The organism is Ruegeria sp. BHSB058, assembly GCF_059613285.1.
Genome location: NZ_JBXWSF010000008.1, coordinates 1 through 55,828 on the forward strand (window position 1 = coordinate 1; position 55,828 = coordinate 55,828).

Below are 55,828 nucleotides of genomic sequence, written 5' to 3' on the forward strand. Positions count from 1 at the left end.
CGGGCGAGTGGTTCTTCCGTTTCGACATCTCTGATCTCCTTTTCGTCGAAGATCAGCAGACAACAAATCGTAGCTTACGTCAGTGTCCGAAATTCAGGGGGTAGCTCATGGCGGGTTTAAATCGTTCAGATCCGCTTCGGCTACTCTGGACGGTATTGAGGTTGCGAACATGATCCGAAAGCAGCAGTTCCTCAGCACTACGACATCTGGCTTTCGGAAATTTGCCGAGATCGCAGGATAGGTGTATCCAGTAAGTCGCTACTTTGGCCATTCTAAAAGTTTGCGACACTTCCACACATCCTGCTAATTCCGAAAGCGTCAATGGTCGAAAGTTTGCAACGGAACCCTCTCAACAAACTAAGAACTTGATCTTGCTTCAATCGATCCTAATGCTCGACAACATCTTAGTAACTTCAGATTGGCAATTGAAAGCTACCTATTGATCCTGATTAAGCGACTTGCAATTGTATCTGGTGTCTATGTCTATGCTGCGTCGAACGCACTGCTTTCCGGTGGCCTTGGTCCGGTGAGCCGGGACTATGGCATCACTGAATTTCAAGTCGGTATAATCCTAAGTCTCGGCGCGTTGGCTGTTGTACCCACAGCGCCCCTATGGGGCGTTTTGTCAGAGCGCGTGGGCCGCCGCTTCCTGGTTTTGACCGCTATTCCATTTATTTTGCTCAGTCCGTTGATAATGGCGCTGGTGTTTTCAAACATGTTGGTTCTGGCCACCAGCGCAACGGTCTATACGCTTGCAGTTGCCCGCACCGTAAAGGGTGTGTTCGGTGGGGCGCTCATTCCGTCGACGCTGGCGCTCATTGCCGACACTACAGACAGCAAGACGCGCGTCTCAGGCATGGGTCTTATGGGGGCTTCCGTCAGTTTGGGCGCACTCTCAGGGTCAATGCTGCTCTGGTTGACCGCCGAGCGGGGCATTGCTGTCGGCTTTTTTGCGCTTCTTCTGGCAGGCTTGTTTGCGTTTTTTCTGTCTTTGAAATTTCTTCCGACCTCGCAATTACATATCCCTCCAAGGACGAAAAAACCCATTCGATTGTCTCGTTTCTGGAAGTTCTTTGCGATCACGATGGCAGGCTTTGCTGGCTACACCATGGTTGTTCCTATCATCGGGTTGAAACTAATGGATGACCTGCTGGTGAACAGTACCGAGGCAATGAAATCCACAGGTTATGTTCTCGCAGGTGCAACTCTTTCGTTGACGATATCACAAGTATTTGTGGCAACACGAAAGGGATGGGATGCGCTTAGGTTGCTGCGGTCCGGCAGTATTGGCGCTTTGACCGGAATAGGGGTCATGATTCTGGCCGATGATGTGTTTGTTCTGGCGATTGGCATGATCGCCGTTGGTGCTTCTCTGGGGACAGTCGCTCCTGGCGCGATGGGTGCGCTCAGTCTATCAGCCGACAAAACGGATCAAGGTCGAGTGGCGGGCTTTAATACGGCTTTTCGCGGAATAGGAATTGCGGCCGGGCCGGTTCTAGGCACTGCACTTTACAGTTTCGGTACAGACGCTCCACTTTGGGGCGCATTGGCGCTTGTGTTTTTTGTTGCGGTGTTGAGTTTGTCTTGCCAGAAACCCGATATTTGAGCCGCACAGCCGGAAAGAACCTTCCATTCTTTGAAAAAACTCTACCCGCGTTCACGCGGACCGCTCGCATCTCGTGAACACAGTTCACAGCAAGGCCAACAGCCCCTTGGGATTCGTTATGGTTACGCAGGCGCGTCCGAGCCTAAGCAGTTTTTTGCGTTCCAGTTCCGCAAGGCGAGAAGAAACAACACCGCGCGATAGGTTGGCCATGGTAGCGATTTCTCGGTGTGTGGCATCGACGATCGCTGGAACAGGAGGGTTGGGTTCATACAGCCCGGCCAACCTGGCCAAGACGGCAATAAGGCGTTCATGGCTTCCACGGCGCATGAGATCATGGGCAAAACCGATTGCCCTGTGATGGTTTTGGATCTGGTTCAACAACAGTCGACGCCAAATATCCGGGTAAGTCTCGGCAAAACTCACAAACTCGTTGCTTTTGACAACCAAAATGGTCGAAGGGCGCGTAGCATACGCGCCGATATTACGTCTTTTTATTCCGGCCAGCCGTGCTGCTCCAATCCACACCCCAGGGTGCATCAGAAAGCTTTTTTCGATCACGTTTTCGGTTCCTGCCGACTCGATAGCAATCGAACCCGAGGCCAGCCCGAAGAGGTCTCTGGCAGGATCGTCGATGGAATAAAGCGGCTGCCCGGGGCCAAGCGTAACATGATGAGTAATGCTCAGGAACGCGCCCATCATTTCATCCGACAAGGTTGAAACCCAACCATGCTGCGAAAGATATTTTTTTGCGTCAGCGCTTGAGATGTGCATTCAATTCTGCCTTCTGTCCGAATTCGGACAAATAGATTTATTCTAATGGCTACAGTCAAGGGGCGAATCTGACATTTCAGACATAGGTTTGCGATTCTTTAGGGTGAATGATGTCTTCATTGGAACGGTTTTTTTCTTTCGGCTGGTTCAGGCGGCCTCCTGTGTTTTGGCAGTTTCACCGGGGCATTCAATGCCTCCAGTCCGGCTTGGGTCTGCGAAAATCTGCTGCCGCTCATGGTTCCAGACTGGCAGGCTGCGGGGGACTGACCCGAGTTGATTGGGGCGTTCTGACTGGCCCGGAATCGAAAGTGTGCCGATCCATCACCCATAGCTATTTGCCCACATAGTAAGGAACACCCGATGCAAAAAATTATTCCTTCTCTCGCTGCGACACTTTTTGCGATGGGCGTTTTTGCACAAGAAGCTCCGCCCGAAGCGTCCGATAGTGTTTTGAAGGGGCGCCCCTATTCCCCCTATGCCGACCGCGCGTTTCCGACGCGACCATTGTTCGGCGACACGCATGTCCACACCGCGTTGTCGGCTGATGCGGGAGGCGGTGGAACAACACTTTTGCCACGCGATAGCTATCGACTGGCCCGTGGTGAGCAGGTGATTTCGAACACCGGTCAACCTGTCAAACTCTCTCGTCCCCTGGATTTCTACATGGTCACGGATCATTCTGATGGGATGGGCGCCATTACTGACATTTTGTCCGGTGCGCCCAACATCATGGCCGATGAGCAAGGGCGGCAATTTCATGAAGCCTTTGCCAAAGGCGGACAAGCGGCCCGCATGGCGGCTCAGGAACTCACAAAACAGTTTGCACAAGGCACAATTTCGTCCGAACTCAACTACCAGCCCGGCAATCCGGCTTACAAGCGGGTCTGGGATGATATCATTGCCGCAGCGGAAGAGTTCAACGACCCCGGTGTCTTTACCACCTTCATCGCGTTTGAATGGACCTCATTGGTCTCGGGCAACAATCTGCACCGCAACGTCATTTTTCGAGACGGGCCCGAACGCGCAGGTCAGATTGTACCTTACACCACAACACCGCCAATGGGGTCGAACAATCCGCGTGACCTCTGGGCTTGGCTCGAGAACTACGAAACGGTCACGGGTGGCGATGTCACCGCAATTCCGCATAACGGCAACCTTTCCAGCGGCATGATGTTCCCGCTGGTCGATGATTTTGCCGATGGTGCACCACTCGATCCGGCATATGCGGAAGCACGCCAAAAGTGGGAACGGCTTTATGAATGGACTCAGTTCAAAGGGGATGGCGAAGCGCATCCCATGCTATCGCCCGAGGACGAGTTTGCCGACTTCGAGACATGGGATTATGGCAATCTCGACGCGACGGTTCGAAAAACGCCCGAGATGCTGCCGGGTGAATATGCAAGGTCTGGTTTGTTGCGTGGGCTGGAACTGGGCGCTGTACTTGGGTCCAACCCCTACAAGTTTGGTGCCGACGGCGCGACGGATACGCATACCGGCCTGACCACGGCGCAGGAAAACAACTTTTATGGAAAATTTACCGCCTATGAACCCAACGGTGAACGGGCGGCGCATGTCGGAAGGACATATCCGAACGGCGATGTTGCGTACGACTCGTCCATCTATTCAGCCGCGGGTTTGACCGCTGTCTGGGCCACGGAAAACACTCGTGGTGCGATCTTTGATGCCATGGAGCGGCGCGAAACCTACGCGACGACCGGATCGCGCCTATCCGTAAGGTTCTTTGGTGGCGATTATGAAGCCGACGCGATGAACCGTCGTGATCTGGCTCAGGTCGGCTACTATGGCGGGGTCCCCATGGGTGGTGATCTTGCCGCGCCTGCGGACGGCGAAGCGCCTGACTTCCTCGTCTATTCTCTGCGTGATCCGTCGGGTGCAAATCTTGACCGAGTGCAGATCATCAAGGGTTGGATCGATGCTGAATCCGGCGAGGCCATGGAAAAGGTCTATGATGTTGCGTGGGGGGGTGACCGGTCTCCGGATGAGAACGGAAAACTGCCGCCGGTTGGCAATACCGTCGACCTGTCGGTTCCGTCCTGGACAAACACCATCGGTGCGCCCGAGCTTGGTGCCGTCTGGACCGACCCGGATTTCGACCCGGCAGAACCCGCATTCTATTATGCCCGGGTCATCGAAATCCCCACCCCACGCTGGACGGCTTATGACGCCGCAAAGTTCGGCGTTCAAATGGCGACTGGTGTTCCGATGATCACGCAGGACCGCGCCTACACCTCACCCATTTGGTACACGCCCAAGAATTAAGGAGTTCGTTTGCAATGAAAAAGCTCATTCCGATTGCCGTTTCTGCGATTGCTCTGGCAGGGGCGATCCACGCCCAGGACGCGCCGGCCGTTGCTCCTATAGGCGACTACTCGCCCTATCCGTCACAGGACTTTCCCAATCAGGTCTTCTTCGGCGACACTCATCTGCACACGACCTATTCGGCCGATGCGGGTCTGATCGGCAACACGCTCGGACCCGACGAGGCCTATCGCTTCGCCAAGGGTGAGACAGTCACGTCCTCGACCGGCCTGCCCGCGCGCCTTGCGCGGCCGCTGGATTTTCTCGTCGTTGCCGATCATGCCGAGAACCTTGGAACTGCACCTCTTTTGGCGTCTCGCGACCCGCGACTGCTTGAAACGGAGTATGGCCAATCGCTGCTCGCGGCGGTCGATGCGGGCGATCTCCCGCGCGCGTGGGAAATCTTCTCGCTGACCAAGGCCTCGGGCGAGGATCCGCTGGCAGATGTGCCCGGCCTCTATGACAGCGTCTGGCAGGAGATCACGGCGGCGGCTGAGCGCCACAACCAACCCGGCGCCTTCACCGCCTTCATCGGGTTTGAATGGACGTCTACCTTCGACCGATCCAACCTGCACCGCAACGTCATCTATCGGGGCGGCAAGGAAAACGCTGATACCCGGCTGCCGTTTTCGGCCTATGACAGCGTCGATCCTGAAGACCTTTGGGATTGGATGGCAGCATACGAGGCCGATACCGACGACCGGCTGCTCGCGATCCCCCACAACGGCAACCTGTCAAACGGGTTGATGTTCGACACCGTGAAGCTCGGAACCGATGAGCCTCTCGATGCCGATTACGCGGAGCGCCGTGCAAGGTGGGAGCCGCTCTACGAGGTGACGCAGATGAAGGGCGACGGCGAGGCGCATCCGATGCTGTCGCCGGACGATCAATTCGCCGATTTCGAGACATGGGACAAGGGGCAACTGGGCCCAAATCCCAAGACGCCCGAAATGATCCCGAATGAGTACGCACGCGAGGCGTTGAAGCAGGGGCTGGCCTATCGCACTGAGCTTGGCGTCAACCCGTTCAAGTTCGGCATGATCGGTTCGACCGACAGTCACACCTCGCTGACGAGCGCGCAGGAGGACAACATGTTCGGCAAGGTCGTGGCCCTCGAACCCACCGCCGACCCGATCCGCTTCGAAGAGGTCGTGGGCGGCATCGGCGGCGACGAGAGCGTCGCGCAATATGCATGGGAGACCTCCGCCTCTGGTCTAGCTGGGGTCTGGGCGCGAGAGAACACCCGCGAAGCGATCTGGGACGCAATGATGCGCAAGGAGGTCTACGCGACCACCGGAACGCGCATCCGGGTGCGCGTCTTTGCCGGGTACGACTTTCAGGAATCTGACCTTCCTCGGTCAGACTTCGCCGCGTACGGCTACTTAAATGGTGTTCCGATGGGTGGTGAATTGGCAAGTGGGGACGGTCGTGCGCCGCGAATGCTCATCCGCGCTTTGCGAGATCCGGATGGTGCCAATCTGGACCGCATTCAGGTCATCAAAGGCTGGCTGAATGCGGATGGGACAACAAGCGAAAAGGTGTTCGATGTCGCCTGTAGTGGCCGCGACCTCGTTGATGAGATGTGCGATGGCGACGTCGGCAATACAGTGGACGTGGACGCCGCAACCTACACAAACGACATTGGACAACCCATTCTCGCAGCCTTTTGGGAAGACCCGGATTTCGATCCGGCGCAATCGGCCTTTTACTATTTGCGCGTTCTGGAAATTCCGACCCCGCGCTGGACCACATATGACCGCAAGTTTTTTGGTGTCGATTTGCCCGAAGGCGCACCGCTGACTATTCAGGATCGGGCATATACGTCGCCCATTTGGTACACGCCCTGATCCCAAACCCAAAATGCGTTCCCAAAAAGAAGGAACGGCGCAAAGTCTGCATAACTCTGCAAGAACGAGGTGACAAAATGAGAAACGAAAAGTGCGGCCTGCGCCCCGGGCTTTGCGCCGCAGCTCTGGCGACGACGATGATCCTGCCGGTCAATCCCGCCGGTGCGGTTGAGGGTGGAATCGGGGCTTATTTCCTTGGCACGCGAGATACGTTTGCCGGGTTTGTTCCTGAGCCTGGGACCTATGTAAGTCTTAGCTTTGACCATCTTGAGGGAAGTGTTGAGGGCATTTCAGTTGGCGGCCTGCCCATTGCTGCTGACGCGGATCTTGAGCTCAATCTGTGGCGGCTGAGCGCCACTCAGGTCTTTGATGCGCAGGTTTTTGGCGGAACACCCGCAGTAAACCTGACCGTCCCTTTTCCGTTCGCTGATCTGACCTTCACTGCGATTAGACCGCCCCTGCAGGGGGCAAGCATCGACGACAGTGTGTCCGGCTTCGGAGATCTGACATTGACCGGGATGGTCGGTTGGCACAGAGGCAACCTCCACTATAGCACGGGAATGTCAGTCTATGCACCGACAGGAAATTATGACACGGCATCAATCAACTTTCAGGAGCGGACAATTGATGCTCTGTCTGTCGGTAAAAACGTCTGGTCCTTCCAACCCTATTTCGCCGCGACCTGGTTCGTCCCGGAGCGCGGGTTCGAGGCTTCTGGCGCGATCAGCTTCCTGCTCAGCGAAAAGAACAGTGCAACCGATTATCAGACCGCACCGGCCCTACAGCTGGAAGGGGCGGTAGTACAACGCTTCCGTTCCGGGTGGGGCGTAGGGCTTGCCGGATACACCTATCAGCAACTGGATGACGACAGCGGACGCGGCGCCGAGTTTACCAAAATAGCACTCGGGGCCAGTAGCCTGCGCGCACGGGTTAGTGGTATCGGCCCACTGGTAACGTTCCAAGGCGGCACGTTGCTGGGTGCCGAGGCGTCGCTAAAGCTGAAGTACACGCATGAATTCGCAGCCAAGAGTAGATTGGAGAGTAATGTTTTGTCTGCTGTGGTTTCGTTGTCTTTCTGAACGGTTCCAATGGAAGGCAGATTGCGATGATGCGTAATGTGAACGGATTCAGAGGCATTTTGCGGGCGGCTGCTCTTGCCATGTTGCCAAGTGCGTCTGTTGTTCATGCGCAGGAAAACTCGGAGTCTTTGCAAAGTGCGGCCAATGATCCAACAGCATCGATCATGTCTCTTCAGCTGCAGGGCTTTCATTCGTATGACCTGCACAATTCCCCTGAGGACAGCAGCCTGTTGCAGTTTCGTGCTGCAATTCCGTTTTCGCTTGGGCAAACCAATCATATTGCCCGGATAACAATCCCCTACATTATCGATAGCGCAAACGGACAGTCCGGTATCAGCGACACGACCCTGTTTGACCTTATGACTTTTGATCGGCGTTGGGGCCGTTTCGGCGTGGGCGCGGTGGCTCTGTTCCCGACTGGTGAAGATGGTTTGAGTGCTGAAAAATGGGCTCTGGGACCAGCGGCCGGTTTTGCAAAACAAGAGAAATGGGGGCTTTGGGGACTATTCAACCAGAACCTGTTCACCGTTGCCGGAGATAACGACCGGCCAGATGTCAACCTGTCGACGTTGCAACCCGTGTTCAACTACAACCTCGGCAATGGCTGGTCCGTCGGTACATCCGAGATGGTGTTTGTCTACGATTGGGAGGCCGGTGATTTCAGCAGCCTGCCGCTGGGGGTCAAGGTATCCAGGCTGGTTCGCGGCGATGGCCTGCCCTGGCAATGGACGCTTTCTTACGAACATAACTTTGACGACGACGCGATTTCGGCGGCCGACACGGTGAGCTTTACGTTGAAACTCTTGGTGCCCAAGGGCCGCTGAAGAAATGGACAATGATCTGATGAATGTAAGTTGGCGAACGACACATCCTCCACACATGGTAGAGCCACAGGCGCATCGCCAAAGCCTGTTCCGGCGAATTGCCACGGAACCATTTGTTCATTTTGCGCTTCTCAGCCTTGCAATCTTTGGCTGGTTCAAACTTGCACAACCGGGCGACTGGTCTACGGATCCGGATCCACGGGTCATCATCATCGATAAGCGTCAGATCGATGTCCTGGCTGGTCAGTTTGAAGACACCTGGCGGCGCCCTCCGACGGCGGAAGAGCTGGCCAATCTGAAAGAGGATTGGCTGAACCGCGAAGTGCTGGTGCGCGAGGCTCTGGCGTTGGGTTTGGATGGCAATGATGAGATCATCCGCAACAGGTTGGTGCAGAAGATGAACTTCCTTCTGACATCCGAGGCGGGCGCGGCCCGCCCGGAGGATGAGGTGCTGCAGACCTACCTGTCGGACAATGCCGAGGCGTTCACGACCCCCGCACGGATTGCGGTCAGCCTTGTGTATCTGGGACAAAACCCAAACGACACGTTTGTCGACCAGACGCGTACGCGTTTGGCGGCAGGGGAAGATCACCGCCAGTTGGGTCAGGCGTCACTGCTTCCGACAGGGTTTGATCTGAGCGCCCGCACCTCAGTTGATGGCAACTTTGGAACGGGTTTCTTTGATCAGCTGCAGCCCTTGCCGCTGGGTGAATGGAGCGGACCTGTTCAATCGTCCTTCGGTCTTCACATGGTTCGGCTGGACAACATATGGGATGCCGTCTTGCCGCCATTTGGCGCGATCCGTGATCGTGTTCTAGCGGATTGGCGCGAGAAGCAGGCCGAGCGCGCGACGGAGGTGTTCATAGAAAATCTGCGATCCACCTATGTGATTGAGGACCTTGGGGCAACGGGCACGCCCGCGGGTGAGCCATGAGGCATCTTCTGCCCTTGATCGCGCTGCTGGTGGGGCTTTTGGTGCCCGCCTTTAGCCATGCCCACGCGCTGGAGCCGGGGTATCTTGAGGTCTCGCAGGAGACCGACAGCGACTGGCACGTCTTTTGGCGCAAGCCGGATGTTCGCGGGGCGCCGATGGATATCGACGTTGCGCTTCCGGATGTCTGTACCGCGCCAACTTTTGAGGCGCCAGTTTTTGACGGTCGCGCCTGGACGCAAGTCTGGCGCATGACCTGTACCGAAGACCTGCGTGGCAACACGATACGGATCAACAAGCTTGAGGCGCAAAGAACAGACGTCCTGCTGCGGGTGGGATATCTGGACACGGTAAACATGGCGACCTTCCGCCTGACCCCCGACGCACCTGCTGTGACGCTGCCCGCGCAACAGGGGCTTATCCAGACGCTTTGGCAATATGGCGTGTTGGGCTTTGAACATATCCTCGAAGGCTGGGATCACCTGCTTTTTGTCTTCGCCTTGCTGGTTCTTATTCGCAACCTGCGCCAGCTCATCTGGGCGGTGACCGCTTTCACCGTCGCGCATTCGATCACGCTGGGGCTGGCCACTTTCGGCGTGCTGAACGTACCCGGCCCGCCGGTCGAGGCGGTGATTGCCCTGTCGATTGTCTTTCTGGCGACTGAGATGCTGCGCTCTGACGACAAATCCAAGACGCTGGCCAACCGTTTCCCCTGGGTGATTTCCTTTGGGTTCGGCCTGCTGCACGGTCTGGGCTTTGCCGGAGCGCTGGCCGAGATTGGCCTGCCCGAGCAAGACATCCCGGCGGCCTTGCTGGCGTTCAATCTTGGGGTCGAGGCCGGGCAGCTCGCCTTCATCTTTGCAGTGCTGGGCGTGTTCGTGACGGTCAGGAAGGTGGCGCAAGCGGTTTGGGGCTGGTCTTTGGCGCAATGCCCGTCACGCCAAATCCTTGGATATCCCATCGGATGCATCGCTGCGTTTTGGCTGGCCGAACGGCTGGCCGGATTTTGAACAAAAGAAGGAAGGAGAAGGGACAAAGATGAAAATACTTGGAAGGGTTATGCTGGTCGTCACTATCGCGCTTGCCGGCTGCGATATGGTCGATCCGGATTGCACGCCGGAAAAAGCCGCGAAGCGTCAGGTCCAGCAGGCGACGATCGGCGTCAGCACCAACCGATGCACACCGGCTGAGACTGCACGCGATACCGCAGGTGTCGACGGATAAGGAATTCGAGCGCTCCAAAGCACTGGATGAATCGTGAGTGGTGAAGAAGTGACGCCCGGTATTGTCCTACAGAATCCGTAGTCACTGTGCCAGGTTTTGGATGTTCGGATCGGTTCCCCGCTTGAACCTCGTAAAGCGGGGAACCGTCAGATTTTAGTCTTGAAACACCCGGATGGGCCGGAGGCGACATGCGCTGGAAAGGGCGACGGACAAGCAAAAACATCGACGACCGGCGCCATGGGTCCAGTGGTATGTCTCGTGCCGGAATGGGCGGTGCCGGATTGATTGTGGTCCTCGTGATCGGCCTGCTTTTTGGTGTTGATATCACGCCGTTTCTGAGTGGCGGAGGTCAGGTTGCTCCTCCGCAAGCGAACGCGCCGGTGCAGATTGACGATGAAACCGAAGAGTTTGTGGCCGTCGTCCTTGCAGATACCGAAGCGATCTGGGGCGAGATATTCAGAGACTCGGGTATTCAATACACGCCTCCGGTACTGGTCCTGTTTGCAGGCAGAACTCAGTCGGCGTGTGGGCGCGCGATGTCCGCGACCGGTCCATTCTATTGCCCGGTCGATCAGCGCGTCTATCTCGATACGTCTTTCTTTAGGGTGATGGAGCAACGCCTGGGCGCGCGAGGTGATTTTGCCAAAGCCTATGTCATCGCCCATGAGGTGGCCCATCACGTTCAACACAGCCTGGGGATTCTGGACCAGGTGAACCGAGCCAAACAACGGTCAAGTCAGGCCGACGCGAATGCCCTTTCGGTTCGCGTGGAACTTCAGGCGGACTGCTACTCGGGAGTTTGGGCGCGGGCTATGGATCAACGCTTTGGGGTGCTGGAACCCGGTGACATCGAAGAAGCGCTCAAAACGGCCGCTGCCATCGGGGATGACGCACTGCAACGCGCTCAACAAGGCGTTGTGGTCCCAGACAGCTTTACCCACGGCACCAGTGAACAGAGACAAAACTGGTTTAACCGGGGCTACAAATCCGGAAACCCCAACAGCTGCGACACCTTCGCCGCAAGACAGCTCTGAATTTCAAGGAAAACCAATGAAACCATGCTGATAGCAGCTGTCTGTACGACCATGACGCCTGCATTGGGATCAATTGCAGCGCTCTCCATTTCCGGCGCGCTGGGATCCGAGGTCGCAGCCCAACAATGCGGCTCGTCCGGCGATCTGATCTATATCGGACGGACGCGTGGCGAGGCATCCTCGGTGTGGTTGTCCACAACCGCACGGGGCGATTTTCGTCTGGAAGAGGCGCACGGAAACACGACCGTCGACACCTGGAGCCAAAGCCGCAGCGGGCCTCATCTGTCCTTTTCACCGTTTGTCTCAAACGGGTCAGGCGGCGTGCATCGGCTGTTTGAAGTCGGTGCCGCTCCAAACGGACGTGATTGCCTGGTTGATACGCGAAACCAAAGAAGGAACTGGTCGCTTCCGGGCCGGCCGCCCGGCGGCGGTGGGGGAAATCCTGGTGGCCCCGGTGGCGGACCAGGTGGTGGCGGAAGCCCAGGTGGACCTGGCGGTGGAGGCGGTAACCCCGGAGGAGGGGGTGGCAATCCCGGCGGTGGTGGAACTGGCGGAAGGCCCGGCGGCAGTGTACCAGGAGGTGGATTTGTGGGTGTCTTGCCTACGGCGGGCAGCACACGTTTTGAACGCTCTGCTGAAGCCAGGGAACAAAGACCGTGCACGACAGATCCCAATGGCAAACTGGACCCGGCCCTATGTGATCCGCTTGTGACGCCGCCCCTGACCGAAGGGCGCGATTTTGCACCGCCCACCCCGTGGAACGTCTGGACAAATTTCACTTTTACGCAAGTCGAAGACACCCGCGGCGTTCGGAACTTAGATGTGAACGATCGCTATTTCGCGGTGAGCATCGATCGCCTTGTGACGCCTACTCTTGTTCTGGGCGTTCAGGCAGAGTTCGACAATACGGATTCCAGCGCCTATGGCGGCTTGTTCGAACAAGACACAAATGGCTGGGCACTAGGACCCTATTTTGCCTGGAGGATGGCCGAGAACTGGACCCTGAACGGCCTTGCAACCGTTGGGCAATTGTCTTCGGATGTCTCACTTCTGGGGCTGACCGGTGATTTTGATCGGACGCGCTGGCGGCCAATCTACAGGTTACCGGCGAATATGAGGCCGGAAATTTCCTGATCCGGCCTTCCCTTGCCTTTGACTACTATCGCTACGAAGGCAAAGATTTTGACCTTTCCGGGACATATCTTGGCATTCGGCGCGATATCATTGTTGAACTGGACAGCGCGCAATACAGCACTCTGACACCTGAGGTCGAACTCAGCCGCCCGTTCTTGACGCAGAATGGCGTGGTCGCACCGTTTGCCACCCTCGGGGCAACCTATTGGATCGACAACGACCAACTGGGGTTGGTAGCACCATCGGTGGGGCAGGATCAGGACGATCTGCTCTTGTCGACTCGTTTGGGCGTGCGCGCGCGAATGGGCGAGGCAGTGTTTGCAGAAGCGTCCTTTGGCTATCTCAGCCTGTTTGAAGATAATCTGGATGCAACAGACGCATCCGTGTTCCTATCGGTGAGTTTCTGAACTCTGAAGTGCAAAGGACATGAAGCGTAGACCTATCCTGATCATAATCGCGATCCTGACGATCCTCGGATTTCTTGCGCCCGTACCGGGGTCACGCCCTCGGTCTACAACGCGCGCATCACCGCGCTGCGTTTCTTTTTCTCGATGACCTGCGGGCGCGAGGAGATGAAGCGATACATGCAGTTCCGCACGCAGCCGCGCAAACTGCCCGCGGTGCTCAGCGCCGAGGAAGTTTCTGAGCTTCTGGCGGTCGCACCCGGGCCAGGGCTTAAATATCGTGCCGCGCTCAGCATTTCCTACGGTGCAGGTTTGAGAGCTTCCGAGGTTTGCAATCTTACGACCAGCGATATCGATAGCGACCGGATGCTCATCCATGTCGTGCAGGGCAAGGGGCGGAAAGATCGCAATGTCATGCTGTCGCCCGATCTGCTCGATCTTCTACGAGACTACCCGTAGCGACTGCTTACGACTTGTCGTCCTGTGTATTCAATCAGGTGGTCGGCCGGGGAGTCTGAACTTAACGTACGAATGTTGCCTGAACACGCTTGGATACCTTGAAGTACGGAACCCAAATTAGTGCGGCCAGCACTTCCCGAAACAGTTGCGTCTGGTATGTCTCTCTGGCTAGGTTTGGGGAGAGATGGCCAAACTGATGCCAAAGAAATACGGTTATCACAGGTGCAGAAGCGTAGAGAAAGATCATGAGCTGCGGAGCCGTACTTTTACGGCGGAAAAAATGGTATGATGAATAGACCAGCACACCTAGCCACAACACATTCAATACCAGTTCTGTATAGAACCATCCCGGGAATCGAAGGTCGGCGCGTCCAACATCCATCAGCCCGACAATGAGCGCAATCGGCATTATGACGAGCGAAATAGCCAGTCCGATTGCAGGCAGGATTTACCAGCCGCCAATTTTATCATAGTCTGGTGCATTTCTTGCGTTAGAAGGGTTTGTGTCGGTGGACGAACCGGGGTTGAAATAGTCATCTTCAGCTTTATGCTTGTATCCCATGGGGTTCCTCTATCAATCGTTCGGGCGCCGAAATTTTCGAACATCATCTCGGCTTCGCAATCGTGCAATCAATTTTGCCTGAAATCAGCCTAACACAAATCCTAAAGCATTTCGGGGAAAACCTGAATCGGGGGATTCCCATGTAGGTCAGTTTGTGATTCATCCTGTTTGGGAGGATGGATTATGTCAGCACCTTTGCCACCAGCGCTTTGTGCGCGGTTTCAGCGATACATTGAAGAAGGACTAAGCGGGCGGGCGGCGGCGTTGCGTCTGAAGGTGTCACCCGCCACGGTCGCGCGGTAGGCACATCAAGTGCGGACAAAGGGCCATGCGGAACCTGCGCCCCAGGGGCCGCCGCGCGGCAAGGGAAAACTGGCGCCGCATCGCGCGTTCCTGGAAGAGCTGATCGCACAAGACCCCGACATCACACTCTTCGAGCTGCGCGATGCGCTGGCCGAGGCGAAGCGCGCAGGGGCCGTGCTGCTCATTGCTAAGCTGGATCGTCTTGCCCGCAATGTCGCATTCATTGCGAACCTTCTGGAAAGCGGCGTCGAGGTCACGGCGGCGGATATGCCAGAGGCGAACCGTTTTGTGCTGCACATCTTGGCCGCAGTCGCAGAACAAGAGGGCCGCGCAATCTCAGAGCGCACCAAGGCCGCTCTAGCGGCGGCAAAGGCTCGCGGGGTTACTGGGCTGGTCAATCCCTGAACGGGCATCTGAGCAGCGTTAGGCAGCACGCAAGGGCGCGGCGGTGAACAAAGCGCGTGCGCTGGCCCATGCAGAGAACGTATTGCCGGTGTGCCCGACCGTGAGTCTTCGTGTATCTTCATCGAAGTCTAACTTGATGTCTGGTGCCCGAACGCTTGATCTCTTTCGTTCCCTCAGGTCAGAAATCGCATCGACTTCTGCCTCGGTAAGTTCGGAGTTCTTTGTCTGAAGATCGTTTCCTTTGTCTTTCTGTGTCTTGCTCATGTCCGCCTCTCCGCGCTTGGAGTTGGGGTTTTTCATTATGCAGCCTCGTTGTTGGGGTCGGTGCGCCGGGTCGCCAGCCAGTCGTTCAGATCAGCGCCATGATAGGCGATCCGCCGACCGATGCGGATAAAGGCCGGACCACACATGCGGTGGCGCCATTGAGCCAGCTTCTCGCGGTTTCCCAGCAATTGCATTTCAGGATCTTCTGGGAAATAGACCCGGTCGTCATTGAAGACGTTTGCCATCGTTGAAATCCTCTTGGATCAGTTGCGATGGCTCCCGATTATGGGCAGCTTTGCCGAAGTGTCACCAGACTTTTACCGGCGCTTAAGCGTCTTCCTGAAGCGAGAAAACGCTTAGGCGTTTTTTCTAAAAACGGCTTCCTACCTTGATTTGAAGGGTTCTTCTGAACGTAACGCCGTTCCATAGTCTGCATGAGTTTTTTGCGACTTTGGGAAGCCCTTGTGTTTTGCAACTGACTTTTCCAAGGCTTGCTCGACAATTCGTTCTTCACTGATCAAGCCGACCGCGCCTGAAAGCTGCTCAATTTGTTGCATCAGAATCTCAAGGTTTGCCAACCTTCGAGTGCTAGAAGCCTTTCCGCCACTCGAACCAGCCTGATCGTATTGTTGATTCCTATTCACAATTTGGGCTTCAAATTGGAACTTCCATCTATAATGCTCAACCAGACGCCCCAGTTTCACAGCATCCGCAATGTACCTTTTTATCCAAAAATTGCGCATCTTTCCATTGAGCGGATTTTCGGGAGAACAATCATCTTCGCTTGAAGTCTCGATTTGCTTGATGGCATAAGAAATCTTCCTTGAGAGAGCCAGAGCATGACGTTCAAACCAGCGTTTCGTGTATGGGTATTGTGCGCTCTCGATCCATTGTTCAAAGCTTGGTCTATCTTCAAACGAGGAATTGAAGGCATCTTCGTTCTGAAAATGGCCGAAATAGCGTTCTGTATATTCCGAATTTACTTCTTTTCGCTTTTTCTCGAAGTACGCTTGGATTTTCATAAAATTGAATCCGAAAGGTATCGACCAAAACGTCTCCGAAGACCAATTTGTTTCCTTGAAGAAGCCGGAGTCGTCCATGTTCTCGGATTGCGTGACCGATCGGACGCTTTGATCGTCAAAATAACTCCGGCTCGAAACATAGACGACGTCTTGAGACAAAGGATTTGTGTGAAAAAGGTCTCCCATTTCGACTTTCTCTAGTTTCAAACCAAAGAGGTAGTCGTCCTTGAAACCATCTTCTAAGGCTTCCTCGAGCTCTGTCATTTCTTGCTGGGATAACTTTTCGCTCATATATGATTTATCCACTCAAATTGAGGCCGCGAACATGACGTGACCATAATTGGGTCAACTCTCGCCGCCTTTCCAACATATCCGACCGTGCATACGCCCGCTCCACATCGGACCCAACCTGATGGGCCAAAGCCGCCTCCGCCAGTTCACGTGGCGCGTTTGCAGCCTCCGCCGCCCAGTCCCGAAACGAACTGCGGAAGCCATGCACGGTGACGCCATCCTGCCGCATCCGGCGCAGCAGCATCAGCATGGACATGTTCGACAAGGGCTGATGCCGCTTTTGCCCCTCGAACACATAGTCAGAGGCCAAAGCGCGCAGCGGCTCCAGAATGGCCAGCATTTCTTCGGTTAGAGGGACGCGATGGACCTGCCCGCCTTTCATGCGCTCCGCAGGTATGGTCCACAGGCGCGCATCGACATCGACCTCGGGCCATTTCATCTCCAGCACCTCAGATGTCCGGGAGGCAGTCAGAATGGTGAACTGCAGCGCCTTGGCAGCCATGGCTGAACGCGTCTGCAACTCGGCATAGAACGCGGGCACCTCCTGCCATGGCATCGCGTCATGGTGCTGGACCTTGGCTTTGACGGTGGGCAGCACCTTGCCTTCGCGGATCGCGGTCACTGGGTTCTCGCCCGAGCGGAAGCCCTTGGACTTTGCCACGTCGAGTACCGTCTTGATCCGCTGTGACAGTCGCTTTGCGGTTTCGTGTTTCTCGGTCCAGATGGGGGACAGGCACATCAGCACTTCGGGCTGATCGATGCTGTCCACGGGCATACGGCCGATCTTTGGGAACGCGTAGTCGCGCAAAGTGTTGAGCCACTGCTGCCCATGCTTGGCATTCTTCCACGTCGGTAGGCGGTCAATGTGAACCTGGCGGCTGAGTTCTTCAAAGGTCGGGATTTCTCGCTGGGCATTGAAACGCGGGTTCAACCCGGACTTTGCCATTCGTCGATACTCAAGAGCTCTTTCGCGGGCTTGGTTCAGAGTGACAACATCAGCGCCACCCAACCCAAAATCCGTGCGCAGCGGAGCGCCCTTGCGGTTCTTCTGCCCCTTGACCGTTACGCGTACGATCCAGCGCCGTGCACCCGATGGATCGACAACGAGATACAGACCAGAGCCGTCACCATGCCGACCCGGGCCGAGATTCTCTATCAGCTTCTTTGTCAGCTTTCCGCTGAGCGCAGACATGAAAATACCACAAAATATACCACTCAATGAAAGTATACGGATATGATCAGATAAAATCCAACGAAACCCACCAACGTGGCTACAGTCATAAAACACAGAGGTTTAAGAAACCTAGTGTGTCTCATCGGAATTTTGGAAAATTACCAAGTGGCGGACCGAGGAGGATTCGAACCCCCGACCCCTTGATTCGTAGTCAAGTACTCTATCCAGCTGAGCTATCGGTCCACTTGGTGAGGGGCTGTTTAGACGCAGCATCGGGGGGGCGCAAGCCGATTCTGCAAAAAACTTTCAAAAAACCCGATCGCCTCTGGGAAGCCTTATTTCAAAGGTCGTTCCCTCCGTTCCGGTCTCTTTCAGCACCAGCTCGCCGCCATGGCCCCGCACGATTTCGGAAGAAATCGCAAGGCCCAGCCCGGTGCCGCCCTTGCGCACGCCGCCCTGAAACGGCGTGAACAGATTCTCCCGCGCCTTGGGCGGCAGGCCGGGGCCGGTGTCGCGCACCTCGATGCACCAGTCCGTTTCATGCTCGCAGGCGGCGATGGTGATGATGCCCGGTTTTTTCGCCGCCTCCAGTGCCTGACGCGCGTTGCGCACAAGGTTCATGATCACGCGGAACATCTGCTCGGGATCGGCGCGGATCACCAGATCGGCGGGCATCTCGTTGACGATCTCGATACAGCCCTCCTCGACCGCCAGCCGCTCGCTGGCGGTGACATCCTCGGCCACGTCGTGAATGCGCACCATGGTCAGGGCGGGCGCCGGTTCTTCCGCCCGGCCAAAGGCCAGCGTGCCCTCGCACAGGGACACCGCCCGGGTGATCGAGTTCACCAGCTTGGGCGCCATGCGCCGCACCAACGGGTCTTCGCTGGCCTCGATCCGGTCGGTGAACAACTGCGCCGAGGTCAGGATATTGCGCAGGTCATGACTGACCTTGGCGACAGCCCCGCCCAACTGCGCCAGCCGCTCACGCTGCTTCAGGGCCTGCGTGATCTGGGTCTGCAGCATCTGCAGCGCTTCTTCGGCTTCGCGCAGTTCGGTCACGCCCGCGTGGGGCTGGATGATGCCACGCACGTCCTCTGGCGCGCGGGCATAGCGCTGCATGTATCCGACAACCCCCTTGATCGGGCGCACGATAAAGGCGCGCACAGCCAGGAACAGGAAAAACGCGGTGATGATCGAAATGACCAGTGACAACCAGAAAATGCGTACGCCGTAATCGATCATCGCCATGCGCAGCGGCTCGGTCTCCATGGTGACTTCGATCAGCAATCCCGCGCCGCGCACTGGTTCGCCGATGACACGGATGATCTCGTTTTCCGGCTGGATCAGGCGGGCCATGGCGTCGCGGATCAAAACCCAGGCCGAAGCCGCCCGCAAATCATAGGTATCCGTGATCTCGCTCGGGATCGGCGATGACAGCATCAGTTGCCGCACCTCGTCGCGCCGAAGAACCACGTTGAAAACGCCGGCATTGACCAGCAGTTCCGCCTCAAGCTCTTCGGCCAGCATGTCATCGGCCAGCAGCGCCAGCGAGGCGATTTGCGCGCGCTCCAGCCGGGTGAGCAGGAAATCCTCGCGGAAGCGCGCAATCGACGGGACAAAGATCAGAACTTCGGCCAACATGACGAAGACCGTGGTCAGGATCAGAAACCGGCCGGACAGCGAGTTCAGCATACGCTCCTTTTCCGGTCAGGGCACCCAGCGCTGGACCAGCCCGACCAACCGTTTAACCGTTTGATTCTCAAACAGCCTTGGCGAGAAATAAGCCCCCGCCACCCGTTTGTTAAGCTCTCCGATTGTCGGATAGGGCGAAACCATCGCGGCAACCTGGCTCATTTTCAGGTTATTAGCCAGCGCCAGTGACCACAAGTTAATCAATTCACCGGCCTGGTGTCCGACGATTGTAGCCCCTACAGGACGACCGCCGACAACCATCACCTTGATGAAACCCGTCGTTTTTCGCTCCGCCACCGCCCGGTCATTGTGGCGATAATCAAAGCGGACAACCTCAAGCTTTTCGCCATGAATATCCTTGCCTTGCGTCTCTGTCGGCCCGATCTGCGCCAATTCCGGCTCAGTATACGTCACCCAGGGAATATGGGCCGTCTTCGCCTTGGACGGCAGGCCGAACAGGGCCGAGCGGATGATCACCCCCGCATGATAACCGGCCACATGGGTGAATTGCAGCCCGCCCGCCACATCGCCAATGGCATAGACCCGGCGGTTCGTCGTGCGCAACCCGGCGTCCACTTTGATCCCCGCCCCCTCTGTTTCGATCCCGGCGGCCTCCAGATTCAGCTGCGCGATATTCGCCTTGCGCCCCACCGCCAGCAACAGGTGGGTGCCGCGATGGATCTCCCCCTCCTGCGTGACGACCTCGACCGCGCCCGCCGCGCCCCGGACCTGTGCGACGATGGCCTGTTCGACAATTTCGACCCCCTCGCCCCGCAGCGCCTCCAGCACCACGGCGGCGGCCTCGGGATCATCCTTGCCCAGCGCCCTCAGCCCCTCGATCACCGTCACCTTGCAACCCAGCCGGACATGCGCCTGCGCCATTTCCATGCCGATGGGACCGCCGCCGATGATCAACAGATGGTCGGGTTTCTCGCGCAACTCGAATATGGTCTCGTTGGTATCGTAAGGAACAGCGTCCAGTCCCGGTATCGGCGGCACCAGCGGCGACGACCCCGTCGCGATCACCACCCGCCGGGCCGCGATCACATGGCTGCCCGCCTGCACCTCGGTCCGAGAGATGAACTTCCCGTATTCCCGGATCACCCGAACACCGAATCCCTCGAACCGCTCCTGGCTGTCCATCGGTTCGATTTGCGCAATGACGTCGCGGACGTGATCCTTGGCTGCGGCATAGTCCACCTGTGGCGCCACATCCGCGACCCCAAAGGTCAAGGCATGCGACTGCGCATGGGCGGCCTTGCCGCTGGCAATCAGCGCCTTCGAGGGCACGCAGCCGAAATTCAGGCAATCGCCGCCCATCCGGTGCCCTTCCAGCAGCACCACATCGGCCCCCATCTGCGCCGCGCCTGCCGCCACCGACAACCCGCCCGACCCTGCGCCAATGACCAGCAAGTCGGTCTTGATCCTGTTCATGCCTCAGACCTCTTTGCGGCCACGGACGGCCCTGAACACGATGGGCAGCGCCGCCAGCGCGCACAGTCCCAGAATCGGCCCGATCACGAACGGCTCCCACAACAGCGAGATATCCGGCGTGCCGCCCCGGTCAAAGACACCCCCCAGCCCGACGCCGATCCAGGTATAGACGATCCCGCCGGGGATGATGCCCAGCGCCGTGGTCAACAGGAAATTGCGGAACTTCACGCCCACCAGCGCCGGCACCAGGTTGGCCACAAAAAACGGTACCACCGGAACCAGCCGCAACAGAAACAGCACCGGGATCTCGTTTTCCCGCAACCCGTCCTTGAGCTTTCTGACGGTGCCTTCGGATGCCTCCAGCCGCGCGGTCAGCGCCTGCCCCAGCCCCCACCGGGCCGCCAGAAAGATGGCCGAGGCGCCAATCGTCGCCGCAACGACATTGTAAACCGTCCCGGCAAACAGCCCGAACAGGAACCCGCCGGTCATCGACGCCACCGCCGCCCCCGGCAGCGAAAATGCCACGATCAGGACATAGGCCGCCATGAACGACGCCACCAAGGCCCAGTAATTCGCATCGCGCCACGCCAGCAGCGCCTCGCGGTTGTCGCGCAACGTCTCGAAGGTCAGGAAATCGCCCAGCGCGAAAAAGCCGATGACGGCCACGGCGAGAATCACCAATAGCGGCACATGCCGCACCAGCCCGCGCCGGGGCATCTGGGTTGCATCACTCATCTGATTGTTTTTGCCTTTTTTCATTCGCCCCCAACATGCGCTGCGAAAGTGAAAAGCAACAGGGGCCTCACGCCGCCTTGAACTTTATGGCGGCAAATGTGAGTGTTTCGGGCCTTGTTCGCTGTTTTTGAAACCTCCCGCACCGGTCGCCGCTGATTTTGTTGCAAAAGAGGTCGAAAACACCGCCCAAGGGGTTTGACTTGCCCCCGACTTGCCAGTAGAGGACAGGCTTCGAACACCCGGGCAGGCGAATCCGCGCCGCACCCCGACCGCCAAAGATTGGAGACGGAGCGATGAAACGCACCTATCAGCCTTCGAACCTGGTTCGCAAACGCCGCCACGGTTTCCGCGCACGCATGGCCACCAAGGCAGGCCGCAAGATTCTGAACGCACGCCGCGCGCGTGGCCGCAAGTCGCTGAGCGCATAAGCCCTCAACGACCGACGTTCTGACGCACATGACGCCGCCGGAGGCCCCTGAGGATGGCATCGACCACCCCGGGGAAACGCCCCCGGCGGCGTCCGTTTGCGCGCCCGTCACCCTGACCGTGCTGCGCAACAGATCCGATTTCCTCAAAGCCGCCGGCGCCCGCAGGCAGGGCACCTCGACCATGATGGTGCAGGCCCGCAAACGCAGCCCCGACGAAGGCGGCGAGGGCATTCGCGTGGGCTTCACCTGCTCCAAGAAGGTGGGCAACGCCGTGGCCCGCAACCGCGCCAAGCGACGCCTGCGCGAAGCGGCGCGCGCGGTGCTGCCCGAAACCGGGCGTCCGGGCTGGGACTACGTCCTCATCGGCCGCGCCAACGAGACCGGCACCCAGCCCTTCGAAACACTCCTCGGCGATCTCCGGCGCGCGCTGCGTAAACTGCACAGCCCGCCCAGATAATCCCGCCTATCTGCCGTGGCTGCGGTCATACCCGTTCAGGCCGGGGCTCTGCCATCCCGCCAGCGCGCCATCTGCAGGCGCGAATACCTCGACCAGCATCGGATAGCAGGCGGCAGTGTCCGAGGAATGCTCTGACGAACAATCGCCACCCGGACAGGCGCTCAGATTGCCCAGCACATCGATCTCGGCAAAAAACTCCAGGTAATCGCCGGGCCGCACCGGCGAGGCCTTCATGAAGTACTGCCCGGTATCGCGAGTGAACCCGGTGCACATGAACACGTTCAGCACGTCGTGAACATGCAGTTCGGCCTCGGCCAGCGGTATGCCCAGATGATCGGCCAGCGCCCGTGTCAGGTTGGAATGACAGCAATGGTGATACTGCGTCCCGGCCAGCAGATTGCCGGTATAGGGATCGCAGCGCGTGCCGATCACGTCATGCACCGAACCGCCGAATGCGTCGATTCCGTACCAATCCAGCGTGTCCTCGATGATGGTGGCCATCGGACGCATATGGGGCAGGCTCGACCACAACCGCTCTCCGGTGGTGACATGGGTGCCGTGCAACGCGCGGGTCTTGCCCGAAAAAAACCGCTCGGACAGATCGTGCAGATTCCACAGGTTGAAATCCCCCACCTGCGGCCCCTCGATCGAGGTGATGCGAAAGAAATGCCCGGCAGGCACTTCGAAACAGGCGGCATCGCGCGGCGGCACCACCACCTCGGCCGTCTTGGTCGCCGTCGCCCGCGCCGCCCGGTAAAGATCCAGATCGGGCGCGGGCAACGTTTCGGGCGGATAGCAGATCACCGGCGCCACGGCGCGGCGGGCAACGGCATCAGAAGGGGCATTCGTCATGGGGCACCTGTCACGGATTTTCCGCACATAAAGCCCCAGTCAGGCTCCAGAGGCAATACGGCCCCGGCCCCAGGTCCGAAAATTCAGATCGCAATCACATCCAGCGGCGGAAACCCGTTGAACCCGACCGACGCATAGGTCGAGGTATAGGCGCCGCAATTGCGGATCGTGATCCGATCACCGCCACGCAGGCCCAGCGGCAGATGCACCAGTTTCTTTTCATACATCACGTCGGCGCTGTCGCAGGACGGCCCGGCCAGAACACAAGGCCCGGTGGGCTCGTGATCCCGCTCGGTCAGGAACTGATAACAGATCGCCTCGTCCATGGTCTCGGCCAGACCCGAAAACTTGCCGATATCCAGATAGACCCATCGGTGCAGATCGTTGTCCGATTTGCGCGCAACCAGCAGCACCTCGGCGGCAATCGCACCTGCCTCGGCCACCATGCCCCGGCCCGGCTCCGCCATGAGATGCGGAACCTCGCCAAAACGCTCGGTCACCAGCTTGATGACCTCGGCGGCGTACAGCTCGGGCGCATCCACCTCGGTGCCGTAATAGGCCGGAAAGCCGCCGCCGATGTTGAGCAGGCTCAGGTCGTGTCCCGCCGCGCGGGCGGCGTGCCAGACGGCGGCGACCTGATCCAGAACCGGCACCCACATTTCGGCCCGGCGGGTTTGCGACCCGACATGGAACGACAGACCAATCGCATCCAGACCAAGCGCGCGCGCATGGTCCAGCACCGCAATCGCCTTGTCGGGTGCACAGCCGAACTTGCGGCTCAGCGGCCAATCGGCCTGCGTCGCCTCGACGATCATGCGGATATAGACCCGCGCGCCGGGCGCATGCTCGGCGATCTTGTCCAGTTCGTCTTCGGCGTCGGCAGCAAACAGGGTGATACCCGCGTCATGCGCCCACGCGATGTCGGTCGGCTTCTTGACGGTGTTGCCGAACGAAATCCGCTCAGGCCCTGCACCGGCAGCAAAGCACATTTCGATCTCGACACGCGAAGCGGCGTCAAAATTGCTTCCTGCGCGGGCAAGCGTTTCCAGGATCGCTGGATGCGGATTGGCCTTGACGGCATAGTGGATCCAGGCCCTGCCCAAACCCTGCGCCAGCGCCGCGAACTGACGGGCAACCGCATCGGTGTCGATCACCAGCGTCGGGCGGTCAAATCGGTTGGTCAGAATGAAGGATTCAGCGCGCGACAGAGTCGCATCGCCACGGGCAAAAAGCCCGGTTACGAGAGCGTTCATGGTCATCTCCAACAGGCGCGGCGCGGTGACCGCGAAGCTAAGGTGGAGACGTTACCGTCGCTACGTAACCATAGGGAGCAGCCCTTACGACAGAGGCGCGTGCGTTGGCGTCTTTAATCGCCATATCGGAGTCTTGCGAACTCATTGCAAGAAGAAAATTCGGGTCCAAAATAAATTTTTGCCGCGCCCGCAAATTCTTTGTCGCCCCGGCAACGCATTTGTACAAAACGGAACATGACCCCTTTGAAACCGGTACAATTCGGACAGTTCGAGGCCTAGTCACGCGTCCGCAAACACGCCTTGGGCGCATCCTGACCCGCCACGCGCGCCCCGCAAAACGCGCAGGTCCAGCACCCTTCGGCCCGGTGCTGCCGCCATCGGCAATCACGCGTCAGCGAAGTTGTACGCGCCCGCCAGACGAAATAGGCAAATACCCCAAGGGCAAGAAGCAATAGCAGAACCGGCATACCCCGGACATCTGCCCGGGGCCTCGCCGGAACGCAAGCCTTAGGTTACGCGGCGTTTGCATATTCGAACAGATCGGGCTCACGCGAAACGGGCGGGATTTCCTTTTCCGGAGTGTAATATGCCCATGCCTGCTCCAACAGTTTCAGGGCCTCGTCTGCCGGGAATTTTCTTTTTTCTTCAACGGCTTTCATGGGTGTCGTCCTTCTCAAGGTCAACCATCCCTCCCCGCTTCGACATTAGGCCCGCGAACGGCGCAAATCACCCCATCTCTTTGCATTCTGGACATGCACAGACCGCAAGGCTGACTTCAATGGATCAGCATATCGCCCGCAAGACCCAGCGCGAAACCCATCACGCCACCAAGGGCCGGCGACCAGCTTCCCTTGCTTCTCGCCTCAGGTGCGATGTCCTGAAACAGCAGGTACAGAATACCGCCAGCGGCAAAGATCATGATCGCGCCCAGAGTTTCCGGATCGTTGGACAGAAAGTGGAAACCAACTGCCGCACATACCGGCCCCAATGCCGCAAGGCCCAGAAAAATAACGATAATCTGCACGCTCGACACATGACTGTTTTTCCAGATGTCGCGAAATGCCGAAAACCCCTCGGGCAGGTTTTGAAGGAAGATCATCGCCGCCAGCAGCTTGGCCGTTGCCGCCTCGACGGTCAGCAAAGCGCCCAGCGCCATCGCTTCGGGCAGGAAGTCGAGCAGCATCGCCAGCAACAAGGCACCGGTCCCCCCCTGCCGCTCAAGGTGCTTGTCGACTGCATAGAAGGTCAGCCCACCGCCTAACAGAAGCGGAACGGCAAAAAAGACGGGCAAAGCTTGCGACCCTTTCGGCACCAGTACAAGCGCAACCGCCGATAGCAAAGCACCACCTCCAAAGGCCGTGATGCCATGCAGAACCCGGTCTTTCAGCTGCAGATCGCTGATATGTTCATAGCGCGCCAAAGCTCCGCCCAAAGGCATCGCGAGGCCAGCAAAAAGGGAAAGCAACAATGCGTATGTCAGCGGCGTCATACCGCTGACACTAGGCATCTCAAACGGTGCGTTCCACCATCATTTTCTTGATCTCCGCAATCGCCTTGGCCGGGTTCAGACCCTTGGGACAAGTCTTTGCGCAGTTCATGATCGTATGGCAGCGGTAAAGCTTGAATGGATCTTCCAACTCATCCAGACGCTCCCCCGTTGCCTCATCCCGGCTGTCGATGATCCAACGATAGGCGTGCAAAAGCGCGGCGGGGCCAAGATAACGATCACCGTTCCACCAATAGCTGGGGCACGAGGTCGAGCAGCTGGCGCACATCACGCATTCATACAGCCCGTCCAGTTTCTTGCGGTCCTCTATCGACTGCTTCCACTCCTTGGCCGGACGGTTGGTCTTGGTTTCCAGCCACGGCATGATCGAAGCGTGCTGGGCATAGAAATGCGTCAGATCCGGGATCAGGTCCTTGACCACCGGCATATGCGGCAGCGGATAGATCTTCACGTCGCCCTTGATCTCATCCATGCCGTAGATGCAGGCCAAAGTGTTTATCCCGTCGATATTCATCGCGCATGAGCCACAAATGCCTTCGCGGCAGGAGCGGCGGAAAGTCAGCGTCGGATCGATCTCATTCTTGATCTTGATCAGTGCGTCCAGAACCATCGGGCCGCATTCGTCCATATCGACGAAATAGGTATCCACGCGCGGGTTTTGACCGTCATCCGGATTCCAGCGATAGATCTGGAATTTCCGCACATTGGTCGCGCCTTGAGGCTTGGGCCACGTCTTGCCCGTGGTGATCCTGGAGTTCTTGGGGAGGCTGAATTGAACCATGATCTGTCTCCTTAGAACGTCCGCGCCTTGGGCGCGATTTTCTTGAGGCTGATGCCGCCTTCTTCTTCGGTGGTCAGCGGATCAACGATTACGGGACGATAGCTGAGGTCGACCTGGTTGCCTTCAACCCGGCTGACTGTATGCACTCGCCAGTTCTCGTCGTCGCGCGTGGTGAAATCCTCGTGCGCATGCGCGCCGCGGCTTTCCTTGCGCGCCTCGGCACCGACGATGGTGGCCAGCGCGTTGGGCATCAGGTTGGTGAGTTCCAGCGTTTCCATCAGGTCGCTGTTCCAGACCAACGACCGGTCGGTGACTTTCAGGTCGTCCAACTTGGCTGCGATGGCGGTCATCTTCTCGACGCCTTCGGCCATGGTTTTCGAGGTGCGGAACACTGCCGCGTCCGCCTGCATGGTCTTTTGCATCTCAAGCCGCAGATCGGCGGTTGCGACGCCTCCGCTGGCATTTCGCAGCCCGTCGAACCGATCAAACGCCTTGTCGACCGACGTCTGGTTCAACACCGGGTTCGGCGCCTCGGCATCGACGACCGTGCCAGCGCGAATCGCGGCGGCACGGCCAAAGACCACCAGGTCGATCAGCGAGTTCGAACCCAGGCGATTGGCGCCATGTACCGAAGCGCAACCCGCCTCGCCCACGGCCATCAGGCCAGGCACGACGGCGGTCGGATTGTCGGAGGTCGGGTTCAGCACTTCGCCCCAATAGTTGGTCGGAATGCCGCCCATGTTGTAGTGCACGGTCGGCAGAACCGGGATCGGTTCCTTGGTCACGTCCACTCCGGCAAAGATCTTGGCCGATTCCGAGATACCTGGCAGACGCTCTGCCAGAGCCTCGGGCGGCAGGTGGGAAAGATTCAGGTGGATGTGATCGCCATCCTTGCCCACGCCGCGGCCTTCGCGGATTTCCATGGTCATCGAGCGGCTGACATAGTCACGCGGCGCGAGGTCCTTGTACTGAGGCGCGTAACGCTCCATGAACCGCTCGCCTTCGGAGTTGGTCAGGTATCCACCTTCGCCCCGAGCACCTTCGGTGATCAGGCAGCCCGAACCGTAAATGCCGGTCGGATGGAATTGTACGAACTCCATATCCTGCAGGGCCAGTCCAGCACGTGCCACCATGCCGCCGCCGTCACCGGTGCAGGTATGCGCCGAAGTAGCCGAGAAGTAGGCGCGCCCATAACCGCCGGTCGCCAGCACCACCATCTTGGCATTGAAGACATGCATGGTGCCGTCGTCCAGCTTCCAGCAGACAACCCCCTGACATTGCCCGTCATCGGACATGATCAGATCGATGGCGAAATACTCGATGTAGAACTCGGCGTTGTTCTTGAGGCTCTGGCCATAGAGCGTGTGCAGGATGGCGTGGCCGGTCCGGTCGGCGGCGGCACAAGTCCGTTGCACCGCGGGGCCCTCGCCGAACTCGGTCGTGTGACCGCCAAAGGGGCGCTGATAGATCTTGCCCTCTTCAGTGCGGCTGAAGGGTACGCCGTAATGCTCCAGCTCATAAACCGCCTTGGGCGCGTGGCGGGCCAGGTATTCCATCGCGTCGGTATCGCCCAACCAGTCCGACCCTTTGACGGTGTCGTACATGTGCCATTGCCAGTTGTCCGGCCCCATATTCGACAGCGAGGCGGCGATCCCACCTTGTGCGGCAACCGTGTGCGAGCGGGTCGGGAAAACCTTGGTCACACAGGCGGTGCGCAGGCCCTGTTCGGCCATGCCCAGCGTCGCCCGCAGACCGGCACCGCCAGCGCCGACAACGACCACGTCATATTCATGCGTTTCGTATTCGTAAGCAGCCATGTTCTTTCAGCTCCGGTCGTTAGAGGGCGATGCGCGCGATAGCAAAAAGGCCGGTCGCGGCGGCGGCATAGGACAAGCAGATCACGCCGATGATCAGAATTTTCTGCGTCAGGCCATGGACGTAATCTTCAAGCATCACCTGCGCGCCGTCAGCAAAGTGCTTGAAGCCGACGAGCAGCGTCAACGCCGCGACGATGGCCGGGAACGGGCGCGAGAAGTAGTCCAGCACTGCATCATGTGGCTGACCCAACATCGGGCCAAAGGTAAAGACGAACAGTGGCACAAGGATCAGCAGAGCCACCGAGCTGACTTTCATGGCCCAGAAATGAGCGGTTCCGGCTTTCGCGGCCCCCATGCCAACGGCACGTTTGCGGTCGGTAAGATAACGCATCATCGGCCTCCGTTATGCGATGACCAGAAGGGTCAGGATGGTCAGGACGAACGAGCCGATCACCACAGCCCATCCCAGCTTGTAAGCGGTCGGGATGTCCAGGCCGATTGCATTGTCCCAAACCAGATGCCGGACGCCGGCCAGAGTGTGATACCACAGCCCCCAAAGCGACAGCGCCATGACTATGTCGCCCAGCAAAGACGTGATCACGGCATTGGCGAATGCGTAGTACTCGGGCGAGGTCGCGGCGGCGAGGAACCACCAGACGATCAGCAGCGCCGCAACGATGAGTGCGTTTCCGGTGATGCGCGTCAGAATGGACGTCACCGACGTCAGCTGCGGCCGGTAAATGCTCAGGTGCGGTGAAAGCGGGCGGTTGCCCCGATTGACATCGGCCATTGTGGCTCCTTTCAGGTTGGTTGAGAGAGTTTTTACCCGATTTTCCGAATCTGTCACGCGCTGCAGGTGCAAAAAGATCAGAAAAAGCGATCAATTCTGCGGATATTGCATGTTTGTGATCACGCGGACAATCTGTGTGATCACGTTGCCCCCGCCGGAGCGGGAATGTGAGCGATATCAAGCAACCGCCATTGTGATCACGAATCTTGTTTTGTCACCGAAACGCGGTTTGTTGGGTAACTTCGCGCAGCAATTTCTTCCGGATGCGCTCGGGATAATCCCGAAAGCCCCCGGCTGTGACGACAAAAGCACCTTCGCCAATAATGACGTTTTCGTAAAAGTAAGCGGTCAAGTCTGGCTCGCTTTCCTCAATGGCAATTGCATTGACCGTAATGCCCAATTCGCGCAAACCCTCATGCGTTTTTGTCGGTTCAATCCCTTCGTTGGACACCCCATCCCCCGAAACATCAATCAACAGCCGCGAGCAATCCCGAACTTCGGCAAAGGTCGCCATCGTCGCTTCCAGCGCCTCACCGATCGCGGTCGAAAAATTTCGCCAGATGCGGGGATCGTTTTCCACATTCCGCGCAAACGCCTCAAGGGCTTCGAAACTGTCAACGCTGGTCCAGGGGATCGTGACCTGCTGGCGGGACGCGCCTGTCCACTGGATCAGCATCAGTTGCGCCTCGGCCCGCACCAGCGCCTCGGACACTACCGGGTCGCGCAAGCCTTCGGCCAAGCCGTCCATCTGAAGGCGGTATTCCCGAGAATCAACGGAACCAGAAACATCCACAGCCAAGGCCAACGCCAGATCGCAGGCCGCCGCTGGCGGCGCCAGAACAACACTGAAAGCAATGCAGCGTAGAACGTTCATGCCCCCAGCCTAGCACGGAAAATCCGCGTTGGGATCACATGACTGTCAGGTGCCCGATGTTACTTTGGCATCAACGCCCAATAGTCCAGATCCAACAGCACCTCGGGGCGGTATTTGCCCTCGTCTGTTTTCAGCGCGAACACCTCGCCGCCTTTGGTCGCCACCAGCCGCAGACGGATTGCACCAACGCCGGGCGCGCCAGTGTCCGCCTTGTCCAGAACTTCGGTCCAGGCTTTTACCGTGTCCCCGGCAAAACACGGATTGGCGTGCGCGCCGCCGTTCAGACCCACAATCATCTGGGCATTGGCCAGACCGTTGAAAGACAGGGCGCGCGCCATCGAGATGACGTGACCGCCATAGATCAGGCGGCCTTCGGGACGGAAAGTCAGGTCAAAATGCACCTTGGCGGTGTTCTGCCACAACCGGGTGGCGATCATGTGTTCGGCTTCTTCGATGGTCACGCCATCAACATGGTCGATTTTTTCCCCGACTTCATAGTCGCCCCAGCGATGCGGTTCGCCCGCCAGGTCAAAATCGTAGGTCGTGAAATCCAGTCCTTCTGGGATCACCAGCCGGTCGGCAGGCACGACCTTGTCAAGCTCCGGCACCACGGTATCCGGCGCGGGGGCGTCGAGGTTCGATTTGCGCACCATCACCCAGCGGACATATTCGATGACCACCTCGTCGCGCTGGTTCAGCCCGCGCGTGCGCACCCAAACCACCCCGGTTTTGCCGTTCGAGTTCTGCTTGAGCCCGATCACTTCGGACACAGAACGCAGCGTGTCGCCGGGCCAGACCGGTTTCAGCCAACGCCCCTCGGCATATCCCAGATTGGCGACCGCGTTCAGCGACACATCCGGTACGGTCTTGCCAAAAACCACATGGAACGCCGCCAGATCATCGATCGGGCTTTGCGGCAGACCGCAGGACTGTGCAAATGCGTCCGACGAGTAAAGCGCGTGGCGTGCTGGGTAAAGCGCGTGGTACAATGCGCGCTCCCCCCCCGATACCGTGCGTGGAACCGCGTGGATCAAGGTTTGCCCGACGGAATAATCCTCGAAAAAGCGGCCCGGGTTGGTCTTCGCCATCATTGCTGCCCCAGTTTCATTGCCGGAGAATAGTCGGCCTCGACATCCTTGGTTACGGCCTGCGCGCAACGCATGACGTTGTTTGCAGGATCAAAGGCATAGGATGGAGACCCATGCAATTCCCACCCCTTGGCCAATGCATCCGAAACCTTGTGACAGAATGCTGACGTGTCCTCCTCGGTCAGGAGGCGATAGAGCTTCGACATGCTATTTCCTTATGTCGGGAAGGGTGACGGGCCGACGAGCCCATGAATATTGCCGATGACGACCAGCAGAACGATCGAGGCCACAAAGAACATACCGTCCTTGCCCAGCGTGCCCGGCTGCGACGGGGTCCAGTTTGGCTCTGCCCGGTTGATCGCGACAACCTCGACCATACCCCACAGGAACAGGCCACCGAACAGGATGATCGACGCAAGATCGCCGTTTACCAGCAGATGCGCCACGGCCCATGCCCGGAAACCCGCCAGCATCGGATGGCGCATTTTGTTCAGGATCAGGCCCTTGGTGCCCGCAGGGCTCATCATCCAGATCGCGATCAACACCAGCAGGTTGTTGATATGCACCATGAAGGTCGGCGGTGACCAGACATGGATGAAATCGGTCATGCGATAGCCGATGACCATCAAAACGATGGACACCAGCAGTGCTGCGGCAACCGACCCTTTGCCAGACTCGCCCATCGCGGCGCGTCGCTCGGGCATAATACGTTTGAACAGATGGGCGGCCCACCAAAGCGCCACACCCAGGATCAGAAGAACGAAGCCCATTGCCGGCCTACCCCGCTTGCAAAATCAAAATCGCCTCTGCTTTTGCCAGAATTTCGCGGGCCGTTGCAACGTGAAGATTTTCGACGATCTTGCCATCCACCACGGCAACCCCCTGCCCCCGCGCTGTGACTTCTTCGAAAGCGGCAATCTGGCGACGGGCCAGGTCGACTTCGCTATCCGACGGAGCAAAGGCGGCGTTGGCGATATCCACCTGCGCCGGGTGGATCAGGGTCTTGCCATCAAAACCCATATCCCGGCCCTGTTCACATTCGGAGGCCAGCCCCTCGACATCCTTGAAGGCGTTGTAGACGCCGTCGATGATGATCAGGCCCTCGGCCTTGGCCGCCAGAACACACAGGCCCAGTGAGGTCATCAGGGGCGTGCGGTCAGGGCGGAAACGGGTCTGAAGCTCCTTGGCAAGGTCGTTCGTGCCCATGACGAAGCCCGCCATCAGCGGATGCGCCGCGATTTCCGCCGCGTTCAGCATGCCGCGCGGTGTTTCCATCATCGCCCAAATCGGCAGATCGCCGGTGATCGCAGCGAGCGCCTCTACATCCGCGGCGCTGTTCACCTTGGGCAACAGAACGACATCCGCCGCCATCTCGCGCACTGCTTCGGCATCGGCCCGCCCCCAAGGGGTGTCGAGGCCGTTGATTCGCACGATCCGCACCCGATCGCCATAACCGCCCGCCGCCAGAGCCGCCTTGAGCGTCTCGCGGGCGTTGTCCTTTTCATTCGCGGCAACCGCATCCTCGAGATCAAAGATGATGGCATCGACAGGCAAGGTTCTGGCCTTTTCCAGAGCCCGCTCCCGGGATCCCGGAATGTAAAGTACTGAGCGATAGGGGCGCAGGCGTTGATCCATGGTTTTCCCTCAAGAAATAAAGTTGCGCAAAACTGCCCCCTTTTTTCCGGAAAGTTCAAGAGCTAAAACGCCGCATTGCAGCATTATCGCCGCGTAGCAACGCACCGCGCGCGCATTTCATCACTCTGTCAGCCTCTCTGACGCAGCCTTTCCTTACAAACATGCAAGGGTGATACGATGAACAAAATAGCATTGGCGATGAGCTTTGGTATACTGGCGCTGGCGGCTCAGCAGTTGCAGGCACAGGGGCAAAACTGTGCGCCGCGTGAAGCGGTTCTGGAAAGACTTTCGGAAACCTTTGGTGAAACCCGTCGAGGGATCGGGTTGGCCCAGCAGGGGGTGGTGATGGAGGTTTTTGCCTCGGACGAGACCGGTTCCTGGACAATCACCGTCACGTTGCCCAACGGTGTGACCTGTCTGGTGGCATCGGGTCAATCTTATGAAGCCCTGGCCGACAACCTGCCCGCATCCGGACAGGACGCCTAGGTCAGGGCGTCCCAGATCAATTTGCATCCCGTGACCATCAACAAAACATAGGCGATGCCGAAAAACACCCGCTCGGACACCATCCAATGCGCGCGGACGCCAAGCCATGCGCCCAGCAACGCGAAAGGGGCCAACAGCAGATCCGCCACTGCGGTCTGGAGTGTGAACATCCCAAGAAAAGCATACGGGACGAATTTGGCAATGTTGATGGCCCAGAAAACAAGAACTGTCGTCGCCTGAAACTGCGTCTTCGAAAGCCGTTGTGACAGCAGATAGACGGCCGCAGGCGGGCCTCCGGCATGGCTGACAAAGCTGGTGAACCCGGCAACCACGCCCGACAGCAACCCGACCGAAGCAGGCAGCCGGTTGGCAAGTGATGGCGCCCAACCCCGCGACTGGCCAAGGTGCCATATCACGAAAAGTACCGAAATCCCGCCGATCAGCAGGCGCAGCACATCTGCATCGGTGACCTGATACAGGCAGGCCCCCAATGCGACGCCGGGCAGGCCTCCGAGGATCAGCAACCTGGCATCTGGCAGGCTCCACCGCTTCCAATAGGGGCGCAAGGTCGCCAGATCGATCAACATCAAAAGCGGCAGCATCAGCGCAAGCGCCTGGCCCGGTTCCAGTATCAGCGCCAGAATCGAGGCTGATGCAAAGGCCACGCCTGAACCGAAACCGCCCTTGGAAATGCCTGCAAAGACCACCGCCGGGATCGCAACGACGAAAAACAAGACGTTGATTTCCAACACGTCAGCGCCCCCGAAACCCCTGTTCCCCAAGTCCTTTAGCGCAATCAGAAGGCCGTGCGCAATCTGTATGCGGTCGCATGCCGCGTTGCAGAACCCTTGCGCGATGCCGTTTTAACGACTAGCAAAACCGCGATTTCAAACCCGACCGGAGATATTCCAAATGGCCAGACCCAAGATCGCGCTGATCGGCGCAGGTCAGATCGGCGGCACGCTCGCCCACCTCGTCGCACTGAAAGAACTCGGCGACGTCGTTCTCTTTGACATTGCCGAGGGTATCCCCGAAGGCAAGGCATTGGACATCGCTGAATCCGGCCCGGCCGAAGGATTCGACGCCAAACTCAAAGGTACCCAGTCCTACGAGGATATCGCAGGCGCGGACGTCTGCATCGTCACCGCCGGTGTGCCCCGCAAGCCGGGCATGAGCCGCGACGACCTGCTGGGCATCAACCTCAAGGTCATGAAATCGGTTGGCGAAGGCATCGCCGCCAATGCGCCCGACGCATTCGTGATCTGCATCACCAACCCGCTCGACGCCATGGTCTGGGCGCTGCGCGAGTTCTCGGGCCTGCCCCACAACAAGGTCTGCGGCATGGCCGGGGTGCTGGATTCGGCCCGCTTCCGCCACTTCCTGGCGGAAGAGTTCAACGTGTCGATGAAAGACGTGACCGCATTTGTTCTGGGCGGCCACGGTGACACGATGGTGCCTTCGGTGCGCTATTCGACTGTCGCCGGCATTCCGCTGCCCGATCTGGTTGAAATGGGCTGGACCACGCAAGAGCGCCTTGATGCCATCGTGCAGCGCACCCGCGACGGTGGCGCCGAGATCGTCGGCCTGCTGAAGACCGGTTCGGCCTACTATGCGCCCGCCACCAGCGCCATCGAAATGGCCGAAGCTTACCTCAAGGACCAAAAACGCGTCCTGCCCTGTGCCGCCTATTGCGATGGCGAACTGGGCGTGAGCGGCATGTATGTCGGTGTTCCGACCGTGATCGGCGCAGGCGGCATCGAGAAGATCGTGAACATCAAGCTCAACGCTGTCGAACAGGAAGGCTTCGACAATTCGGTCAACGCCGTCAAGGGCTTGATCGAAGCGTGCAAGGGCATCGACGGCTCGCTGGCCTGACGAGTCGCATTCCGCAAAATCAGGATCGGCTCGTATCGGGCCGATCCTTTGCTGATGTCACCACCCGCAATCGGCGACATTGCAAGGCCGCACGACCCGGCCGGTTGATATTAGAGTCGGTTTTCAGCTTCTTGCTGGCGTTCCCACGTTTCGATCATACGGTAGTCAACAGCATAGAAGCGTTCGATGTCCCCCCGGATCGCGTCCGATACCGCAACCTTCAGTTTCGCCGATCTGTTTTCCCAGATACCGTGGTCGGCCGGTTCGGTGCCGGTTGCCTCGTCAACCCAATCAAATACCTGCGCCAAACCATCCTCGAACCTGAACAGCTTTGTATCAGGCACGACGAAGTCGGCCTGAGGTTTGATATGGTTGTCGAACGTGTATTCATCCCGTCCATACCGGTCAAAAGCCGCCTTGACCCAATCATCAAAGGGCTTCGGGTTCGCCTTGCCTGCGGCACGGTATCTATACTCGCTGACTATCCGGGACACCGGGTCGCGGAATACGGCAAAGGAGTGATCATAAAACTCGCGCGGAACCAATTTGGAGTGAATATGCGAATCCATGTGCTGAGCAACCGTGGCTGACCATCCCATTCTACGACCATGCCGCAGGGCAAGCGGGCCTTTCAGCGCCAGATATCTCTCAATGCTGGTCCCACCCGTTTTGGGAATGTGCACAAAAAACAGTATAGATTGAGATATCCGCGCAAGAGGCATGATCCACCAGTATGAAGCTCCGGCCTTGGAATCCGGCCTTGTTTGTCTTACCCCGACATTGCACAGGTCGGGATCTCTCTCAACACCATCGTTTGCAAGACAGCCAAGCCGAGTCGCACAGAGCGCTGTTTCCCAAGCCAACCATTTCCGTATGTGATCACACCTAAAAAACCTGTGATCACAAAACATAAAAATCTTCGTGAAAATCCCCCATTTCGGCAAAAAACCCTTTAAATCCGGATGCCGAACACGCCTATATCGGTGAAATCGCAGTCACACGGGACAGTTTCGATGAACATTCACGAATACCAAGCCAAGGCTCTTCTTCGCAGTTACGGTGCGCCGGTTTCCGACGGGCGTGTCGTTCTGCGCGCGGAAGAGGCGAAAACCGCCGCCGGTGCGCTCGACGGCCCGATGTGGGTGGTAAAAGCCCAGATTCACGCAGGCGGGCGCGGCAAAGGGCACTTCAAAGAATCCGACGCCGGCGAAAAGGGGGGCGTGCGCCTGACCAAGTCGGTCGAGGAAGCTGCCGAGGAAGCCAAGAAGATGCTGGGCCGCACTCTGGTGACGCATCAGACCGGCCCGGTCGGCAAGCAGGTGAACCGCATCTATATCGAGGACGGCTCGGGCATTCAGACAGAGATGTACCTGGCCCTGCTGGTGGACCGTGGCACCAGCCGCATTTCCTTTGTCTGCTCGACCGAGGGCGGTATGGACATCGAAGAGGTCGCCGCCGAGACACCTGAAAAGATCCTGTCCTTCTCGGTCGACCCGGCAACCGGCTATCAGCCCTATCATGGACGCCGCATCGCATTCATGCTGGGCCTCGAAGGCAAACAGGTGAAACAGTGTGTCGCGCTGATGGGTACGCTGTACAAGATGTTCGTCGACAAAGACATGGAGATGCTGGAAATCAACCCGCTGATCGTGACCGACACGGGCGATCTGAAATGCCTCGACGCAAAGATGGGCTTTGACGGCAACGCTGTCTATCGCCACCCCGACATCGCCGAACTGCGCGACACGACCGAGGAAGACCCCAAGGAGCTGGAAGCCTCCAAGTACGATCTGAACTACATCGCGCTGGATGGTGAGATCGGCTGCATGGTGAACGGTGCCGGTCTGGCCATGGCCACCATGGACATCATCAAGCTGTACGGGGCCGAGCCTGCCAACTTCCTCGACGTAGGTGGCGGTGCGACCAAAGAGAAAGTGACCGAGGCGTTCAAGATCATCACCTCGGACCCGAACGTCAAAGGCATTCTGGTCAACATCTTCGGCGGCATCATGCGCTGTGACGTCATCGCCGAGGGCGTTGTCGCCGCGGTGAAAGAGGTTGGCCTGCAGGTTCCGCTGGTCGTGCGTCTGGAAGGCACGAATGTTGAGAAAGGCAAAGAGATCATCAACACCTCTGGCCTGGACGTGATCGCGGCGGACAACCTGAAAGACGGTGCCGAGAAGATCGTTAAGGCGGTGAAGGGCTGAGACGGATGAAGGCTCGACTAACATCGGCTCTCTTTGCTTTGCTTTTTGCGACTGCTTGCCAAACTACGAACGAAACAAGCAGTGCGCAGAAAGCATGGGAAGAACAGCCGACAGTGGCATCAGCCATTGCTGATGAAATACCGTTGGCAAAAGAGTTCGTTGCCGCGGGTGCAAATGCTTGTGCGTCTTTCTTTCTGAAAGGAACACCTCTGTCGTCTTTGACCGATAGAGGTTTTAAAAAAACCATATTCGGCTGGACCAAAGACCTTGGCAGGCCAAGTTTCCTTCTTCAGCGCAATTACGTTTCCGTACGCACTGTCGGAACGTCCGAATGTAGCGTGAACATTGGGGGAATGTCTTCGAACAACATTTACGCTTTTCGTGACATAGCCGACTCCACATGGTCCAAACGCGGCTTCAAGAGAGAGACGCGGCATTTTCAGAATGGCCGCAAGATCGACTTTTTGGTCAACGGAGGCACCGAGTTTGCTGCCTACACGAAATATGCAACCAGCAACCAGGGAAACGTCATCATTCTACAGTTCAACAGGTAGCACGATTGCGCCAACGGACATTCCCTTCCGGAACACCCAGCAGGATAGGACCACCTCCAAAACAGGTGGTCCCATCCTAGGATCAAGACAAGGAGACACCTAAAATGGCAGTCCTCATCGACGAAAATACCAAAGTGATCTGTCAGGGCTTTACCGGCTCGCAGGGCACATTCCACTCTGAACAGGCCATCGCCTATGGCACCAAGATGGTCGGCGGCGTGACCCCCGGCAAAGGCGGGATGGAACACCTGGGCCTGCCCGTGTTCAACTCGGTCCACGAGGCCAAGCATGTGACCGAAGCCAATGCCAGCGTGATCTATGTCCCGCCGCCTTTTGCGGCTGACTCGATCCTCGAAGCGATTGATGCCGAGATGGAAGTGATCGTCTGCATCACCGAAGGCATCCCGGTTCTGGACATGATGAAGGTGAAGCGCGCGCTGGAAGGCAGCAAGTCGCGCCTGATCGGGCCGAACTGCCCCGGTGTCATCACGCCTGACGCCTGCAAGATCGGCATCATGCCCGGCCACATTCACAAACGCGGGAGCGTGGGTGTCGTTTCCCGCTCGGGTACGCTTACTTATGAAGCTGTGAAACAGACAACTGACGTAGGACTGGGCCAGTCCACCTGTGTGGGCATTGGCGGCGACCCGATCAAGGGCACCGAACATATCGACGTGCTGGAATGGTTCCTGGCCGATGACGAAACCACTTCGATCATCATGATCGGCGAAATCGGCGGCTCGGCCGAGGAAGAAGCCGCACAGTTCCTGGCAGATGAGGCCAGGAAGGGCCGCAAAAAGCCGGTCGCCGGTTTCATCGCAGGCCGCACGGCCCCTCCGGGCCGCCGCATGGGCCACGCGGGCGCAATCGTCGCCGGTGGCAAGGGCGGTGCCGAAGACAAGATCGAAGCCATGCGCTCGGCCGGGATCGTCGTGGCCGAAAGCCCGGCGCAGCTGGGTGAGGCTGTGCTGGAAGCGATTGGGTAAGTGACCAATAGCTGGGCATATACTCTGAGAGTAGCGCTCAGATTTCAGGGTGGACGGTCAACGTCCGCCCTGCTTGACGTTAAGATGCGTCCAAGGAAATCTAATGACTATCGTTGAAGCCACGCGCACTTGTTTCTCAAAGTACTTTATCTTCTCGGGAAGAGCCTCTCGGCCTGAATTCTGGAAATTTGTGTTATTTTTGCTACTTTTATATGTTGTGGCGACAGTTGCAAACTCCGTACTTTTTGGACCAACAGTCACCCAGAGCTTTCAGGTTTCAGTGAACTCTAGTGGTGAGCAGACTCAAGGCCTCGTGACGCATCACTCTTACAACGGTGGATGGATAGGGCTTGTGGTCCAATTGGTCACTGCAATACCGCTTCTTGCTGTGGCTTGGCGCCGAATGCGCGACACGGGTCGCGGAGGGTGGTACGTTCTATTTCCCATTCCCGCATTTGCTATTTCGATTTTAATTTTTTTCCTGACTTCGCAGCCTGTTGCAATTGATCAAAGTTCGATTCCGGCAGAGTTCGAAATAGGAGAGACAGTGCGTTTGCCGCAAAGTGCTGCACTGTTTCTAGTTGCTTGGCTCATCGCCGTTGCCAGCATGATTTGCGTGATCGTCTGGCTGGCGCGCCAATCGGAACCAAATCGCAACCGGTTTGATCCCCCGATTGACGACGAAGAGGTCGTGACATGACCTTCTCCGACGCCATCCGCACCTGTTTCTCCAAGTTCTTCACCTTCTCGGGTCGTGCCTCGCGGCCCGAATACTGGTTCTTTTTCCTGTTCATCATGATCTGGAACATGATCGCCGGGATCATCGACTGGCAGTTCTTCACTCAGGTTGTAGTGACTGAAACCGAGACTTCCAAATCCGTCACGGCCATCTCAACAGGTCCGGTGCAGACCATGGTCAGCTTGATCATCTTTTTCCCGCATCTGGCCGTCGTGTGGCGACGCATGCATGATACCGGACGCAGTGGGCTTTATGCTTTGCTGCCGATCCTGCTGATCCTCGGTGCGCTGGCCGTTCTGGTTTTTGGTATCGGCCTAGCCAGCCAGTTCCACGGCGGCACGCTGGATATCCTGTTCACGCGGGCAACCCTGCTCATCGTTCTTCCGACACTACTGGTTCTGGTGGTGTCACCGCTCCTGGTCCTGTGGTGGTTGACCCGCCCCAGCCAGCCAGGCACCAATCAATACGGTCCCAACCCATATGAGGTAGCCCCATGACCGAACATACGCCCAACGACGTCTTTCACGCCTCCAGTTTCATGCAGGGGCACAATGCGGAATATCTGGAGCAGCTCTATGCCCAATACGCCAACGACCCCGGTGCCGTGGACGCGGCCTGGGGCGAGTTCTTTCGTCAGATGGGCGACGCCGATCTGGACGTGAAGAAAGAGGCGCAAGGCCCCTCCTGGGCGCGAACAGACTGGCCGCCGATGCCTGCCGACGACCTGACCGGCGCGTTGACGGGCGAATGGGCCGAGATCGACGCCAAGGCGGCGGGCAACAAGATCAAGGACAAGGCTGTCGCCACCGGCGTTGAGGTCAGCGAAGACCAGATCAAACGTGCGGTGCTGGATTCGATCCGGGCGCTGATGCTGATCCGGGCCTATCGCATCCGGGGCCATCTGGTGGCTGATCTGGACCCGCTGGGAATGCGCGCCAACACCCCGCATCCCGAGCTTGATCCCAAGACCTATGGGTTCACAGATGCCGACATGGACCGGCCGATTTTCATCGACAACGTACTGGGCCTGCAAATGGCCTCGATGCGGCAGATCGTTGAAATCGTAAAGCGTACCTATTGCGGCACCTTCGCGATGCAGTACATGCATATATCCGACCCGGCGCAGGCCGCATGGCTGAAAGAGCGGATCGAAGGGTATGGCAAGGAAATCTCGTTCACCCGCGAAGGGCGCAAGGCCATCCTCAACAAGATGGTCGAAGCCGAAGGGTTCGAAAAATTCCTGCACGTCAAATACATGGGCACCAAGCGGTTCGGTCTGGACGGCGGCGAAAGCCTGATCCCGGCGATGGAGCAGATCATCAAGCGTGGTGGTGCCCTTGGCCTCAGCGACATCGTCATCGGCATGCCGCACCGTGGCCGCCTGAACATTCTGGCCAACGTGATGGGCAAGCCCTATCGCGCGATCTTCAACGAGTTCCAGGGCGGCAGTTTCAAGCCCGAGGACGTCGACGGCTCGGGCGACGTGAAATACCATCTGGGCGCGTCCAGCGACCGCGAGTTCGACGGCAACACCGTACACCTGTCGCTGACCGCCAACCCCTCGCACCTCGAGGCGGTGAACCCGGTGGTGCTGGGCAAGGTCCGCGCCAAACAGGATCAATTGGGCGATGTCGAACGCACCAAGGTCATGGGCATATTGCTGCACGGCGATGCCGCCTTTGCCGGTCAGGGGGTCGTGGCCGAGGGCTTCGGCCTTTCCGGGCTCAAGGGGCACCGAACCGGTGGCACCATGCATATCATTGTCAACAACCAGATCGGGTTCACCACCGCGCCGCACTTCTCGCGATCCAGCCCCTATCCGACCGATATCGCGCTGATGGTCGAGGCGCCGATCTTTCACGTCAACGGCGACGACCCCGAGGCGGTTGTGCATGCGGCCAAGGTGGCGACCGAGTTCCGGCAAAAATTCCACAAGGACGTGGTCATCGACATCTTCTGCTATCGCCGGTTCGGTCACAACGAGGGCGACGAGCCCATGTTCACCAACCCGATCATGTACAAGAAGATCAAGACGCATAAGACCACTCTCAGCCTTTACACAGAGCGGTTGGTCAAGGACGGCCTCATCCCCGAGGGCGAGATCGAGGACATGAAGGCCGCCTTCCAGGCGCATCTGAACGACGAGTTTGAATCGGGCAAAGATTACAAACCCAACAAGGCCGACTGGCTGGATGGGCGCTGGTCGCATCTGGACAAGAACAAGGATGACTATGTCCGTGGCGAAACGGCCATTTCCCCAGAAACTCTTGCCGAGGTCGGCGCGGCGCTGACCCGTGCGCCCGAAGGTTACGCGCTACACAAGACAGTCGGGCGTCTTCTGGAAGCCAAGGCGCAGATGTTCGAGACCGGCAAGGGGTTCGACTGGGCCACCGGCGAGGCGCTGGCATTCGGCTCGTTGCTGACCGAGGGCTACCCGGTACGTCTGGCCGGTCAGGATGCAACGCGCGGCACCTTCAGCCAGCGCCATTCGGGCTTCATCCACCAGGAAACCGAAGAACGTTATTACCCGCTGAACAACATCCGGACGGGACAGGCGCAATACGATGTGATCGACTCGATGCTCAGCGAATACGCCGTGCTGGGCTTCGAGTATGGCTATTCGCTGGCCGAACCCAACGCGCTGGTCCTGTGGGAGGCCCAGTTCGGCGATTTCGCAAACGGTGCGCAAATCATGTTCGACCAGTTCATCAGCTCAGGCGAAAGCAAATGGCTGCGCATGTCCGGTCTGGTCTGCCTGCTGCCACACGGCTTCGAGGGTCAAGGCCCCGAACACTCGTCCGCGCGGCTCGAGCGGTATCTGCAGATGTGCGGCCAGGACAACTGGATCGTGGCCAACTGCACCACGCCCGCGAACTATTTCCACATCCTGCGCCGCCAGTTGCACCGCACCTTCCGCAAACCGCTGATCCTGGTGACGCCGAAATCCCTGTTGCGCCACAAGCTGGCGATCAGCGAAGCCGAGGATTTCACCACCGGTTCCAGCTTTCACCGGGTGCTGTGGGATGACGCGCAAAAAGGCAACTCGGACACCAAACTGGTCGCCGACGACAAGATCAAGCGGGTTGTCATGTGTTCGGGCAAGGTCTATTTCGACCTGCTGGAAGAGCGCGACGCGCGCGGCATCGACGACGTTTATCTAATGCGGATCGAACAGTTCTATCCCTTCCCCGCCCATTCGCTGATCAACGAACTGGAGCGGTTCAAGCAGGCCGAAATGGTCTGGTGCCAGGAAGAACCCAAGAACCAGGGCGCATGGACCTTTATTGAACCCAATATCGAATGGGTCCTGACCCGCATTGGCGCGAAACACCCCCGACCGGCCTATGTGGGCCGCGCAACCTCGGCCTCGCCCGCGACCGGTCTGGCCAGCCAACACAAAGCCCAACAAGAGGCGCTCGTGAACGAAGCGCTGAGCATCGAAGGAAAGTAAGCGATGACGATTGAAGTTCGAGTACCCACGCTTGGCGAATCCGTGACCGAAGCCACCGTTGCCACCTGGTTCAAGAAACCTGGCGATGCCGTGGCAGTGGACGAGATGCTGTGCGAACTGGAAACCGACAAGGTGACCGTCGAAGTACCGTCGCCCTCGGCCGGCGTGTTGGGAGAGATCGTGGCCGCCGAAGGCGAAACCGTTGGCGTGAACGCCCTGCTGGCGACCCTTGCGTCCGGTGAAGGTGCGGCCCCGGCGCCTGCCGCGGCGGCAGAACCCGCAGAGGCCCCTGCAGCTTCGGGTGGCGGCGTTGATGTGATGGTGCCGACGCTGGGTGAATCCGTGACCGAGGCGACGGTTTCCACCTGGTTCAAGAAGGTCGGCGATACCGTCGCACAGGATGAAATGCTGTGCGAACTGGAAACCGACAAGGTGTCGGTCGAGGTTCCTGCCCCTACCTCGGGTGTGCTTGCAGAGATTGTTGCTCCCGAAGGCTCCACCGTCGAAGCCTCGGCCAAGCTGGCGGTAATCTCCAGCGCGGCCTCGGGCACATCGCGCGCACCCGCCGCCCCGGCAGCAGCAGTCACCCCGGCGGTTGCGACAAGCGGATCAAAGGACGTGGCCAACGCGCCTTCGGCCGAAAAAGCCATGTCCGAGGCCGGATTGACCGCCGGTCAGGTTCAGGGAACCGGCCGTGACGGACGCATAATGAAAGAGGATGTGGCCCGTGCGGTGGCAGCGGCCGCCGCCCCGGCGCCTGCGGCGGACGCACCTGCTCCGGCGGCACCAGCCCCACGCGCGCCTGTGGCCGCCGAGGATGCGGTGCGCGAAGAACGCGTGCGCATGACCCGTCTGCGCCAGACCATCGCCAAGCGCCTGAAGGATGCCCAAAACACCGCCGCGATCCTGACCACCTATAACGAGGTGGACATGACCGAAGTGATGGCCCTGCGGAACCAGTATAAAGACGAGTTCGAAAAGAAACACGGCGCACGCTTGGGCTTCATGTCCTTTTTCACCAAGGCGTGTTGCCATGCCCTGAAAGAAGTGCCGGAAGTGAACGCCGAAATCGACGGCAACGACATCGTCTACAAGAACTATGTTCATATGGGCGTGGCTGCAGGCACGCCGCAGGGTCTGGTGGTGCCGGTGATCCGGGACGCTGATACCATGTCCTTCGCCGCCATCGAAAAGGCAATTGCCGAAAAGGGCAAGCGCGCCCGCGACGGCAAGCTGAGCATGGCCGAGATGCAGGGCGGCACCTTTACCATCTCGAACGGTGGCGTCTATGGCTCGCTGATGTCCTCGCCCATTCTGAATCCCCCACAATCGGGCATTCTGGGCATGCACAAGATCCAGGACCGCCCAATGGTGATCAATGGTGAGATCAAGATCCGCCCGATGATGTATCTGGCCCTGTCCTATGACCACCGGATCGTCGACGGCAAGGGCGCGGTGACCTTCCTTGTGCGGGTGAAGGAGGCGCTGGAGGACCCGCGCCGCTTGCTGATGGATCTGTAATCATGGCAACGCACGTACTCTGGCAGGCGGATGTCGCCAATTTCGACGCCTGGCTCAAGGTGTTCCGCGAGGACAAGGCGATGCGTAAATCGGCGGGCATCCGTGACCTGCATGTCTGGCGCGACCCCGAACAAAAGGATCATGCGGTCGCTTTGTTCGAGGTCACCAATCTGGACAAGGCCAGGGCTTTCTTCGAGTCCGAGGAACTGGCCATGCACCACGAACGCGGCGGCATCGCGCATATCACGGTCAAGCTGTTGGAACCGGTTTGAATTTTCACGCAGCGGCCCGCCTTGGCGAGCCGGGCGAACACCGGGAGCACCCGGTCGAATTAGGAGAATGTAATGGCAAACTATGACGTCATCGTAATCGGCGCCGGACCCGGCGGATATGTCTGCGCCATCCGCTGCGCGCAGCTGGGGCTGAAAACCGCCGTGGTCGAAGGACGTGAAACCCTCGGCGGCACGTGCCTGAACGTTGGCTGCATCCCCTCCAAGGCGCTCTTGCACGCCAGTCACAGCCTGCACGAGGCGCAGCACAACTTCGCCAAGATGGGGCTGAAGGGCAAAAGCCCGTCCGTCGACTGGAAACAGATGCTGGCCTACAAGCAAGAGGTCATCGACGGCAACACCAAGGGTATCGAGTTTCTGTTCAAGAAGAACAAGATCGACTGGCTGAAAGGCTGGGGCAGCATTCCCGAGGCCGGCAAGGTCAAGGTTGGCGACGACGTTCACGAAGCCAGGAACATCATCATCGCATCCGGGTCCGAGCCGTCTTCGCTACCCGGTGTCGAGGTGGATGAAAAGGTCGTCGTGACCTCGACCGGCGCGCTGGAACTGGGCAAGATCCCGAAAAAGATGGTGGTGATAGGCGCAGGTGTAATTGGGCTGGAACTCGGCTCGGTCTATCAGCGTCTGGGGGCCGAGGTCACGGTGATCGAATTCCTCAACGTGGTCACCCCGGGCATGGATGGCGAGATCCAGAAAACCTTCCAGCGCACGCTCAAGAAACAGGGGCTGAAATTCGTCATGGGCGCCGCGGTGCAAAAGACCGAAGCCACCAAGACCAAGGCCAAGGTTACCTACAAGCTGCGAAAGGATGACAGCGAGCATGTCATCGAGGCCGACACCGTGCTGGTCGCGACCGGGCGCAAACCCTTTACCGAGGGACTGGGGCTCGACACGCTGGGCATCGAAATGACGCCGCGCGGCCAGATCAAGGTGGGCAAGGACTGGCAGACCAACATCAAGGGCATCTACGCCATTGGCGACGCCATCGAAGGCCCGATGCTGGCGCACAAGGCCGAGGATGAAGGCATGGCCGCCGCCGAGCAGGTTGCGGGCAAGCATGGGCACGTCAACTATGGCGTCATTCCGGGCGTGATCTATACCACCCCCGAGGTCGCCAGCGTCGGCGAAACCGAAGAAACGCTCAAGGAACAGGGTCGCGCTTATAAGGTCGGCAAGTTCATGTTCATGGGCAATGGCCGCGCCAAGGCGAACTTTGCCAGCGACGGGTTCGTAAAAATCCTTGCCGACAAGGAAACCGACCGAATCCTCGGCGCCCATATCATGGGACCGGCGGCCGGTGAATTGATCCACGAGGTCTGCGTCGCGATGGAATTCGGCGCATCCGCCGAGGATCTGGCGCTGACCTGCCACGCGCACCCGACCTATTCAGAAGCCGTGCGCGAGGCCGCCCTTGCCTGCGGCGACGGGCCTATACATAGCTGAACCTGACCTTGGGCGACCCGTGTTGCGCCGGGTCGCCTGCACCGGCCAGACAACAACTATTCGGCAGGGTGCCGATCTGCCTGATCCGAACCGGCAGTTTGTCGTTTCTTGCGGTTCATGACACGCCAGGCATCTTTGAACGGCACGAAATAAAGCTTCATACACGTGTCCAACTCGTGCCCGCGATCCTTGTCGGTGACCCCGAATTTCACATCTCTGTTGTCTTCGGGCATCACATAGGTGCCGAACAGAACATCCCAGACCGGAAACATGAAAGCGAAGTTCTTGTCGAGATGATCGGGATGACAACTGTGGTGCACGTGATGGTGCGCCGGTGACGGGAACACTTTCGACCACACTCCGGGCCACCGCAGCCAGATATGAGAATGGCGCAGATTGTACCCCACGATATTGAAAAGGAACATCAAAAGCGGCACACCCAGCAATGTTGGCAGGCTCGGTGTATAGCCCAAAAAGTTGAAACAGAACCCGGTAACAGCACCACTGCCCAAACCAATCGCGATCTTGTAGAAAAAGTTGTCAACCGGATGTTCGCGAAAATTGGACAGCGGGTGCATGACCTCGGCACTGTGATGCACCTTGTGGAACTGCCACAAGACCGGAATCTTGTGCTGAAGGTAATGAATGTAGAAGCCGATGAAATCCACAACCAGAAAAAACACCGTCATATAGACGATGGTTGCCGCAACGCCTTTCCATCCCTCAAGCGGCTGGACGGAGGTCGGGTCCAGTGCATTCACATCACCGATTGTCCAGTGATACGCCATGGCCGCCGCTCCGGCGAACAGCCCAAGCATCAGGAAATGCCCGATCAACTGGTGAAAGAAAAAGTACCGGACATCCAGCCAGGCCGAAGGGTGATTCCATACCTTTTTTGGAAAAAGAAACCTTAGAAAGCTGCGTTCGCCCTCGACTTCCAAAGTGGTCCGCCGCTTCAAAGTATAGACCAGAAACGCAATCAGGGCTGAACTCGCCAGATAGACGAAATAGATGCGGTTGCCTGGATCCAAAGGAAACAGGGCGACGTTACCTGCATGGTCCAGAAATGACCCCAGAAAGGATTTCAACTGCTGCATCGACGCCTCTGGTTTTTGTTAGTCTATCCATGATCTTCAAATTGTCCACCAGCGTGAAATTCACGTGACCAATTCAAGGCGACATGCGCAGCTACCACAATGTTCGCTCTGCCCGCGTTTTCCATGCGGAATCGTAGGGTGTGCCCCCCTCCTCACCGTTTGTCATTTCGGCCAGGATGTCACCCATGGTCGGCAACGCGCCGCTTTCGTCGCCGCCAGTCCAGGTTCTCGCGCGCATCAGGGCGCGGGCGCACTGGGTATATATTTCACTAATTTCGATAACGATGACTGTCGCAGGCAGGATTCCCTTCTTTTCGAACCGCGCCCGCAGCGCCTCATCCGAGGTCACGCGAGCATGGCCGTTCACGCGCACCACGTTGTTCGAACCGGGAACCAGAAACATCAGCGACACGCGCGGGTCCGTTACGATGTTGCGCAACGAATCCAAACGGTTGTTGCCGCGCCAATCGGGCATCGCCAGCGTACCGGGGTCCAATTCCATTGCCACCGGGCCGTCATCCCCACGCGGACTGCCATCGGTTCCATCCAGGCCCACCGTACTGAGCACACACAGGCGCGAAGCCATGATCCACTTGCGATAAAGCGGCGTCATCTGGCGCGCCACCTTTCGCAGCGACGGAGCGGCGGGAGTGCCGTAAAGCGCCTCGAGCGCCGCAATATCCTCAATGAACTCCATCTGGATCAAACCCCACTTCGCGCATCAATGCGTTCGACCGGCTTTCGATGGCCTCTTCCAGCTGAGCCATGAAATCACCACGTTCGACACCGGGTTGGATCGGAGTGAGAAACTCCACGATCGCATGGCCAGGTTTGCGCAGGATGCCCGTGCGCGGCCAGAACACACCCACATTGGTCGCCGCAGGCACGCAAGGATTGTTCAGTCCCTCATACAGCACCGCCGTACCCACCTTGTAGGGCTTGTGCACGCCGGGTGCCACGCGGGTGCCCTGCGGATAGATGATCAGCTGCCCGGGCTCTTCGAACTCTTTGGCGACATCCTTGACCATCCTGGCAATTGCGGCACCCTTCTTTCCCCGGTTTACCGGAATGCAACCCAGCCTTTTTGCATAAAGGCCGATCACTGGCGTCCACAGCAACTCGCGTTTCATGATGAATTTTGCATGTGGAACCGCGTCGAAGATCAGCAGGATGTCGAAAAAGGACTGGTGCTTGGCGGCGATCATCACCTCACCGGTCGGCACCATGCCACGCACTTCGCCGCGCAAACCCACCATCCAGCGCGACATCCAGATTGTCGAACGCGCATAGAGCTTGCAGGCCCTCAACGCCCCTCTTTTTGAGAACAGGGCATAAGGCGAAAAGAGAATGCCCAGAATCCCCATCCAGGCATAGATCACGATCACAAAGATCAAAGAGCGAAGCCATTGGAACGCAAATGCCACTACGAAAGCTCCTTCAACCTGCGATGCGCCGCGGCCCAGGTGGCGACAAAGGCGACAATCGCCCCCATAAGCGGGATCAGCAAGGGCAATAACCAGTCAACCCCACGAAAGCCCAGACCCGTAAGAAACCCACCGGCATCGGAGGCATCGGGCAAAAGCAGCACACCACTAATGCCCAGAAGAACACCGGCAGTCGATCCGATCAAGGCGCGAACAGCGAAGCGGCGCACGAAAGCACCCGCGATGAACCGGTCACGGGCCCCGATCAGACGCAGGACCTCGATCACCTGAGCATTGGCCGAAAGTGCCGCATTTGCCGCCAGCGTGATCATCGCTGCGGTCGCCCCGCCAATCAACAAAACGGAAACCAGTGCAAGCCGACGCAGCGCATTTGCCGCATCCACCAGGGGTTCCCGCCAGCGTGTGTGATCGTCCAGCACGGCGCCGGGCACTTCAGCGCTGAGCCTCAGGCGCAATCCGGCCGCATCATAGCCGTTTTCGTCCTTCAGTATCTCTATCAGTTGTGGAACCGGCAGGCTATCCAGCGGCAGGTCAGGCCCGAACCAGGGTGACAACAGCGCGGTTTGTTCCTCGGCCGACAATGCCCGCGCCGAGCCGACGCCGGGCGTCTGCCGCAGCACTTTCAGCGCCATTTCGGTCTGCGCTGCTCGTTGCTCTGACGGAGCGTTGATGCGCAGAGTGGCTGCACTCGCCAGTTCCGAAGCCCAGCGGTCGGCCAGCCGCCCGGCCGCCAGCGACAACGCCAGTGCGAACACCGCCAGAAAGGCCATTGCGGCAGAGACAAACACCGTCAGCCTCGCGGTAATGCCGGTCGGCGGTACAACGCGGTCAGCGCGCTTGTCGCCGCGCAGCATGTTTCGGATCGTTCCCTTGCTCACAGATCCGCCCCCGCAAGTTGCAGTCGTCGTTTGGAAATCCGCAATACGCGCGCCTGAATCTGTTTCTTTGCCGCGCGGATCAGGCTCAGATCGTGGGTCGCGATGACCACGGTCTTGCCCATCCGGTTCAGCTCGACCAACAGGTGCAGCAATCGTTGGGACATGTCCCAATCGACGTTGCCGGTTGGCTCATCAGCCAGCACCACGTCGGGAGACATGATTACCGCCCGCGCCAGGGCCACCCGCTGCCGCTCACCTCCCGACAGCTCCGGAGGGTGGGCATCCGCGTGTTCCCCCAACCCGACCCAATGCAGCAATTCGCGCAAGTTGGTTTCGTCTGCCTTAGGATCCTGACCGGACACCAGCAACGGAAGCGAGACATTCTCGCTTACCGACAAATGATCCAGAAACCGGCAGTCCTGATGCACCACGCCGACCCGCCTGCGCAAGACCGCCATCTGATCGCGGTCCAGATTGCGGATGTTCTGTCCGAAAACGCTCAATGACCCGGCGGTCGGAATTAGCGCCCCATAGCAAAGTTTCAGAAATGTCGTTTTCCCCGAACCGGAAGGGCCGGTCAGAAAATGAAACGAGCCCGGCGATAGCTGCACGGAAACTTCGCGCAGTAATTCGCGGCCACCGTAGCCGTAGCTTACATCTTCAAGCTCGATCAAGACCCGCTCCCGTTAATATTTTGGCCTTCTTGCCTCAGGCAGGTGTTGGTTTCAATGCCCGTACCGGTTAGGATTTGGTTCAGTTGCGGAATGAATCTGAAAACGCCCTTTGCCTACAGGTTGTAAATGACTATCATTCAGCAAAAAACCACACACACGCCACGAGCAAGGCCTGGAGGCAGTATGCGTCTTACATGTCCGAAATGCAGTGCCAAATATGAGGTGCCGGACGAGGTTATCCCGACCAACGGTCGTGACGTGCAATGCTCGAATTGCGACGAGATCTGGTTTCAGAATCATCCGGATCATCCCAGGGTTGAAATTCCCGGTGGCTCACCGGAACCGGCGAGACAGGAACCCTCGACCCCATCGCCGGTAGAAACCGCCTTGCGAGAGACCAAAGGACCAGCTCCCGAAAAACCCCAGGCGCCGCAAGCCGAACGAAGTGCTACGGCCACTACTGAACCCGAGCCAAAGCGTGAGCGCAGCCTGGACCCTGCCGTTGCCGACATCCTCCGGCAAGAGGCGGCTCGGGAATCAGAGCTTCGCGCCAAAGAGGCCGAGGCGCTGGAGACTCAGACAGAACTTGGGCTTGAAACAACTGTCAGCAGCCGACCGCCAAAAACCGAATCGAAAAAACCTGCACCCCCGATGCCACGCAGCAGCGCGTTGCCTGATGTCGAGGAAATCAATTCATCGCTCCGCAGCAGTGAAAGCGACAGAACCAGCGGAACAACCTCTGGGACAGGCACCAGCAACCGTGGGTCAACGGGTTTCTTACGCGGCTTTGCCCTGATTGTCATTCTGGGTGTGGGGATGATGATGGTCTATGGCAACGCCAGACAGATATCACAATCCATTCCCCAAGCCGACCCAATGTTGCAGGCTTATGTGACCATGGTCGATCAGGCACGCATTTGGCTTGAGGGCAAGGCCGCAGCCATTCAGCCCTGAGCCCGCTTCAATCCGGGCTCAGAATCGTTCCAGCAACCGCTTGAGATAGTCCAGTTCGATTTTCGGACGGTCGGTTTCCCCACTGCGTCTGCGGATCTCATCCAGCAGCTCACGGGCGCGGCGATAGACGTCATCACCATGCAGCAGGTTTTCTTCGGTCGAAATCGATCCACCCGCGCCCTGATTGCGCCCCAGTGGATCCCGTCTGCGGGCCTGCATCTCGCCAGCTTCGGTGCCTTGGCCCGGCTGACCCTGCTGTTCCTGCGCCAATGCCTCACCCAAGGCTCGCATGCCCTCGCGCAATGCGTCGATTGCCTCGGACTGGTTGTCGATCGCATCGGCAAACTCGTCGTTTCGCAGCGCCTCTTCGGCCTCTTCCATCGCGCGCCCAGCGCGCCCCAGCGCATCCCGCGCCTCGTCACCTTCGGGGGTCCCAAGGCCTGGCAGGTTCTGCTCTTGCCGACGCAACTCATCGCGCAAGGCCTGCTGCCGGTCTGCCAGCGAACCCTGACCCGGCTGGCCTTCTCCGGCCTGGTCACCCTGCCCTTGACCACCTTGGCCTTCGTGGCTTTGACCACGCCCCTGCCCGCCTGACTGGCCCTGATTGTTCTGGCTTTCGCCGGACTGGGCGCCGGGGTTGAACTGCTCCTGCAAATCACGGAACGCCTGATCGCTCAGCCCCTGTTGGTTGCGCAGGGTCTCTGCCAGCCCCTCCATCGCCTGCTGCCCCTCGGATTGTCCGTTCTGGCCCTGACTTTGAGTGACGCGCATGTTTTCCATCATCTGCTGGAATTCCTGCAACGCCTGCTGCGCCTCGGCCATGCGGCCCTGTTCCATCAACTCCTGAATGCGATCCATCATGCGTTGCAGGTCATCCTGCGTCATCTGCAAGGTTTCGCCATTTTGACCCTGTGGAGGTTGAGTGCCATCCTGCTGCGCCTGCCGCTGCAACTGACGCAGATAGTCATCCGTGGCCTCGCGCAGTTCTTGCATCAATTCCGCAATTTCCTGATCAGACGCGCCGTTTTTCATCGCTTCTGACAAACGCTCCTGTGCGCGGCGCATCCGCTCGAGCGCGTCGCTCAGCGTGCCTTCCTCGATGAGGATCGCCAGATCCCACAATGCCTGTGCAATCTCGGCCTGCTGCTCGGGCTGCAAGCCGAACTTGGTAAAGGTTTCAAGCCGTCGCAGCACCACCCGCAAACGCAGATAGGCAGTCTCGGAACGGAAAATATCCTCGGGCCGGTGTGAGATCGCACGCAATAATTGCGCCACCCGCGTGGCATTGGACTTTGCCCACAACAAATCCCGCCGTTGTTCGATCACCGCTGCCGCCAACGGATCGAAAAAGCGGCGGGCGGGCAGATCGGTCGAATATGGCACGGCAGTGGTTTGCTGTTCTGATGCATCCTGCGCCGAAAGTGTGATCTTCACCGGCAGATGGGCCCAAGGATGTTGCGAGAAGTCTTCGATCAGGTCTTCTTCGAAATCGCTGCGATCCCCGGCTATCGGCAAGGGCAACTGCACCGTTATCCTGTCCCGTGGTTCGGGATCGGCGCTCAATCCGTATCGGCGGTCGACCGCGGCCAGATCAAGCTCGATCACGGCCTCACCGCCAGTGACGCCAAAATCATCCTTGGCGGCAAAAGGCAGGATCATCTGCCCGCCGGCTTCCGACTCGGCAGCGCCCGTCACCTTGATCCAGGGGGCCCGGTCCGGCACCACGTCGATGACCCATTCCCGGCCACCCGGCCCCTCAACCTTCAAAACACCGGATCGGTTCGAAAGAAACTCCTGTTCGGGTTCGCTTGCATCCTGCGTCCCCGTCTCCGACACCGTCTCGGTCAAAGACAGCACTCCGACCTGCCCGTAAAACCGCAATGTCACGCGGCTTCCTTCGGGCACTTCGACTGCTTCCTTCGGCAGATCAGCCAGATAGAGCGTCGGCCGCCCGGTATAGCGCGGCGGCTCGATCCAGCCTTCCCAGGTCGGCCCTTGCGCCGCCGTCGCCGCGCCCGGCGTCATTTCGGCGATCGAGCCGGCACGCCAAAGCGACCCGAACAGCACCGCAACCACCAGGGCCACCAGCGCCGAGTATCTCAGGGCATAAGGGTCGCGCGCGGCCAGATTCAGATCAGGCCTGACCGGCGCCGCCCGCGACGCGCGTGCTGCCATCCTCTCCTGATGGGCACGCCACAACACGACCGAAGCCCGATCAAGTGTCCCGATCGCCTGATCATCCAAAAGCGCCTGAATCGGGCGGCCCGGAAGCGTTTCGTCCAACCGGCTTAGGACATCGACGTATCGCGGCCAGCAAAACCGCCTGATCCCCAGTACCAGCGCAACCAACAAGCCCAGACCGGCAATCGCAGCCGCGACCCACACCGTCTCGGTCGATACAAGGTCATGAATACCCAGCATCAGAAACGCAAGCGCGGCCATCACGATGGAAATCGCCGGCCAGAACGACCGCAACACCTGTTCGGCCACCATGCCCCCGCGCGTCAGCCACAGGGTCAGTCTGGGAACCGGTAATGGAGTTCTGGCGTTCACGACGGGCCTCCTGCCAGGGCCCGCGCGGTCATCGCGTCAAAGCCACTCGGGTATGGTATCGCGGTTTATGATTTCGTCAAAGGTCGGACGCGCACGAATAACCGCGAATTGATCCCCATTGACCATAACCTCCGGGATCAATGGGCGCGTGTTGTACTCGCTCGCCATCACCGCCCCATAAGCCCCGGCGCTGCGAAACGCGATCAGGTCACCCGGAGACAGCGGCGGAAGATCGCGTTGCTTGGCAAATGTATCGCCGGTTTCGCAGACTGGCCCGACGATGTCATATCGCTGTTTTTCCAAACCCGGCTCAGGCTCCGACACCGGATCGATATCGTGATGCGCCTCGTACATCGCGGGGCGGATCAAATCGTTCATTGCACCGTCGATGATCAGGAAATCGCGCCCCTCTCCGGACTTTACATAGATGACCTTGCTGACCATCAACCCGGCATTGCCCGCGATCAGGCGACCGGGCTCGATCTCGATCTCACAACCCAGATGGCCCAGTTTTTCCTTGATCAGCGCGCCGTATTCCAACGGCAGCGGCGGTGCCGCGTTCGAACGGGTATAGGGAATGCCAAGCCCGCCGCCCAGGTCCAGCCGCCGGATATCATGCCCCTCGCCGCGCAGGCGCTCGGTCAGCTCTGCCACTTTCTGATAGGCCTGTGCAAACGGTTCCAGATCGGTCAGCTGCGAGCCGATGTGAACGTCAATGCCAACCACTTCCAGACCGGGCAATCCGGCGGCATGGGCATAAACTTCGGACGCACGCGAAATCGGTATGCCGAACTTGTTCTCGGACTTGCCGGTCGCAATCTTGGCATGGGTCTTGGCGTCCACGTCCGGATTCACCCGCACGGTGATCGGCGCAACCTTGCCAAGCTCCAGCGCAATCGCGTTGATCACCTCCATCTCGGGCTCGGACTCGACATTGAATTGTCGAATGCCACCGCTCAGCGCGATCCGGATCTCGTCCGCTGTCTTGCCGACGCCCGAAAACACGATCCGCTCACCCGGCACACCAGCCGCTTTGGCACGCAGGTATTCACCGACTGAAACCACGTCCATCCCCGCGCCCGCCTGCGCCAGCGTTTTCAGGATCGCCTGATTGCTGGCTGCCTTCATCGCATAGCAGACAAGGTGGTCGGTGCCCCCCAGCGCCTCATCGAACAGCCGGAAATGCCGCAGCAGCGTGGCCGTCGAATAGACATAGAACGGGGTACCCACCGAAGCGGCGATTTCGGTTATCGGAACGTCCTCGGCGTAAAGCGCGCCGTCGCGGTACAGAAAGTGATCCATGTGCCCGCGCTTAGACCAAAAGAGGCATAAGGATCAAATGATTCCGCTTAAAGCTCGCCTCAGAACCTGTGCGAGCCGCCGACCCGCGCATAGCCGGATATCCGGATGCCTGGTTGCGACGGTTCCCCCTGCGCCTGAGACGTCGAGGGCGGTTTTGATGCCGTGCTCGGCTCACACGCAGCCAGAGCAAGAAGTGACATGATCAGAGCGATGAATTTCATAACGTCTTCAGAACCCGAACAGAACGCTGACCGGCCCCTTCTGCAGGCCGACAGCCCCCGCTGTATAGATTCCGCTGTTCGAAATGCCCACGCCCGCGTTCAGTGTCGGCTGCACCGGTTCACCATCCGCACCGCAGCCTGCGAAAAGCAACGTCA

58 protein-coding genes, 1 tRNA gene and 2 pseudogenes (1 of these 61 cut by a window edge) are annotated in these 55,828 nt (G+C 58.7%); 28 read left to right on the forward strand and 33 right to left on the reverse strand.

Annotated features, from left to right (window positions below; translation table 11 throughout):
• Positions 1-112 precede the first annotated feature (112 nt).
• Together AC2FNB_RS03325 and AC2FNB_RS03330 are read left to right on the forward strand one after the other, a co-directional pair.
• Positions 113-241: pseudogene (locus tag AC2FNB_RS03325) on the forward strand (IS6 family transposase); the annotation flags it as partial.
• 177 nt (positions 242-418) lie between these two features.
• A complete protein-coding gene (locus AC2FNB_RS03330; protein WP_496744459.1) occupies positions 419-1,606 on the forward strand; it encodes an MFS transporter in 1,188 nt (395 codons plus the stop codon).
• An 84-nt stretch (positions 1,607-1,690) separates the two neighbouring features.
• Here AC2FNB_RS03330 and AC2FNB_RS03335 read toward each other — a convergent pair whose 3' ends face one another.
• The gene (locus AC2FNB_RS03335) at positions 1,691-2,377 is read right to left on the reverse strand and encodes a Crp/Fnr family transcriptional regulator (RefSeq protein WP_496744461.1); all 687 of its coding nucleotides are present in this window, start codon (positions 2,375-2,377) and stop codon (positions 1,691-1,693) included.
• 360 nt (positions 2,378-2,737) lie between these two features.
• Between AC2FNB_RS03335 and AC2FNB_RS03340 the strand changes: the two genes are divergently transcribed.
• From AC2FNB_RS03340 to AC2FNB_RS03390, 11 genes and pseudogenes are all read left to right on the forward strand, one after another.
• Positions 2,738-4,657: a DUF3604 domain-containing protein gene (locus AC2FNB_RS03340; RefSeq protein ID WP_496744463.1), complete on the forward strand. Its 1,920-nt coding sequence runs from the start codon at positions 2,738-2,740 to the stop codon at positions 4,655-4,657.
• Between the two features lie 14 nt (positions 4,658-4,671).
• Positions 4,672-6,543 (forward strand): DUF3604 domain-containing protein, encoded by a 1,872-nt coding sequence (locus AC2FNB_RS03345; RefSeq protein WP_496744465.1) that lies wholly within the window; start codon positions 4,672-4,674, stop codon positions 6,541-6,543.
• A 137-nt stretch (positions 6,544-6,680) separates the two neighbouring features.
• Positions 6,681-7,622: a SphA family protein gene (locus tag AC2FNB_RS03350; protein ID WP_496744467.1), complete on the forward strand. Its 942-nt coding sequence runs from the start codon at positions 6,681-6,683 to the stop codon at positions 7,620-7,622.
• Positions 7,623-7,786: 164 nt separating this feature from the next.
• Positions 7,787-8,446 carry a hypothetical protein gene (locus AC2FNB_RS03355; protein ID WP_496744469.1) on the forward strand — a complete coding sequence of 220 codons (660 nt, stop codon included), beginning with the start codon at positions 7,787-7,789 and terminating at the stop codon, positions 8,444-8,446.
• 4 nt (positions 8,447-8,450) lie between these two features.
• Complete coding sequence (locus tag AC2FNB_RS03360) at positions 8,451-9,380, forward strand: peptidyl-prolyl cis-trans isomerase (RefSeq protein WP_480752172.1); 930 nt, start codon at positions 8,451-8,453, stop codon at positions 9,378-9,380.
• Positions 9,377-10,387 (forward strand): HupE/UreJ family protein, encoded by a 1,011-nt coding sequence (locus AC2FNB_RS03365; RefSeq protein ID WP_496744471.1) that lies wholly within the window; start codon positions 9,377-9,379, stop codon positions 10,385-10,387. The genes AC2FNB_RS03360 and AC2FNB_RS03365 overlap by 4 nt, the downstream gene beginning before the upstream one ends.
• A gap of 28 nt (positions 10,388-10,415) precedes the next feature.
• Complete coding sequence (locus tag AC2FNB_RS03370) at positions 10,416-10,601, forward strand: hypothetical protein (RefSeq protein WP_496744472.1); 186 nt, start codon at positions 10,416-10,418, stop codon at positions 10,599-10,601.
• Positions 10,602-10,789: 188 nt separating this feature from the next.
• On the forward strand, positions 10,790-11,635 hold the full coding sequence (gene ypfJ / locus AC2FNB_RS03375; protein ID WP_496744474.1) for a KPN_02809 family neutral zinc metallopeptidase: 846 nt from the start codon (positions 10,790-10,792) through the stop codon (positions 11,633-11,635).
• A gap of 24 nt (positions 11,636-11,659) precedes the next feature.
• A complete protein-coding gene (locus tag AC2FNB_RS03380) occupies positions 11,660-12,769 on the forward strand; it encodes an autotransporter domain-containing protein (RefSeq protein WP_496744475.1) in 1,110 nt (369 codons plus the stop codon).
• A 170-nt stretch (positions 12,770-12,939) separates the two neighbouring features.
• Positions 12,940-13,176, forward strand: a complete 237-nt coding sequence (locus AC2FNB_RS03385) for a hypothetical protein (protein WP_496744477.1) — start codon at positions 12,940-12,942, stop codon at positions 13,174-13,176.
• A 69-nt stretch (positions 13,177-13,245) separates the two neighbouring features.
• A pseudogene (locus AC2FNB_RS03390) lies at positions 13,246-13,626 on the forward strand (tyrosine-type recombinase/integrase); the annotation flags it as partial.
• A gap of 67 nt (positions 13,627-13,693) precedes the next feature.
• On the opposite strand, the gene AC2FNB_RS03395 reads toward AC2FNB_RS03390, so the two are convergent.
• Positions 13,694-14,080: a DUF2569 family protein gene (locus AC2FNB_RS03395; protein ID WP_496744556.1), complete on the reverse strand. Its 387-nt coding sequence runs from the start codon at positions 14,078-14,080 to the stop codon at positions 13,694-13,696.
• 426 nt (positions 14,081-14,506) lie between these two features.
• On the opposite strand from AC2FNB_RS03395, the gene AC2FNB_RS03400 reads away from it, so the two are divergent.
• Positions 14,507-14,902 (forward strand): recombinase family protein, encoded by a 396-nt coding sequence (locus tag AC2FNB_RS03400; RefSeq protein WP_496744479.1) that lies wholly within the window; start codon positions 14,507-14,509, stop codon positions 14,900-14,902.
• Between the two features lie 18 nt (positions 14,903-14,920).
• On the opposite strand, the gene AC2FNB_RS03405 is transcribed toward AC2FNB_RS03400, so the two are convergent.
• The 8 genes from AC2FNB_RS03405 to AC2FNB_RS03440 form a co-directional block, all read right to left on the reverse strand.
• Complete coding sequence (locus AC2FNB_RS03405; RefSeq protein WP_496744480.1) at positions 14,921-15,166, reverse strand: hypothetical protein; 246 nt, start codon at positions 15,164-15,166, stop codon at positions 14,921-14,923.
• 35 nt (positions 15,167-15,201) lie between these two features.
• Positions 15,202-15,411 carry a MerR family transcriptional regulator gene (locus AC2FNB_RS03410; protein WP_480748752.1) on the reverse strand — a complete coding sequence of 70 codons (210 nt, stop codon included), beginning with the start codon at positions 15,409-15,411 and terminating at the stop codon, positions 15,202-15,204.
• Positions 15,412-15,549: 138 nt separating this feature from the next.
• A complete protein-coding gene (locus AC2FNB_RS03415; protein ID WP_496744482.1) occupies positions 15,550-16,479 on the reverse strand; it encodes a hypothetical protein in 930 nt (309 codons plus the stop codon).
• A gap of 7 nt (positions 16,480-16,486) precedes the next feature.
• On the reverse strand, positions 16,487-17,671 hold the full coding sequence (locus AC2FNB_RS03420) for a tyrosine-type recombinase/integrase (protein ID WP_496744484.1): 1,185 nt from the start codon (positions 17,669-17,671) through the stop codon (positions 16,487-16,489).
• Positions 17,672-17,819: 148 nt separating this feature from the next.
• Positions 17,820-17,896, reverse strand: a tRNA-Arg gene (locus AC2FNB_RS03425).
• A 63-nt stretch (positions 17,897-17,959) separates the two neighbouring features.
• Complete coding sequence (locus AC2FNB_RS03430) at positions 17,960-19,345, reverse strand: sensor histidine kinase (RefSeq protein WP_496744485.1); 1,386 nt, start codon at positions 19,343-19,345, stop codon at positions 17,960-17,962.
• A 15-nt stretch (positions 19,346-19,360) separates the two neighbouring features.
• A complete protein-coding gene (locus AC2FNB_RS03435; protein ID WP_496744487.1) occupies positions 19,361-20,779 on the reverse strand; it encodes a dihydrolipoyl dehydrogenase family protein in 1,419 nt (472 codons plus the stop codon).
• 3 nt (positions 20,780-20,782) lie between these two features.
• Positions 20,783-21,514: a TVP38/TMEM64 family protein gene (locus tag AC2FNB_RS03440; RefSeq protein WP_480748747.1), complete on the reverse strand. Its 732-nt coding sequence runs from the start codon at positions 21,512-21,514 to the stop codon at positions 20,783-20,785.
• 293 nt (positions 21,515-21,807) lie between these two features.
• Here AC2FNB_RS03440 and rpmH point away from each other — a divergent pair, with 293 nt between their 5' ends.
• Together rpmH and rnpA are read left to right on the forward strand one after the other, a co-directional pair.
• Complete coding sequence (gene rpmH, locus AC2FNB_RS03445) at positions 21,808-21,942, forward strand: 50S ribosomal protein L34 (protein ID WP_005980833.1); 135 nt, start codon at positions 21,808-21,810, stop codon at positions 21,940-21,942.
• Positions 21,943-21,970: 28 nt separating this feature from the next.
• Positions 21,971-22,399: a ribonuclease P protein component gene (gene rnpA / locus AC2FNB_RS03450; protein WP_480748746.1), complete on the forward strand. Its 429-nt coding sequence runs from the start codon at positions 21,971-21,973 to the stop codon at positions 22,397-22,399.
• A 6-nt stretch (positions 22,400-22,405) separates the two neighbouring features.
• Here rnpA and AC2FNB_RS03455 read toward each other — a convergent pair whose 3' ends face one another.
• The 13 genes from AC2FNB_RS03455 to AC2FNB_RS03515 all read right to left on the reverse strand — a co-directional run bounded on the left by AC2FNB_RS03455 (position 22,406) and on the right by AC2FNB_RS03515 (position 32,996).
• Positions 22,406-23,251 (reverse strand): urea carboxylase-associated family protein, encoded by an 846-nt coding sequence (locus AC2FNB_RS03455; RefSeq protein WP_480748745.1) that lies wholly within the window; start codon positions 23,249-23,251, stop codon positions 22,406-22,408.
• An 83-nt stretch (positions 23,252-23,334) separates the two neighbouring features.
• Positions 23,335-24,504 (reverse strand): type III PLP-dependent enzyme, encoded by a 1,170-nt coding sequence (locus AC2FNB_RS03460; protein ID WP_496744490.1) that lies wholly within the window; start codon positions 24,502-24,504, stop codon positions 23,335-23,337.
• Between the two features lie 512 nt (positions 24,505-25,016).
• Positions 25,017-25,163, reverse strand: coding sequence for a hypothetical protein (locus tag AC2FNB_RS03465; protein ID WP_480748743.1), 147 nt, complete (start codon positions 25,161-25,163; stop codon positions 25,017-25,019).
• A 116-nt stretch (positions 25,164-25,279) separates the two neighbouring features.
• Positions 25,280-25,993, reverse strand: a complete 714-nt coding sequence (locus tag AC2FNB_RS03470; RefSeq protein WP_480748742.1) for a ZIP family metal transporter — start codon at positions 25,991-25,993, stop codon at positions 25,280-25,282.
• 19 nt (positions 25,994-26,012) lie between these two features.
• Positions 26,013-26,792, reverse strand: a complete 780-nt coding sequence (locus tag AC2FNB_RS03475) for a succinate dehydrogenase iron-sulfur subunit (protein ID WP_480748741.1) — start codon at positions 26,790-26,792, stop codon at positions 26,013-26,015.
• Between the two features lie 11 nt (positions 26,793-26,803).
• A complete protein-coding gene (gene sdhA, locus AC2FNB_RS03480) occupies positions 26,804-28,609 on the reverse strand; it encodes a succinate dehydrogenase flavoprotein subunit (protein ID WP_496744492.1) in 1,806 nt (601 codons plus the stop codon).
• A gap of 19 nt (positions 28,610-28,628) precedes the next feature.
• Positions 28,629-29,000 (reverse strand): succinate dehydrogenase, hydrophobic membrane anchor protein, encoded by a 372-nt coding sequence (gene sdhD, locus AC2FNB_RS03485; protein WP_480748739.1) that lies wholly within the window; start codon positions 28,998-29,000, stop codon positions 28,629-28,631.
• Positions 29,001-29,012: 12 nt separating this feature from the next.
• Positions 29,013-29,399, reverse strand: coding sequence for a succinate dehydrogenase, cytochrome b556 subunit (sdhC, locus tag AC2FNB_RS03490; protein ID WP_480748738.1), 387 nt, complete (start codon positions 29,397-29,399; stop codon positions 29,013-29,015).
• Positions 29,400-29,613: 214 nt separating this feature from the next.
• Positions 29,614-30,273 carry a DUF1194 domain-containing protein gene (locus AC2FNB_RS03495; protein ID WP_480748737.1) on the reverse strand — a complete coding sequence of 220 codons (660 nt, stop codon included), beginning with the start codon at positions 30,271-30,273 and terminating at the stop codon, positions 29,614-29,616.
• 59 nt (positions 30,274-30,332) lie between these two features.
• Positions 30,333-31,361: a MaoC family dehydratase gene (locus AC2FNB_RS03500; RefSeq protein WP_496744494.1), complete on the reverse strand. Its 1,029-nt coding sequence runs from the start codon at positions 31,359-31,361 to the stop codon at positions 30,333-30,335.
• On the reverse strand, positions 31,361-31,567 hold the full coding sequence (locus AC2FNB_RS03505; RefSeq protein ID WP_480748735.1) for a DUF1737 domain-containing protein: 207 nt from the start codon (positions 31,565-31,567) through the stop codon (positions 31,361-31,363). Before AC2FNB_RS03505 ends, AC2FNB_RS03500 begins: the two co-directional genes overlap by 1 nt.
• A 9-nt stretch (positions 31,568-31,576) precedes the next feature.
• On the reverse strand, positions 31,577-32,131 hold the full coding sequence (locus tag AC2FNB_RS03510; RefSeq protein ID WP_496744496.1) for an NnrU family protein: 555 nt from the start codon (positions 32,129-32,131) through the stop codon (positions 31,577-31,579).
• 7 nt (positions 32,132-32,138) lie between these two features.
• Positions 32,139-32,996, reverse strand: a complete 858-nt coding sequence (locus tag AC2FNB_RS03515) for an HpcH/HpaI aldolase/citrate lyase family protein (RefSeq protein WP_496744498.1) — start codon at positions 32,994-32,996, stop codon at positions 32,139-32,141.
• 177 nt (positions 32,997-33,173) lie between these two features.
• On the opposite strand from AC2FNB_RS03515, the gene AC2FNB_RS03520 reads away from it, so the two are divergent.
• Entirely contained in the window at positions 33,174-33,482 is a 309-nt protein-coding gene (locus AC2FNB_RS03520; protein ID WP_496744499.1) for a hypothetical protein, read from the forward strand.
• Here the strand turns inward: AC2FNB_RS03520 and AC2FNB_RS03525 are convergent.
• Positions 33,479-34,234: a sulfite exporter TauE/SafE family protein gene (locus tag AC2FNB_RS03525; RefSeq protein ID WP_496744501.1), complete on the reverse strand. Its 756-nt coding sequence runs from the start codon at positions 34,232-34,234 to the stop codon at positions 33,479-33,481. The genes AC2FNB_RS03520 and AC2FNB_RS03525 overlap by 4 nt on opposite strands.
• 160 nt (positions 34,235-34,394) lie before the next feature.
• On the opposite strand from AC2FNB_RS03525, the gene mdh reads away from it, so the two are divergent.
• On the forward strand, positions 34,395-35,357 hold the full coding sequence (mdh, locus tag AC2FNB_RS03530) for a malate dehydrogenase (protein ID WP_480748730.1): 963 nt from the start codon (positions 34,395-34,397) through the stop codon (positions 35,355-35,357).
• A gap of 110 nt (positions 35,358-35,467) precedes the next feature.
• Here mdh and AC2FNB_RS03535 read toward each other — a convergent pair whose 3' ends face one another.
• Positions 35,468-36,268, reverse strand: a complete 801-nt coding sequence (locus AC2FNB_RS03535; RefSeq protein ID WP_496744558.1) for a sulfotransferase family 2 domain-containing protein — start codon at positions 36,266-36,268, stop codon at positions 35,468-35,470.
• A gap of 102 nt (positions 36,269-36,370) precedes the next feature.
• Between AC2FNB_RS03535 and sucC the strand changes: the two genes are divergently transcribed.
• The 9 genes from sucC to lpdA all read left to right on the forward strand — a co-directional run bounded on the left by sucC (position 36,371) and on the right by lpdA (position 46,548).
• Positions 36,371-37,564, forward strand: a complete 1,194-nt coding sequence (sucC, locus tag AC2FNB_RS03540; protein WP_496744502.1) for an ADP-forming succinate--CoA ligase subunit beta — start codon at positions 36,371-36,373, stop codon at positions 37,562-37,564.
• Positions 37,565-37,569: 5 nt separating this feature from the next.
• Positions 37,570-38,118 (forward strand): hypothetical protein, encoded by a 549-nt coding sequence (locus AC2FNB_RS03545; protein WP_496744504.1) that lies wholly within the window; start codon positions 37,570-37,572, stop codon positions 38,116-38,118.
• Positions 38,119-38,222: 104 nt separating this feature from the next.
• The gene (gene sucD, locus AC2FNB_RS03550; protein WP_496744506.1) at positions 38,223-39,104 is read left to right on the forward strand and encodes a succinate--CoA ligase subunit alpha; all 882 of its coding nucleotides are present in this window, start codon (positions 38,223-38,225) and stop codon (positions 39,102-39,104) included.
• A gap of 103 nt (positions 39,105-39,207) precedes the next feature.
• A complete protein-coding gene (locus AC2FNB_RS03555) occupies positions 39,208-39,804 on the forward strand; it encodes a DUF805 domain-containing protein (protein ID WP_496744508.1) in 597 nt (198 codons plus the stop codon).
• Positions 39,801-40,340, forward strand: a complete 540-nt coding sequence (locus AC2FNB_RS03560; protein ID WP_496744510.1) for a DUF805 domain-containing protein — start codon at positions 39,801-39,803, stop codon at positions 40,338-40,340. Before AC2FNB_RS03555 ends, AC2FNB_RS03560 begins: the two co-directional genes overlap by 4 nt.
• Complete coding sequence (locus AC2FNB_RS03565) at positions 40,337-43,294, forward strand: 2-oxoglutarate dehydrogenase E1 component (RefSeq protein ID WP_480748725.1); 2,958 nt, start codon at positions 40,337-40,339, stop codon at positions 43,292-43,294. The genes AC2FNB_RS03560 and AC2FNB_RS03565 overlap by 4 nt, the downstream gene beginning before the upstream one ends.
• A 3-nt stretch (positions 43,295-43,297) precedes the next feature.
• Positions 43,298-44,815, forward strand: coding sequence for a 2-oxoglutarate dehydrogenase complex dihydrolipoyllysine-residue succinyltransferase (gene odhB, locus AC2FNB_RS03570; protein ID WP_496744511.1), 1,518 nt, complete (start codon positions 43,298-43,300; stop codon positions 44,813-44,815).
• Between the two features lie 2 nt (positions 44,816-44,817).
• Positions 44,818-45,087 carry a hypothetical protein gene (locus AC2FNB_RS03575; protein WP_480748723.1) on the forward strand — a complete coding sequence of 90 codons (270 nt, stop codon included), beginning with the start codon at positions 44,818-44,820 and terminating at the stop codon, positions 45,085-45,087.
• A gap of 72 nt (positions 45,088-45,159) precedes the next feature.
• Entirely contained in the window at positions 45,160-46,548 is a 1,389-nt protein-coding gene (gene lpdA / locus AC2FNB_RS03580) for a dihydrolipoyl dehydrogenase (RefSeq protein WP_496744513.1), read from the forward strand.
• A gap of 56 nt (positions 46,549-46,604) precedes the next feature.
• Here the strand turns inward: lpdA and AC2FNB_RS03585 are convergent, their stop codons facing one another.
• The 5 genes from AC2FNB_RS03585 to AC2FNB_RS03605 form a co-directional block, all read right to left on the reverse strand.
• Positions 46,605-47,645: a sterol desaturase family protein gene (locus tag AC2FNB_RS03585; protein ID WP_496744514.1), complete on the reverse strand. Its 1,041-nt coding sequence runs from the start codon at positions 47,643-47,645 to the stop codon at positions 46,605-46,607.
• Between the two features lie 91 nt (positions 47,646-47,736).
• Complete coding sequence (locus AC2FNB_RS03590; protein WP_480748720.1) at positions 47,737-48,342, reverse strand: pyridoxamine 5'-phosphate oxidase family protein; 606 nt, start codon at positions 48,340-48,342, stop codon at positions 47,737-47,739.
• Positions 48,329-49,069, reverse strand: a complete 741-nt coding sequence (locus AC2FNB_RS03595) for a lysophospholipid acyltransferase family protein (RefSeq protein WP_496744516.1) — start codon at positions 49,067-49,069, stop codon at positions 48,329-48,331. The genes AC2FNB_RS03590 and AC2FNB_RS03595 overlap by 14 nt, the downstream gene beginning before the upstream one ends.
• A complete protein-coding gene (locus AC2FNB_RS03600) occupies positions 49,069-49,944 on the reverse strand; it encodes a cell division protein FtsX (protein WP_496744560.1) in 876 nt (291 codons plus the stop codon). The genes AC2FNB_RS03595 and AC2FNB_RS03600 overlap by 1 nt, the downstream gene beginning before the upstream one ends.
• Positions 49,945-49,964: 20 nt before the next feature.
• Complete coding sequence (locus AC2FNB_RS03605) at positions 49,965-50,642, reverse strand: cell division ATP-binding protein FtsE (protein WP_496744518.1); 678 nt, start codon at positions 50,640-50,642, stop codon at positions 49,965-49,967.
• Between the two features lie 183 nt (positions 50,643-50,825).
• On the opposite strand from AC2FNB_RS03605, the gene AC2FNB_RS03610 reads away from it, so the two are divergent.
• A complete protein-coding gene (locus AC2FNB_RS03610; protein ID WP_496744520.1) occupies positions 50,826-51,596 on the forward strand; it encodes a zinc-ribbon domain-containing protein in 771 nt (256 codons plus the stop codon).
• A gap of 18 nt (positions 51,597-51,614) precedes the next feature.
• On the opposite strand, the gene AC2FNB_RS03615 is transcribed toward AC2FNB_RS03610, so the two are convergent.
• The 3 genes from AC2FNB_RS03615 to AC2FNB_RS03625 form a co-directional block, all read right to left on the reverse strand.
• Positions 51,615-54,149, reverse strand: coding sequence for a TIGR02302 family protein (locus AC2FNB_RS03615; RefSeq protein ID WP_496744522.1), 2,535 nt, complete (start codon positions 54,147-54,149; stop codon positions 51,615-51,617).
• Positions 54,150-54,185: 36 nt separating this feature from the next.
• Complete coding sequence (gene lysA, locus AC2FNB_RS03620) at positions 54,186-55,451, reverse strand: diaminopimelate decarboxylase (RefSeq protein ID WP_496744524.1); 1,266 nt, start codon at positions 55,449-55,451, stop codon at positions 54,186-54,188.
• 228 nt (positions 55,452-55,679) lie between these two features.
• A protein-coding gene (locus tag AC2FNB_RS03625) for a hypothetical protein (protein WP_480748713.1) crosses the window boundary here: on the reverse strand, positions 55,680-55,828 show its 3' portion. It continues 34 nt past the right edge of the window; 149 of the gene's 183 nt are visible here — the last part of the coding sequence; its start codon lies off the right edge, out of view — the gene reads right to left on this strand; it ends in the stop codon at positions 55,680-55,682.

Coding starts and splice junctions, on each gene's coding strand:
- AC2FNB_RS03495 (WP_480748737.1), bottom strand. CDS start 30,273: ATGAACGTTCTACGCTGCATTGCTTTCAGTGTTGTTCTGGCGCCGCCA.
- AC2FNB_RS03440 (WP_480748747.1), bottom strand. CDS start 21,514: ATGAGTGATGCAACCCAGATGCCCCGGCGCGGGCTGGTGCGGCATGTG.
- AC2FNB_RS03345 (WP_496744465.1), top strand. CDS start 4,672: ATGAAAAAGCTCATTCCGATTGCCGTTTCTGCGATTGCTCTGGCAGGG.
- rnpA (WP_480748746.1), top strand. CDS start 21,971: ATGACGCCGCCGGAGGCCCCTGAGGATGGCATCGACCACCCCGGGGAA.
- lpdA (WP_496744513.1), top strand. CDS start 45,160: ATGGCAAACTATGACGTCATCGTAATCGGCGCCGGACCCGGCGGATAT.
- AC2FNB_RS03555 (WP_496744508.1), top strand. CDS start 39,208: ATGACTATCGTTGAAGCCACGCGCACTTGTTTCTCAAAGTACTTTATC.
- AC2FNB_RS03505 (WP_480748735.1), bottom strand. CDS start 31,567: ATGTCGAAGCTCTATCGCCTCCTGACCGAGGAGGACACGTCAGCATTC.
- sdhD (WP_480748739.1), bottom strand. CDS start 29,000: ATGCGTTATCTTACCGACCGCAAACGTGCCGTTGGCATGGGGGCCGCG.
- AC2FNB_RS03600 (WP_496744560.1), bottom strand. CDS start 49,944: ATGCTGCGCGGCGACAAGCGCGCTGACCGCGTTGTACCGCCGACCGGC.
- AC2FNB_RS03350 (WP_496744467.1), top strand. CDS start 6,681: ATGATCCTGCCGGTCAATCCCGCCGGTGCGGTTGAGGGTGGAATCGGG.
- sucC (WP_496744502.1), top strand. CDS start 36,371: ATGAACATTCACGAATACCAAGCCAAGGCTCTTCTTCGCAGTTACGGT.
- AC2FNB_RS03380 (WP_496744475.1), top strand. CDS start 11,660: ATGCTGATAGCAGCTGTCTGTACGACCATGACGCCTGCATTGGGATCA.
- sucD (WP_496744506.1), top strand. CDS start 38,223: ATGGCAGTCCTCATCGACGAAAATACCAAAGTGATCTGTCAGGGCTTT.
- AC2FNB_RS03560 (WP_496744510.1), top strand. CDS start 39,801: ATGACCTTCTCCGACGCCATCCGCACCTGTTTCTCCAAGTTCTTCACC.
- AC2FNB_RS03565 (WP_480748725.1), top strand. CDS start 40,337: ATGACCGAACATACGCCCAACGACGTCTTTCACGCCTCCAGTTTCATG.
- lysA (WP_496744524.1), bottom strand. CDS start 55,451: ATGGATCACTTTCTGTACCGCGACGGCGCGCTTTACGCCGAGGACGTT.
- sdhC (WP_480748738.1), bottom strand. CDS start 29,399: ATGGCCGATGTCAATCGGGGCAACCGCCCGCTTTCACCGCACCTGAGC.
- AC2FNB_RS03355 (WP_496744469.1), top strand. CDS start 7,787: ATGTCTCTTCAGCTGCAGGGCTTTCATTCGTATGACCTGCACAATTCC.
- AC2FNB_RS03420 (WP_496744484.1), bottom strand. CDS start 17,671: ATGTCTGCGCTCAGCGGAAAGCTGACAAAGAAGCTGATAGAGAATCTC.
- AC2FNB_RS03405 (WP_496744480.1), bottom strand. CDS start 15,166: ATGAGCAAGACACAGAAAGACAAAGGAAACGATCTTCAGACAAAGAAC.
- AC2FNB_RS03585 (WP_496744514.1), bottom strand. CDS start 47,645: ATGCAGCAGTTGAAATCCTTTCTGGGGTCATTTCTGGACCATGCAGGT.
- sdhA (WP_496744492.1), bottom strand. CDS start 28,609: ATGGCTGCTTACGAATACGAAACGCATGAATATGACGTGGTCGTTGTC.
- AC2FNB_RS03415 (WP_496744482.1), bottom strand. CDS start 16,479: ATGAGCGAAAAGTTATCCCAGCAAGAAATGACAGAGCTCGAGGAAGCC.
- AC2FNB_RS03510 (WP_496744496.1), bottom strand. CDS start 32,131: ATGGGCTTCGTTCTTCTGATCCTGGGTGTGGCGCTTTGGTGGGCCGCC.
- AC2FNB_RS03360 (WP_480752172.1), top strand. CDS start 8,451: ATGGACAATGATCTGATGAATGTAAGTTGGCGAACGACACATCCTCCA.
- AC2FNB_RS03435 (WP_496744487.1), bottom strand. CDS start 20,779: ATGAACAGGATCAAGACCGACTTGCTGGTCATTGGCGCAGGGTCGGGC.
- AC2FNB_RS03460 (WP_496744490.1), bottom strand. CDS start 24,504: ATGAACGCTCTCGTAACCGGGCTTTTTGCCCGTGGCGATGCGACTCTG.
- AC2FNB_RS03520 (WP_496744499.1), top strand. CDS start 33,174: ATGAACAAAATAGCATTGGCGATGAGCTTTGGTATACTGGCGCTGGCG.
- mdh (WP_480748730.1), top strand. CDS start 34,395: ATGGCCAGACCCAAGATCGCGCTGATCGGCGCAGGTCAGATCGGCGGC.
- odhB (WP_496744511.1), top strand. CDS start 43,298: ATGACGATTGAAGTTCGAGTACCCACGCTTGGCGAATCCGTGACCGAA.
- AC2FNB_RS03470 (WP_480748742.1), bottom strand. CDS start 25,993: ATGACGCCGCTGACATACGCATTGTTGCTTTCCCTTTTTGCTGGCCTC.
- AC2FNB_RS03465 (WP_480748743.1), bottom strand. CDS start 25,163: ATGAAAGCCGTTGAAGAAAAAAGAAAATTCCCGGCAGACGAGGCCCTG.
- AC2FNB_RS03610 (WP_496744520.1), top strand. CDS start 50,826: ATGCGTCTTACATGTCCGAAATGCAGTGCCAAATATGAGGTGCCGGAC.
- AC2FNB_RS03410 (WP_480748752.1), bottom strand. CDS start 15,411: ATGGCAAACGTCTTCAATGACGACCGGGTCTATTTCCCAGAAGATCCT.
- AC2FNB_RS03365 (WP_496744471.1), top strand. CDS start 9,377: ATGAGGCATCTTCTGCCCTTGATCGCGCTGCTGGTGGGGCTTTTGGTG.
- ypfJ (WP_496744474.1), top strand. CDS start 10,790: ATGCGCTGGAAAGGGCGACGGACAAGCAAAAACATCGACGACCGGCGC.
- AC2FNB_RS03500 (WP_496744494.1), bottom strand. CDS start 31,361: ATGGCGAAGACCAACCCGGGCCGCTTTTTCGAGGATTATTCCGTCGGG.
- AC2FNB_RS03430 (WP_496744485.1), bottom strand. CDS start 19,345: ATGCTGAACTCGCTGTCCGGCCGGTTTCTGATCCTGACCACGGTCTTC.
- AC2FNB_RS03475 (WP_480748741.1), bottom strand. CDS start 26,792: ATGGTTCAATTCAGCCTCCCCAAGAACTCCAGGATCACCACGGGCAAG.
- AC2FNB_RS03515 (WP_496744498.1), bottom strand. CDS start 32,996: ATGGATCAACGCCTGCGCCCCTATCGCTCAGTACTTTACATTCCGGGA.
- AC2FNB_RS03590 (WP_480748720.1), bottom strand. CDS start 48,342: ATGGAGTTCATTGAGGATATTGCGGCGCTCGAGGCGCTTTACGGCACT.
- rpmH (WP_005980833.1), top strand. CDS start 21,808: ATGAAACGCACCTATCAGCCTTCGAACCTGGTTCGCAAACGCCGCCAC.
- AC2FNB_RS03340 (WP_496744463.1), top strand. CDS start 2,738: ATGCAAAAAATTATTCCTTCTCTCGCTGCGACACTTTTTGCGATGGGC.
- AC2FNB_RS03370 (WP_496744472.1), top strand. CDS start 10,416: ATGAAAATACTTGGAAGGGTTATGCTGGTCGTCACTATCGCGCTTGCC.
- AC2FNB_RS03455 (WP_480748745.1), bottom strand. CDS start 23,251: ATGACGAATGCCCCTTCTGATGCCGTTGCCCGCCGCGCCGTGGCGCCG.
- AC2FNB_RS03535 (WP_496744558.1), bottom strand. CDS start 36,268: ATGTTTTGTGATCACAGGTTTTTTAGGTGTGATCACATACGGAAATGG.
- AC2FNB_RS03335 (WP_496744461.1), bottom strand. CDS start 2,377: ATGCACATCTCAAGCGCTGACGCAAAAAAATATCTTTCGCAGCATGGT.
- AC2FNB_RS03575 (WP_480748723.1), top strand. CDS start 44,818: ATGGCAACGCACGTACTCTGGCAGGCGGATGTCGCCAATTTCGACGCC.
- AC2FNB_RS03545 (WP_496744504.1), top strand. CDS start 37,570: ATGAAGGCTCGACTAACATCGGCTCTCTTTGCTTTGCTTTTTGCGACT.